This window comes from Streptomyces sp. NPDC086835 (assembly GCF_044745705.1).
Classification (GTDB): domain Bacteria; phylum Actinomycetota; class Actinomycetes; order Streptomycetales; family Streptomycetaceae; genus Streptomyces.
The window spans coordinates 257,169-314,839 of the sequence record NZ_JBIVAU010000005.1 but is presented as its reverse complement, the minus strand read 5'-3'; the positions used below and the strand labels follow the sequence as shown (position 1 = coordinate 314,839).

At 72.1% G+C, this 57,671-nt stretch carries 47 protein-coding genes; 30 read left to right on the top strand and 17 right to left on the bottom strand.

Annotation, left to right across the window (positions count from 1 at the left end):
* Positions 1-247: 247 nt before the first annotated feature.
* The gene (locus tag ACIPJI_RS19255; RefSeq protein ID WP_402247513.1) at positions 248-442 is read left to right on the top strand and encodes a hypothetical protein; all 195 of its coding nucleotides are present in this window, start codon (positions 248-250) and stop codon (positions 440-442) included.
* Between the two features lie 562 nt (positions 443-1,004).
* Here ACIPJI_RS19255 and ACIPJI_RS19250 read toward each other — a convergent pair.
* The gene (locus tag ACIPJI_RS19250; protein WP_307709149.1) at positions 1,005-1,331 is read right to left on the bottom strand and encodes a GYD domain-containing protein; all 327 of its coding nucleotides are present in this window, start codon (positions 1,329-1,331) and stop codon (positions 1,005-1,007) included.
* Positions 1,332-1,619: 288 nt separating this feature from the next.
* Here ACIPJI_RS19250 and ACIPJI_RS19245 point away from each other — a divergent pair, with 288 nt between their 5' ends.
* A complete protein-coding gene (locus ACIPJI_RS19245; protein WP_307709150.1) occupies positions 1,620-1,847 on the top strand; it encodes a DUF5133 domain-containing protein in 228 nt (75 codons plus the stop codon).
* A gap of 52 nt (positions 1,848-1,899) precedes the next feature.
* On the top strand, positions 1,900-2,301 hold the full coding sequence (locus tag ACIPJI_RS19240) for a DUF3662 domain-containing protein (RefSeq protein ID WP_402247511.1): 402 nt from the start codon (positions 1,900-1,902) through the stop codon (positions 2,299-2,301).
* A 54-nt stretch (positions 2,302-2,355) separates the two neighbouring features.
* Here ACIPJI_RS19240 and ACIPJI_RS19235 read toward each other — a convergent pair whose 3' ends face one another.
* The 3 genes from ACIPJI_RS19235 to ACIPJI_RS19225 all read right to left on the bottom strand — a co-directional run bounded on the left by ACIPJI_RS19235 (position 2,356) and on the right by ACIPJI_RS19225 (position 6,351).
* Positions 2,356-3,486 (bottom strand): AI-2E family transporter, encoded by a 1,131-nt coding sequence (locus tag ACIPJI_RS19235; RefSeq protein WP_402247509.1) that lies wholly within the window; start codon positions 3,484-3,486, stop codon positions 2,356-2,358.
* Positions 3,487-3,805: 319 nt separating this feature from the next.
* Complete coding sequence (locus ACIPJI_RS19230; RefSeq protein WP_307709154.1) at positions 3,806-5,131, bottom strand: MFS transporter; 1,326 nt, start codon at positions 5,129-5,131, stop codon at positions 3,806-3,808.
* Positions 5,132-5,271: 140 nt separating this feature from the next.
* Positions 5,272-6,351 carry a saccharopine dehydrogenase family protein gene (locus ACIPJI_RS19225; protein WP_402247507.1) on the bottom strand — a complete coding sequence of 360 codons (1,080 nt, stop codon included), beginning with the start codon at positions 6,349-6,351 and terminating at the stop codon, positions 5,272-5,274.
* A 101-nt stretch (positions 6,352-6,452) separates the two neighbouring features.
* Here ACIPJI_RS19225 and ACIPJI_RS19220 point away from each other — a divergent pair, with 101 nt between their 5' ends.
* Positions 6,453-7,397 (top strand): helix-turn-helix domain-containing protein, encoded by a 945-nt coding sequence (locus ACIPJI_RS19220; RefSeq protein ID WP_402247506.1) that lies wholly within the window; start codon positions 6,453-6,455, stop codon positions 7,395-7,397.
* Between the two features lie 150 nt (positions 7,398-7,547).
* On the opposite strand, the gene ACIPJI_RS19215 is transcribed toward ACIPJI_RS19220, so the two are convergent.
* Positions 7,548-7,952 (bottom strand): MarR family winged helix-turn-helix transcriptional regulator, encoded by a 405-nt coding sequence (locus tag ACIPJI_RS19215; RefSeq protein ID WP_402247504.1) that lies wholly within the window; start codon positions 7,950-7,952, stop codon positions 7,548-7,550.
* 323 nt (positions 7,953-8,275) lie between these two features.
* Between ACIPJI_RS19215 and ACIPJI_RS19210 the strand changes: the two genes are divergently transcribed.
* A complete protein-coding gene (locus ACIPJI_RS19210) occupies positions 8,276-9,691 on the top strand; it encodes an amidase (RefSeq protein ID WP_402247503.1) in 1,416 nt (471 codons plus the stop codon).
* Between the two features lie 162 nt (positions 9,692-9,853).
* On the opposite strand, the gene ACIPJI_RS19205 is transcribed toward ACIPJI_RS19210, so the two are convergent.
* Positions 9,854-10,666 (bottom strand): NAD(P)H-binding protein, encoded by an 813-nt coding sequence (locus ACIPJI_RS19205; protein WP_402247501.1) that lies wholly within the window; start codon positions 10,664-10,666, stop codon positions 9,854-9,856.
* Positions 10,667-10,751: 85 nt separating this feature from the next.
* Here ACIPJI_RS19205 and ACIPJI_RS19200 point away from each other — a divergent pair, with 85 nt between their 5' ends.
* Positions 10,752-11,168 carry a winged helix-turn-helix transcriptional regulator gene (locus tag ACIPJI_RS19200; protein ID WP_402247499.1) on the top strand — a complete coding sequence of 139 codons (417 nt, stop codon included), beginning with the start codon at positions 10,752-10,754 and terminating at the stop codon, positions 11,166-11,168.
* Between the two features lie 30 nt (positions 11,169-11,198).
* Positions 11,199-11,345: a hypothetical protein gene (locus ACIPJI_RS19195; RefSeq protein WP_402247497.1), complete on the top strand. Its 147-nt coding sequence runs from the start codon at positions 11,199-11,201 to the stop codon at positions 11,343-11,345.
* Positions 11,346-11,486: 141 nt separating this feature from the next.
* On the opposite strand, the gene aceB is transcribed toward ACIPJI_RS19195, so the two are convergent.
* Positions 11,487-13,109, bottom strand: a complete 1,623-nt coding sequence (aceB, locus tag ACIPJI_RS19190) for a malate synthase A (protein WP_356621491.1) — start codon at positions 13,107-13,109, stop codon at positions 11,487-11,489.
* Positions 13,110-13,361: 252 nt separating this feature from the next.
* A complete protein-coding gene (locus ACIPJI_RS19185; RefSeq protein WP_402247495.1) occupies positions 13,362-13,976 on the bottom strand; it encodes an NTP transferase domain-containing protein in 615 nt (204 codons plus the stop codon).
* Positions 13,977-14,166: 190 nt separating this feature from the next.
* On the opposite strand from ACIPJI_RS19185, the gene ACIPJI_RS19180 reads away from it, so the two are divergent.
* The 3 genes from ACIPJI_RS19180 (at position 14,167) to ACIPJI_RS19170 (ending at position 20,091) form a co-directional block, all read left to right on the top strand.
* Positions 14,167-16,086 carry a serine/threonine-protein kinase gene (locus ACIPJI_RS19180; RefSeq protein ID WP_402247493.1) on the top strand — a complete coding sequence of 640 codons (1,920 nt, stop codon included), beginning with the start codon at positions 14,167-14,169 and terminating at the stop codon, positions 16,084-16,086.
* 121 nt (positions 16,087-16,207) lie between these two features.
* Positions 16,208-16,537, top strand: coding sequence for a DUF5955 family protein (locus ACIPJI_RS19175; RefSeq protein ID WP_307709167.1), 330 nt, complete (start codon positions 16,208-16,210; stop codon positions 16,535-16,537).
* A 257-nt stretch (positions 16,538-16,794) separates the two neighbouring features.
* Complete coding sequence (locus tag ACIPJI_RS19170; RefSeq protein ID WP_402247491.1) at positions 16,795-20,091, top strand: GH92 family glycosyl hydrolase; 3,297 nt, start codon at positions 16,795-16,797, stop codon at positions 20,089-20,091.
* An 86-nt stretch (positions 20,092-20,177) separates the two neighbouring features.
* Here the strand turns inward: ACIPJI_RS19170 and ACIPJI_RS19165 are convergent, their stop codons facing one another.
* Complete coding sequence (locus tag ACIPJI_RS19165; RefSeq protein WP_402247489.1) at positions 20,178-21,419, bottom strand: MFS transporter; 1,242 nt, start codon at positions 21,417-21,419, stop codon at positions 20,178-20,180.
* Positions 21,420-21,518: 99 nt separating this feature from the next.
* On the opposite strand from ACIPJI_RS19165, the gene ACIPJI_RS19160 reads away from it, so the two are divergent.
* Positions 21,519-22,604 (top strand): helix-turn-helix domain-containing protein, encoded by a 1,086-nt coding sequence (locus ACIPJI_RS19160; protein ID WP_356621485.1) that lies wholly within the window; start codon positions 21,519-21,521, stop codon positions 22,602-22,604.
* A gap of 189 nt (positions 22,605-22,793) precedes the next feature.
* Here ACIPJI_RS19160 and ACIPJI_RS19155 read toward each other — a convergent pair whose 3' ends face one another.
* Complete coding sequence (locus tag ACIPJI_RS19155) at positions 22,794-23,594, bottom strand: IclR family transcriptional regulator (protein ID WP_307709171.1); 801 nt, start codon at positions 23,592-23,594, stop codon at positions 22,794-22,796.
* A 302-nt stretch (positions 23,595-23,896) separates the two neighbouring features.
* On the opposite strand from ACIPJI_RS19155, the gene allB reads away from it, so the two are divergent.
* Both allB and alc read left to right on the top strand, forming a co-directional pair.
* Complete coding sequence (gene allB / locus ACIPJI_RS19150; protein WP_307709172.1) at positions 23,897-25,240, top strand: allantoinase AllB; 1,344 nt, start codon at positions 23,897-23,899, stop codon at positions 25,238-25,240.
* 3 nt (positions 25,241-25,243) lie between these two features.
* Positions 25,244-26,365, top strand: coding sequence for an allantoicase (gene alc / locus ACIPJI_RS19145; protein WP_402247486.1), 1,122 nt, complete (start codon positions 25,244-25,246; stop codon positions 26,363-26,365).
* Between the two features lie 142 nt (positions 26,366-26,507).
* On the opposite strand, the gene ACIPJI_RS19140 is transcribed toward alc, so the two are convergent.
* Entirely contained in the window at positions 26,508-27,239 is a 732-nt protein-coding gene (locus tag ACIPJI_RS19140) for a 3-oxoacyl-ACP reductase family protein (protein ID WP_402247485.1), read from the bottom strand.
* A gap of 176 nt (positions 27,240-27,415) precedes the next feature.
* Between ACIPJI_RS19140 and ACIPJI_RS19135 the strand changes: the two genes are divergently transcribed.
* The 3 genes from ACIPJI_RS19135 (at position 27,416) to ACIPJI_RS19125 (ending at position 29,459) form a co-directional block, all read left to right on the top strand.
* Entirely contained in the window at positions 27,416-28,036 is a 621-nt protein-coding gene (locus tag ACIPJI_RS19135; protein ID WP_356621483.1) for a dihydrofolate reductase family protein, read from the top strand.
* Between the two features lie 152 nt (positions 28,037-28,188).
* The gene (locus ACIPJI_RS19130; RefSeq protein WP_402247483.1) at positions 28,189-29,049 is read left to right on the top strand and encodes a DMT family transporter; all 861 of its coding nucleotides are present in this window, start codon (positions 28,189-28,191) and stop codon (positions 29,047-29,049) included.
* 11 nt (positions 29,050-29,060) lie between these two features.
* The gene (locus ACIPJI_RS19125) at positions 29,061-29,459 is read left to right on the top strand and encodes a hypothetical protein (protein WP_402247481.1); all 399 of its coding nucleotides are present in this window, start codon (positions 29,061-29,063) and stop codon (positions 29,457-29,459) included.
* Between the two features lie 100 nt (positions 29,460-29,559).
* Here the strand turns inward: ACIPJI_RS19125 and ACIPJI_RS19120 are convergent, their stop codons facing one another.
* Entirely contained in the window at positions 29,560-29,760 is a 201-nt protein-coding gene (locus ACIPJI_RS19120) for a hypothetical protein (protein ID WP_307709177.1), read from the bottom strand.
* 146 nt (positions 29,761-29,906) lie between these two features.
* Between ACIPJI_RS19120 and ACIPJI_RS19115 the strand changes: the two genes are divergently transcribed.
* From ACIPJI_RS19115 to ACIPJI_RS19095, 5 genes are read left to right on the top strand one after another with little or no spacing between them, the layout of a single operon-like run.
* Complete coding sequence (locus tag ACIPJI_RS19115) at positions 29,907-31,136, top strand: sensor histidine kinase (protein WP_402247478.1); 1,230 nt, start codon at positions 29,907-29,909, stop codon at positions 31,134-31,136.
* Positions 31,133-31,804, top strand: coding sequence for a response regulator (locus ACIPJI_RS19110; RefSeq protein WP_402247476.1), 672 nt, complete (start codon positions 31,133-31,135; stop codon positions 31,802-31,804). Before ACIPJI_RS19115 ends, ACIPJI_RS19110 begins: the two co-directional genes overlap by 4 nt.
* 9 nt (positions 31,805-31,813) lie before the next feature.
* On the top strand, positions 31,814-33,019 hold the full coding sequence (locus ACIPJI_RS19105) for a cytochrome P450 (protein ID WP_402247474.1): 1,206 nt from the start codon (positions 31,814-31,816) through the stop codon (positions 33,017-33,019).
* A 7-nt stretch (positions 33,020-33,026) separates the two neighbouring features.
* Positions 33,027-33,941, top strand: coding sequence for a hypothetical protein (locus ACIPJI_RS19100; protein WP_402247472.1), 915 nt, complete (start codon positions 33,027-33,029; stop codon positions 33,939-33,941).
* Entirely contained in the window at positions 33,928-34,347 is a 420-nt protein-coding gene (locus ACIPJI_RS19095) for a PaaI family thioesterase (protein WP_356621478.1), read from the top strand. Before ACIPJI_RS19100 ends, ACIPJI_RS19095 begins: the two co-directional genes overlap by 14 nt.
* 31 nt (positions 34,348-34,378) lie before the next feature.
* On the opposite strand, the gene ACIPJI_RS19090 is transcribed toward ACIPJI_RS19095, so the two are convergent.
* Entirely contained in the window at positions 34,379-35,383 is a 1,005-nt protein-coding gene (locus ACIPJI_RS19090) for a Gfo/Idh/MocA family oxidoreductase (protein ID WP_356621477.1), read from the bottom strand.
* A 156-nt stretch (positions 35,384-35,539) separates the two neighbouring features.
* Here ACIPJI_RS19090 and ACIPJI_RS19085 point away from each other — a divergent pair, with 156 nt between their 5' ends.
* The 7 genes from ACIPJI_RS19085 (at position 35,540) to ACIPJI_RS19055 (ending at position 42,370) form a co-directional block, all read left to right on the top strand.
* Positions 35,540-36,259, top strand: coding sequence for a GntR family transcriptional regulator (locus ACIPJI_RS19085; protein WP_307710538.1), 720 nt, complete (start codon positions 35,540-35,542; stop codon positions 36,257-36,259).
* A gap of 135 nt (positions 36,260-36,394) precedes the next feature.
* Entirely contained in the window at positions 36,395-37,393 is a 999-nt protein-coding gene (locus ACIPJI_RS19080; protein ID WP_307709184.1) for a sugar ABC transporter substrate-binding protein, read from the top strand.
* Between the two features lie 151 nt (positions 37,394-37,544).
* Positions 37,545-38,558 carry a sugar ABC transporter substrate-binding protein gene (locus tag ACIPJI_RS19075; protein WP_356621474.1) on the top strand — a complete coding sequence of 338 codons (1,014 nt, stop codon included), beginning with the start codon at positions 37,545-37,547 and terminating at the stop codon, positions 38,556-38,558.
* Positions 38,555-39,616 (top strand): ABC transporter permease, encoded by a 1,062-nt coding sequence (locus ACIPJI_RS19070; RefSeq protein WP_356621473.1) that lies wholly within the window; start codon positions 38,555-38,557, stop codon positions 39,614-39,616. The genes ACIPJI_RS19075 and ACIPJI_RS19070 overlap by 4 nt, the downstream gene beginning before the upstream one ends.
* A complete protein-coding gene (locus ACIPJI_RS19065) occupies positions 39,617-40,462 on the top strand; it encodes an ATP-binding cassette domain-containing protein (protein ID WP_356621472.1) in 846 nt (281 codons plus the stop codon).
* A 163-nt stretch (positions 40,463-40,625) separates the two neighbouring features.
* A complete protein-coding gene (locus ACIPJI_RS19060; RefSeq protein WP_307709188.1) occupies positions 40,626-41,792 on the top strand; it encodes an ROK family glucokinase in 1,167 nt (388 codons plus the stop codon).
* Positions 41,789-42,370, top strand: a complete 582-nt coding sequence (locus ACIPJI_RS19055) for a hypothetical protein (RefSeq protein WP_307709189.1) — start codon at positions 41,789-41,791, stop codon at positions 42,368-42,370. Before ACIPJI_RS19060 ends, ACIPJI_RS19055 begins: the two co-directional genes overlap by 4 nt.
* Positions 42,371-42,421: 51 nt before the next feature.
* Here the strand turns inward: ACIPJI_RS19055 and ACIPJI_RS19050 are convergent, their stop codons facing one another.
* The 4 genes from ACIPJI_RS19050 to ACIPJI_RS19035 all read right to left on the bottom strand — a co-directional run bounded on the left by ACIPJI_RS19050 (position 42,422) and on the right by ACIPJI_RS19035 (position 55,113).
* Positions 42,422-48,517 (bottom strand): hypothetical protein, encoded by a 6,096-nt coding sequence (locus ACIPJI_RS19050; protein WP_402247468.1) that lies wholly within the window; start codon positions 48,515-48,517, stop codon positions 42,422-42,424.
* 31 nt (positions 48,518-48,548) lie between these two features.
* Positions 48,549-51,068, bottom strand: a complete 2,520-nt coding sequence (locus tag ACIPJI_RS19045; protein WP_402247467.1) for a hypothetical protein — start codon at positions 51,066-51,068, stop codon at positions 48,549-48,551.
* Positions 51,069-51,144: 76 nt separating this feature from the next.
* A complete protein-coding gene (locus tag ACIPJI_RS19040; RefSeq protein ID WP_402247465.1) occupies positions 51,145-54,039 on the bottom strand; it encodes a DUF6603 domain-containing protein in 2,895 nt (964 codons plus the stop codon).
* Between the two features lie 6 nt (positions 54,040-54,045).
* Positions 54,046-55,113: a WD40 repeat domain-containing protein gene (locus ACIPJI_RS19035; protein WP_402247463.1), complete on the bottom strand. Its 1,068-nt coding sequence runs from the start codon at positions 55,111-55,113 to the stop codon at positions 54,046-54,048.
* Between the two features lie 891 nt (positions 55,114-56,004).
* On the opposite strand from ACIPJI_RS19035, the gene ACIPJI_RS19030 reads away from it, so the two are divergent.
* Both ACIPJI_RS19030 and ACIPJI_RS19025 read left to right on the top strand, forming a co-directional pair.
* Complete coding sequence (locus tag ACIPJI_RS19030) at positions 56,005-56,412, top strand: hypothetical protein (RefSeq protein WP_402247461.1); 408 nt, start codon at positions 56,005-56,007, stop codon at positions 56,410-56,412.
* Between the two features lie 9 nt (positions 56,413-56,421).
* On the top strand, positions 56,422-57,671 hold a 1,250-nt coding region (locus ACIPJI_RS19025; protein ID WP_402247459.1), incomplete at its 3' end, for a M64 family metallopeptidase.

The window sequence follows — 57,671 nt, the reverse complement described above, 5'->3', positions numbered from 1 at the left end:
TCCGCGGCATCCTCGCCGCCCTCGATCCGTCAAGGTCACCGGCGTTCTCCGGGCTGTCCGGTCAAGGCTCCGCAAAATCGGCAGAGGCACATCGCCTCGGCTCCAGACCGGATCTTCCGTGCGGGCCACCTCTGAGCTTGCTCAAATAGGCAGTAGTGCAGTGACCTGCAGGGGACAGTCACCCCATGAACCAGGAAACGAGTCTGCGGGTGTCCGCGGACCCCGGGGTCGAGGCGAGGTGGCACCAGTGGAGATGTGGGTGGTGATCGGCGGTCTCGCGGCGGTCGTCGTGCTCCTCGGAGCGGCGCTGTGGGCCATCGACGTGCGGCGCGAGCGTCAACACGGCAGTAACAGTCACTGGCACAATCCTGTCGACCCTACCGACAACGCCGTTGGCGCATCTGGTCAGACCTTCTCCCTAGGTGAAGGGAGCGGAGGGTGACCCGTCATGGGGCGGGGAGGTCGGGAGTGTTCTGAGGACGCTTTCGACCACTCGCGGCGGCAAGCCCTGGGCCGACAGCCGGCACAAAAATGCCGGCCCACGGGCAGCCCGGCAGGCACGGGTTGAGGCCCGGCCAACCGGTCGCGGCTCAAGAACCGTTGCTGTCCACCGTCGTTGATGTCTGTCGTGAACGGCAGACGGCGCCTGGATCAAGGAGCGCTGCATGTGCTCGGATCTTGCGCCGCTTCGCCTCCAGGGCCACGCGCGAGCCGCTCCCCGCTCCGGCGATGGAACTGCCGGGGCGGGGCTATTTCGCGGACCACGGATGCACCTCGACCAAGTACAAAGGGTGCTGCGCTCGGAGTAAAGCTTGCCGTGAGGTTGTGGAGACGGTGGATCTTCTCCGGCGAGCGGCCTCGCCGACTCCGTCAGCACCTGCGGTTCGCGGCATACGGGCGAGCAGTGGCGCGGCATCGCACGACGAGAAGGCCGCAACGGTCCACCTGGTCGGACACCACATCGCAGGCCCCCTCATCCGGTCGGCCCGAGGCTCCGAGAGGTCCTAGGCGCCGGGAGCCTTGTACCGCACGTTCGCGGCCTTGCGCAGCGCGTCCATCGTTTCGTCGACGGTCACGAGGACGGTCGTCTCCAGCGAGCTCAGCGCGCCGCCGCCGGTGATCGCCAGGGCGACCGCCGCCATGGACACGTTGTCGGGGGCTTCCCACAGCGTGTAGCCGTCGTGTTTGCCGAAGGCGTACCAGAACCCGTGGAGCTTTCCGCCGACCGACTCGATGTAGGCCTGAGCGGCCCCGCGGCGGTCCTCCGGGTTGCCGATCATCCTGGCCCAGCTCTCCGGCGTGTAACTGAATTTCGACAGATAGAGCGGCATTGTCTCTCCCTCTCGTTCGCCGGTCCGGGCGAGGTGCGGACGGGCGTCGAACTGTAACCGGCCGCATCGGCCGGGAAAGGGCGCCGCGCGTCTCGATCCAGGTGTTTCCCCCGAAAGGCCCGGCAGCTTTTCGCAGGGGTTCCTCAGCCGCGCTCGCGGGCCGCTTCTGCTGGGCTGGGCCGGGCCGAAACTCGCCGATTCTTCTGAGGCATGAGGGGCGGAAGGGAGGGAAAGCGCTGCTGCACAAAGCTCCCAGTGCCCGCAGGGCGCCAACGGAAGGAGACGACTGTGTTGATGGCTCACCCCGTCATCCTTGGAAACCTGGTCGAGCAGTACGAGACGCTGAAGGTCCTGCACGCCGAGAACGGCAGCGCAGAGAGCCGGCAGCGTATGGACGACGTCGCCTACACCCTGTGCGTCTCCACCGGCACCCGGGACATCGACGCCGCATTGATCGCCGCCCGACACCGGCTGCCCGGCGCCCGGCCCGAGGACGATTCTCTTCTCACTGCCTGAACGACCGCATCAGGCAGGCGTGACGACGCGGCCTCGGGCAACAAGAATTGCCATGGGAACGCTGAGCCGATGGGAACTTGCCCTCGAGCGCAAGCAGGACGCACTGCTCGACAAGATGTTCCGCAAGGAGCCGGTGGAGCTGCTCGACGCCCTGCGGCGCGAATGCGACGACCACGCCGTGGTCTGCAGCGAAAGCCGTGTGGTGGTGCCGAACGCCTACGAGATCGAGCTCGCCGACAGCGTGCACAGAGAGCTCGCGAGCAGGGAAGAGGAATTGGGGCAGGTGCTGATCGACACGCTTGCCCGTCACGGTGACGAGAAGGGCTATGAATGGGCCGGCCCGCTCACGGTGCACATCACCGACACCGCCTCCGCGCACCTGCCCAACGGGCGCTATCGGGTGTCCAGCACCCCTGCGCCGCAGGTCCGCGCGGACTCGTTCCCCGCGCACTGACCTGCCGCCCCGCCGGAGCCCGTCCCGTCGTGACAGCCCCTTCGCGCGTGGCTGTCACGACGGCACGGCGGCAGCGGTGTGCGGCTCGTTGGTCTCCGGCTCGTCGGTCTCCGGCTCCTGGTGCGGCTCGCTCAGCTGCTCACGCAGGTAGTTCCAGACCACCGCGATCAGCGCGGCGACCGGTACCGCGAGCAGACTGCCCACGATGCCGGCCAGGCTGCCGCCCAGCGTCACCGCCAGCAGGATCACGGCCGCGTGGAGCCCGAGTCCGCGGCTCTGGATCATGGGCTGGAAGACGTTGCCCTCGAGCTGCTGCACGACCACGATGATGGCCAGCACGATCAGCGCGTCCGTCAGGCCGTTGGAGACGAGCGCGATGAGCACCGCGACGAAACCGGCGAACAGGGCGCCGATGATCGGCACGAACGCGGAGACGAACGTCAGCACCGCGAGCGGGAGCACCAGCGGTACCCCGAGAACCCACAGACCGAGACCGATCAGCACGGCGTCGAGCAGACCGACGGCCGCCTGGGAGCGGACGAACGAGCCCAGGGTCTCCCAGCCGCGCTCCGCCACGGTCGGGACATCGGTGGCGAGCCGGCCGGGCAACTGGCGGGCGAGCCACGGCAGGAAGCGCGGGCCGTCCTTGAGGAAGAAGAACATCAGGAAGAGCGCCAGGACGGCCGTGACCACGCCGTTGACCACGGTGCCCACTCCCGTGACCACGGCGGAGACCATGCTGCCGACGCCGTCCTGGGCGCGGGCGACCGCGCTGTCGAAAGCCTGGTTGATCTGGGCGTCACCGATGTTCAGCGGCGGCCCGGCGGCCCACTCGCGCAGTCTCTGGATGCCTTCGACCACACCGTCGCTCAGCTCGCCGGACTGGGACGCCACCGGCACCGCGATCAGTGCCACGACGCCTGCGGCGACCACGAGGAACAGCACCGTCACCGTCGACGCGGCCAGGGCGGGACGCCAGCCGTGCCGACGAAGGAAACGGGTCAGGGGCCACGTGAGCGTCGTGAGGAGCAGGCCGACTATGAGCGGCCAGACGACCGACCACATCCGGCCAAGAACCCACAGGGCCACCGCGGTCGCCACGAGGACGAGCAGCAACTCGACGGAGATGCGCGCCGATGCCCTGAGCGCGGCGCGGGTTCTCGTGGAACTCAACGTGACAGACATGGGATCACCCTATTCGCAGTCCCTTCGTGCGTCGTCATCGCGGCTGTTCCGGGGGACAGCGGGGGCGTCGGCGCAGTGGCGCCCAAGGGTACGGGCGCCTGGCGCCGTGACTCCGCCGAGCTGTGCGATCGGTGTCGTCCGAGCACTTGTACGGTGGCCGGGGTGCGGTACCGATCACGGAGGGGGCGGCGGTGCTCGGGCACAACTACCGTCATGCGCGGGGAAGTCGGCGAGCCCGCTCGCCGTGCCGCGGAGCGTCACCGAAAGGGTCGCGGTCCGGTGCGTCACCCGCCCGTCCTTCCCCCGGCGGCCCGCGTGCTCACCGCTCCAGTTGCTTGTGCGCGCTCTCCGGCAGCCGCAGATACACCGCCGACGAGACGAGGCACAGCACCGCGACGTACCAGGGGAACAGGCCCGGACGGTCCAGGTCCTTGAAGAGCGTGCCGACGTACGGGGCGGTGCCGCCGAAGACGGCGACCGTCAGGGAGTACGGGAAGCCGATGCCGGCCGCCCGTACCCGTGCCGGGAACACCTCCGCGTTCACGGCCGCCGAGATCGAGGTGAAACCGGTCAGCAGGACCATGCCCGCGCACTGCACGAGCAGCAGCGACAGGAACGAGCCGTTCACCGCCCGCAGCAGCGGCACGCTCAGCACCGCGAAACCGACGCCGAAGAACAGCAACGACGGCTTGCGGCCGAAACGGTCGGACAGCAGCCCGCCGACCGGCTGGAGGAGGGTGAAGAACGCCAGCGACAGCGTCCCGGCGAGCAGGGCGTCTCCCTTGTCGATGTCGGTGTTGAGCTCCGCGTACGTCGGCAGGTAGGACGTCCACGTGTAGTACGCGATCGTGCCGCCGGCCGTGATGCCGCAGATCAGCAGCGACTCGCGCGGATGGTGCCGAAGCGCGTCGAAGAGGCCCGGGCGTGGACCCTGCTGCTGCTCGGCGCTGCGCGTCTCGTGCGCGCTGCGCCTGATCCAGAAGCCCACGAGGCTGAGCAGCGCGCCGATCACGAACGGCACGCGCCAGCCCCAGCCGTTCATCTGCCCCTCGGCGAGCACGCTCACCAGCAGGGCGGCGATGCCGGAGGCGGCGAGCTGGCCGATCGAGGTGGAGACGTACTGGAACGACGAGAACAGCCCGCGCCGCCCCGGCCCCGCCGACTCCACCAGGAATGTCGTCGACGCGGCGAACTCCCCGCCCACGGACAGGCCTTGCAGCAGCCTCGCCAGTACCAGCACCACGGGCGCGAGGATCCCGGCGGCGGCGTACGTCGGTGTCAGGCCGACCAGCAGGCTGCTGCCGCCCATGAGGAGGATGGTGACCGTGAGCGCCGCGCGCCGGCCGTGCCGGTCGGCGACCGCACCCATGATCAGCCCGCCCACGGGGCGCATGAAGAACCCGACGGCGAAGACGGCGAACGTCGACAGCAGCGGCACGAGCGAGTTGCCGGAGCTCTTGGGGAAGACCTGGTCGGCGATGTAGGTGGCGAGGAAGGTGTACGCGTACCAGTCGTACCACTCCACCGCGTTGCCGACGGAGGCCGCGAGCAACTGCCGTACGGGGTGCCCGGCGGCGGCAGGGGCGATCGTCGGGGCGGGGGCCGTCTCTGTCAGGGGCGTTCCTCGTGGGGGGATCTTGGCCATGGTCACGGCCTCCCCAACTCCGACCGCCCGCACGCATGTTTCCACGAGTCCGCCGCACGACGTCCGCGGGCCGTTGTGCGCCGCCCGAGGCCCCCGGACCGACGCCCGCGGGCCGTTGTACGGCGGACGTCGCCCGCCTTCTAGGACCCTTCGGCGGTGCCGAGTTGCCCGCGCGCCGGCTCGTCCGCTGTGGACGGCAGCTCGACGGAGATGTGCGAGGACAGCGCGCGAAGGAAGTCGGGCGCGTCGAAGATCTCGCCGGCGGAGGCGACGCCGACCGTCCTGGTCCGTCCCGTGAGGATGCGGTCGACCGCTTCCACCGCGAGCGGCGCGGTGACGGCGTAGATGTCCTGGCCCCTCGCGACGGCGCGCCGCTCGGTGCCGCCTGAGCGCACGACGACGTCGACGAGGAAGGTCTGCGCGGACCGCCCGTCCTCGTCGACCGCGGTGGGGGCCGGCGTGTCGGGGGCGGACAGGTCCCGGGCCGCCTCGACCGTCATGTAGGTGCGCACTTCCGGGATGGACAGGTGGCTGGGGACGGTGACGACGTCGGCCATCGTGAACTCCCCGATGACCTCCCGGGTGCCCAGCGGGTCGGGGAAGGTCCACTTGAGGGTCGTCGCCTCGTCCTGGCGGTAGTCCAGCCGACCGTTCCGGTAGACGACGCGTGCGCCGCCCCGTCGTTGCCGGGAGACCGCACCCGCGTCCCGCGTCCCGCCGGTGGGCTGCCAACTGCTCAGCCCGTACGCGACGTGCGCCTCGTCGGCAGCCGCCCACTCGCCCATCGCCGCGGTGGCCAGCAGGTCACCGAGGGCGCCGAAGAAGGCCATCGCGGGGACGATCACCGCTCCCGCGGCGCGGGCGCGGTCCGAGAAATGCGCGAACGTGTCGGCGTTGGCCTCGATCTCGGCCGCCACGTCCACGTACGGGATCCCGGCCCGCAGCGCCGCCTCGATCACCGGCGCGGCGGTCGTGGCGAACGGTCCGGCACAGTTGACCACCGCAGCCGCCCCGGCCAGTGCGCGGTCGAGAGCGAACGGATCGTCGACCGACGCCGGCCGGGCCTCGAGGCCGGGGAAGGACGCCGCCAGCGCCTGCAGCTTGCCGGCGTCGCGGCCGGAGAGAACAGGGACGAACCCGCGCTTCCGCAGCTCCGCCACCACGAACCGCCCGGTGTGCCCGTACGCGCCGAACACCGCCACCAACTGTCCCGATCCCATCGGTTCTCCCCTGTGCTCGCTTGATCTTCTACGGACATCCTGGCGGGAGCGGACAGCCGACCGTGAGTGTCTGGAACGACATGACCCGTACAATTTCCGACATGGATACTGTCGCGCTTGCCGTCACCGACGGGATGCTGCACTTCGAACTGTCCCTGGCGTACGAGGTGTTCGCCGCCGCCCCGGCCGGCGTGACGGTCCCCTGGTACGACGTCACCGTCTGCGGACCGGTCGCCGTGCCGGTCGGCCGATTCATGCTGGCGCCCGACTCCGGCCTCGACCGGCTCCGGCACGCCGACACGGTGATCGTCCCCGGCTGGGCCGACGTCGACGAGGACCCGCCCGCCGACCTGGTCGACGCGGTGCGTGCGGCCCACGAGGCGGGAGCGCGTGTGGTCTCCCTCTGTACGGGCGTGTTCGTGCTGGCCGCGGCCGGCCTGCTGGACGGGAAGCGCGCGACCACGCACTGGGCGCACACCGAGGCCCTGGCCGACCGTTACCCCCGGGTGGAGGTCGACCCGGACGTGCTCTACGTCGACAACGGCAGCGTGCTCACCTCCGCCGGCAAGGCCGCCGCGCTGGACCTCTGCCTGCACCTCGTCCGCCTCGACCACGGCTCGTCGATCGCCAACGCCGTCGCCCGCCGACTGGTCGTCCCACCGCACCGGGCGGGCGGCCAGGCCCAGTTCGTCACCACCCCGGTGCCGGCCCAGGACGACCATCCGCTGGCCGCCCTGCTCCCCTGGATCGCCGAACGGCTCGACCAGCCGCTGACCGTGGAGGACCTGGCCCGCCAGGCAGGGATGAGCTCACGCCATCTGGCCCGCCACTTCAGGGCGGTGACGGGCACCACCCCGCTGCAATGGCTGCTGACGCAGAGGATCCGTCACGCCCAGGAACTGCTGGAGAAGACCGACGACAGTGTCGACGCCGTCGCGGCCGCCACCGGCATGGGCACCGCGACGACGCTGCGCCGGCACTTCAACCGCACGGTCGGCGTGCCCCCGGACACCTACCGTCGCACCTTCCGCTCACGGCCCCGCTGATCGCTCGGGGCCGGTGACGGCTCGAGCGGTGTACGGCCGCGTGAGAGACGCCGGACAGCGACGACCGGGGCGTGGATCACTCGTCGCGATCCGGATGCCCCGTCGGCACGCCGTCGCCCGGCCCGTCCAAGGGGCGAGCGGGACCGGCGGTCATTCCGCTTCGTGCCGGGCGAGGACCCGGCCGAGCAGGCGGGTCAGGGTCTGCCGCTCCTCGGCCGACAGTGGTTCGAGCAGGTCGTTCTGCACCCGATCGAGAAGCCCGTCCATGCGCCGCAGTTGCCGGGCACCGCGCCTGGTGAGCGTCACCTTGTTGCGCCGTCCATGGTCCGGGTCCGGCGTCCGGTCGACGAAGCCCTGCTCGACCAGTTCGCCCACGGCCGCCACGACGTCGCTGCGGTCGACGCGGCACCGGCGGCCGAGCTCCGCCTGGCTCGCGGGCCCGAACTCGTGCAGTGCGGCCAGAATGCGGTAGTGGTACCCGCGCGCCCCGGCAGCGCTGAAGCCGTCGAACACCAGCCGACGGATGTGCACGGACAGTTGGTCGGCAAGAGCCAAGCGCGCGTCATGAAGACGAAGGCCATCCGGGACGCGCCTCGACCGTTCTGAGCCGCCGTGCTCGGCGCGATCTGCGACGACCGCGGCCCGCGCCCTTGGCAGCTCCTCTCAGGGCTCATGCCCACCGCACCGGCGCCCCCTGTCCGTGCGTCCCGGCCGACGCCGCGCCCTACGCCAGGACCGCGACCGATGTCGCCGCGCGGTGCCCCGGGTGGGTCGGTGCGACCGGATCGTGTGGAGGTCTCGTACCGGCCCTCGTCTGCTACTCGCCGGTAAGGAATGATGCCGGACAACCATCCACGCGTCCACGGGCGGAGCCAGCGGTGACGACTTTCGAGGAACAGACAACGGTGCACGCGTTCCGCGACGATGCTCTCGGGGAGCACGACGCGGTCGGGCTCGCCGAGGCGATCCGGCGTCGCGAGGTCGGCGCCGCCGAGGCTGCCCGTGACGCGGTGGCGCGGGTCAGGGCGGTGGAGGCGCGGCTCAACGCCGTCGAGGTGCACATGGACGCCCCCGCCTCCGACCGGGAGGCCGGCGGCCTCTTCGCGGGGGTGCCGACCTTCGTCAAGGACAACACCGACTACCGGGGACTGCCCACCGGACACGGCAGCGTCGCGTTCGCTCCGAGGGCCGCTCGCCGGCACGCGCCGTTCACCCGGCAGTTCTTGAGCAGCGGCGTCACCGTGCTGGGCAAGACCCGGTTGCCGGAGTTCGGGTTCAGCCCGACCACGGAGTACGAGGACGCGGAACCCGTCCGCAACCCGTGGGGCACCGGTCACTCGGCGGGCGGCTCGTCGGGCGGCAGCGCGGCGCTCGTCGCGGCCGGGGCCGTGCCCGTCGCGCACGCCAACGACGGCGGCGGCTCGATCCGCATTCCCGCCGCCTGCTGCGGGCTCGTCGGTCTGAAGCCGACCCGCGGCAGGGTCGTGGCCAACGCGCAGAGCCGCCGACTGCCGCTCGACATCGTGGGCGACGGCATCGTGAGCCGCACGGTGCGGGACTCCGCCGCGTTCCTGGCCGCCGCCGAGACGCACTGGCGGAACCCGAAGCTGCCGCCCGTCGGCCTGGTCGAAGGCCCCTCGGAGCGGCGGCTGCGCATCGGACTCATGCTTGACTCGCCGAACGGAGTCCGAACCGACGACGCCGGCCGCGCGGCCGTCATGGACACGGCGGCGACGCTCGAGCGGCTCGGCCACACCGTTCAGCCGGTGGAGCCTGTGATCGACCCCCGCTTCACCGAAGACTTCCTGACCTACTGGGGCATGCTGTCGTTCCTGATCGGCGTCACGGGCCGCACCCTCGGCGACAGCTTCGACCGGCGCCGCATGGACGGTCTCAGCCGAGGACTTCGCGAGATGTACGTGAAGAAGTGGTCGAGCACCCCTGGTGTGCTGCGGAGGCTGAGGCGTACGCGGGAGGCGTACGCGGCGGCGTTCCGGGGGGTCGACCTCGTGCTTTCGCCCGTACTCGCCCACACCACGCCGCCGATCGGCCACCTCGCCCCGACCGTCCCCTTCCCGACGCTGATCCGACGGATCCTCGCGTACGTGGCGTTCACCCCGGTCGACAACGTCGTCGGCACGCCGTCCATCTCGGTGCCCGCCGCGAGCGTGACGGACGAGGGGTTGCCCATCGGTGTCATGTTCTCCGGCCGCCCCGGCGACGAACGGACCCTCCTGGAGGTCGCGTTCGTCCTGGAGGCCGACCGTCCCTTCCGGCGTATCCAGGACCTCTGATCTCGGGGGCCGGCGTCCGCGGCACCACAGACGTCACCGTCTCCTCATTTCCCTCACCGGCCTCACCTGGTCCCTCACGTGAGGCAGCCCCGACCGGCGCGTGACCGGTGGACAGCCGGTGGACGGTGCACACGCCGGCCCGCTGCGCCGAGCCGCCGCACGCTAGGTGAGGGCCGCCGCGAGTGGGCAGCGGGGAGCGCGGCCCAGGAGTCGGCGCAGGTCGCCGCCGGTGGGGGACAGGAAGCCGGCCGCGACGGCGGAGCAGGTGCCCACCAGCATCGGCACCTGGAACGGCTCGGCGCCACCGGCCGCGATGCGCGCGCGGGCCCGGGCGAGTGTCTCCGGCTCGTAGGTGACGTGCGGTCCGTGGGCCCGCGCCAGGTCGGCGCCGCCCAAGGCCTGTTCACCGACGAGTTCGTAGACACGCCCCGCGTGGGCGGAGGCCTCCACCGTCACGCGGACCGCCGCGTCGGCCAGATCCGCGCGTGCCACGGCCGCCAGGCGGCCCTCGCCGAGCGGGGCGGTGATCCGCCCGTCCGCGGACGGAGCCGCGAGCCGGGCGAGCAACTCCGCGTAGAGGCCGTTGCGCAGGATCGTCCAGTCCAGGGTGCTCTCCGGGATCCGGCGCTCGGTCCAGCGGTGCGGCAGCGCATAGGGGAGGTGGTCGCCCGCGGCGGTCAGGCTCGTATAGACGACGTGCCTCACACCGCTCTTCTCCGCGGCGTCGACCGCGGCGCGGTGCCGGGCGACCACGGTGTCGTCCTCACCGTAGCCGGCGGAGATCAGCAGCAGCACGTCCACGCCTTCGAAGCCCTTGACGAGGGTGTGCGGCTCGTCGAAGTCGAGGCGGCGGACAGGCAGCGGGGCCTGGAGCTGTCGGGGATCGCGAGTGCCGAGGATCGTGTCGTCGCGGTCGCCCAACCGCTGTGCGATCAGTGTGCCCAGGGCGCCGGCGGCTCCAGTGACCAGGATCATCAGGGTATTTCCGTTCCGGTAGGTTCTCTTCGGTGACCGGGACCAGCCTGCGGGTTCGTGTCAGGGAGCGTAAGGAGGCACTTCGATGTCAGTGGGGCACACGGAAGTAACCACCACCGCACCCGTCGTCAGTTGCGGGGAGGAACACGAAGACTGCGGGATCCGTGATGTGCTCGACCGGATCGGCGACAAGTGGTCGGTCCTGATCGTGGTCGAACTGGCCCAGGGCGTACGCCGCTTCCGCCAGTTGCAGCGTGCCGTGCCCGGCATCTCGCAGCGCATGCTGACCCTCACCGTGCGCCGGCTCGAGCGGGACGGGCTCATCACCCGGACCGTGTATCCGACCGTGCCTCCGCAGGTCGAGTACGAGCTCACCACGATGGGCCACGCCCTCACCCACCTGGTGAAGGCTCTCGCGGACTGGTCGGCCGAGCACCGCGACGCCATCGCGCGAGCACGCGAGGCATGGGATGCCGAGCACCCCGACTCCGGCATCCGCTGACCGGGCGGCGCGGGCAGGCGCCCAAGCCGCATGCCAGGTCGGCCGCCGGAGGTGCGGGGCCGCCGGCGCGCGATCACCGCACCCGATTCTGTCGTGCTCGTCCGCAACGGCGCCCGCTGCAAGTACGGGCGATTCGTCGAGCGCCCCGAGGCCACCGCGGTCTGGACGACCTCGTGATCCGTCATGGCTGGCAGGTCCAAGGTCGTGCCCGTGCCCACGCCGCACGCAGCGCACCGCCCCCGGTGCTGTGCGGTACCGGGGGCGGTGCGGGAGTGGTGCGGGGTGCGGCGCGGGGCGCGGCGCATGGTGGGGGTGGCGTCAGCCGACGAGTTGCTCGTACGCGGGCAGCGTGAGGAAGTCCTCGTAGTTCTCGTCCAGCGCCACCTTCAGCAGCAGGTCGTGCGCCTGCTGCCAGTTGCCGGACGCGAAGGCCTCCTCGCCGACTTCCTCGCGGATCGCGGCCAGTTCCTCCGCCGCGACCCTCCTCGCCAGCTCCGGAGTGGCGCGCTCGCCGTTCTCGAAGACGACGCCCGCGTTGATCCACTGCCAGATCTGGGAGCGGGAGATCTCCGCCGTCGCCGCGTCCTCCATCAGGTTGAAGATGGCCACGGCGCCGAGACCGCGCAGCCACGCCTCGATGTAGCGGATGCCGACCTGGACGGCGTTGCGCAGGCCCTCGTACGTGGGCCTGGCGTCGAGCGAGTCGACGGCGATCAGGTCGCCGGGCGCCACGGAGACGTCCTCGCGCAGGCGGTCCTTCTGGTTCGGCCGGTCACCGAGGACGGCGTCGAACGAGGCCATCGCGATGGGCACCAGGTCCGGGTGGGCGACCCACGAGCCGTCGAAGCCGTCGCCGGCCTCGCGGTCCTTGTCCGCCTTGACCTTCTCGAACGCGACCTTGTTGACCTCGGCGTCCTTGCGGGACGGGATGAACGCGGCCATACCGCCGATCGCGTGCGCGCCGCGCTTGTGGCAGGTGCGCACGAGCAGTTCGGTGTAGGCCCGCATGAACGGGGCCGTCATCGTGACCGCGTTGCGGTCCGGGAGGACGAACTTCTCGCCGCCGTCACGGAAGTTCTTGACGATGGAGAAAAGGTAGTCCCAGCGGCCGGCGTTCAGACCGGAGGCGTGGTCGCGGAGCTCGTAGAGGATCTCCTCCATCTCGTACGCCGCGGTGATCGTCTCGATCAGCACGGTCGCGCGGACCGAGCCCTGCGGGACGCCGACGTGATCCTGGGCGAAGACGAAGATGTCGTTCCAGAGGCGGGCCTCCAGGTGCGACTCGGTCTTCGGCAGGTAGAAGTACGGGCCCTTGCCGAGGTCCAGCAGGCGCCGGGCGTTGTGGAAGAAGTAGAGGCCGAAGTCGACCAGCGCGCCGGGCACCGGGGTCCCGTCCACGGTCAGATGGCGCTCGGCGAGGTGCCAGCCACGCGGGCGCATCACGACGGTCGCGAGCTCCTCCGCGGGCTTCAGGGCGTACGTCTTGCCCGACCTCGGGTCGGTGAAGTCGATCCGGCGCTCGTAGGCGTCGATGAGATTGAGCTGGCCGAGGATCACGTTCTCCCAGGTGGGGGCGGACGCGTCCTCGAAGTCGGCGAGCCAGACCTTCGCACCCGAGTTGAGAGCGTTGATGGTCATCTTGCGGTCGGTCGGACCGGTGATCTCCACGCGGCGGTCGTTCAGGGCCGCGGGGGCCTCGGCGACCTTCCAGGAGTCGTCCGCGCGGATCGCGGCGGTCTCCGGGAGGAAGTCCAGGGTGGAGGTGCGGGCGATCTCGGCGCGGCGCTCGGCGCGGCGGGCGAGCAGCTCGTCACGGCGCGGGGTGAAGCGCCGGTGCAGCTCGGCCACGAACGCGAGGGCCGCGTCGGTGAGGACCTCTTCCTGCCGGGGCAGGGGCTCGGCTTCGACGATGGCCAGCGGGGACGGCGCTGGTGCGGACATGAGCTGTCACTTCCTTCAGCGAGCTTCACATGCTTCGCATGCTTCACGGGCGGTGCGGGGGCGCCGTGCGGCCGCCGGGTCGCCGGTGACGGCACTCAGTGCCAGTGGCTCCGGGGTACGGCCGAAGGCGCCGTCCGAGCAATCAGGCGCTTCTGATCAGTGGATACTAGTTACCGCATGGTGGAAGTTCAATGGTTTGTTGATATCGAGATTCTCCGGGTCGACAGACCGTGGCGTACCGTGCCACGCCGTTCACCGCAGGTGTCGGAGATCCTCCGGGGTGTCGATGTCGTACTCCTCCGCCACGTCGCCGCACTCGACGAGCGTGATCGCGTCGGCATGGGCGCGCAGATAGGCCCGCGCCCCCTGATCACCCTCGGCCTCCGCCGCGATCCCTTCCCAGCGGTCCGCGCCGAAGAGCACCGGATGCCCCCGCCGCCCCCCGTACGCCGCGGCCGCCAGCGCCGAACGGGAGCGGTAGGCCGCACGCACCCGCGCCACCGCCTCCGCGCCGATCCCCGGCTGGTCCACCAGCAGCACCAGCACCGCGTCCGCCGCTCCCAGCGAGGCGAGCCCCACACGCAGCGACGACCCCATCCCCTCCTCCCACGCCGGGTTGTCCCGCACCACGCATCCGGTCAGGTCCGCCTCCTCCCGTACGCGGTCCGCAGAGGCGCCCAGCACCACATGCACCGGACCGCAGCCGCCCTCGCGCAGCGTCCGCACGGCGTGCTCGACGAGCGGCCTGCCGCGGTGTGCCAGCAGCGCCTTCGGTCTGCCGCCGAGCCGCCTGCCGCCGCCGGCCGCGAGCAACAATCCGGCGACGACCGGGCGGTGAGGGTCCGTCGGAGTACGAGGAGATGACATGGGGACTCCTTATCCCATAAGAGCGCGAATACGCGGCCGACCGCCCGGTGGGGCGCTGCTCCGAAGGAGGGTTGCCCGCGCATTCCTGCAACCGTCCCTGCGGCGTGCGTCGTCCGACGTGGAGAGCGGGGTGCGACTTGGATAAGGTGCACCTTCCATACTGAGGTTCGCCATGGGGGATCAAGAGTCGATGAGTGGCCGCGCACACCACGGAACGGTCTTCAAGCCGCTGGGTGAGGACGATCCGAAGCACGTCGCCGGATACAAGCTCGCCGCTCGCCTCGGCGCCGGCGGCATGGGCAAGGTCTACCTCTCCTACACGCCCGGAGGACGTGCCGTCGCCATCAAGGTGATCCGGCCCGACTTCGGCCAGGACGCCGAGTTCCGGCGTCGTTTCGCGCAGGAGGTACAGGCCGCGCAGCGGGTGCAGGGCCTGTTCACCGCGCCCGTCATCGACGCCGACGCCGACGCCGAGCAGCCCTGGCTGGCCACCGCCTACGTCCCCGGCCCGTCCCTCGCGGACGCCGTGGCCCAGCACGGCAAACTGCCCGTGCAGACGGTGCTGTTGCTGGTGGCCGGCATCGCGGAGGCGCTGCAGATCATCCACGGCGCCGGCATCGTCCACCGTGACCTCAAGCCCGCGAACGTCCTGCTCGCCGCCGACGGCCCGCGCGTCATCGACTTCGGTATCGCGCGCGCCGCCGACGCCACCTCGCTCACCAGCAGCGGGGTCACCATCGGCACGCCCTCGTTCATGGCGCCCGAGCAGGCCGCGGGCAGCCATGTCACCCCGGCCACCGACATCTTCGCCCTCGGCCAGCTCACGGCGTACGCGGCGACGGGCAAGGCGGCCTTCGGCGAAGGCACTTCGCACGGAGTGCTCTACCGGATCGTGCACGAGGAGCCCGACCTCACCGGACTCCCCGACGAGCTGCGTGAGCTGGTGACGCGCTGCATGGTCAAGGAGCCGGAAGGCCGGCCCTCCGTCGCCGAGATTCTGAGCATCTGTCAGGCGGCCAACGCGGAAACGGTGCTGCGGCGCCCGGAGGAGTGGCTGCCGAGCGCGGTGGCCGCCGAGATCACGACCCGCAAGGCGGCGCCCGCGCCGCCGGTCATCCCCGCACCCGGCCAGCCGGCCGTGACCCCGCCGGCGGCCGCCCCCCCGGCCCCGGCCGCGCCCGCCCCGACCCACCAGCCGACCGCGCACGCCGCGCCGTCGACGCCGCCGCCCGGATTCGGTCCCGCACCGCAGCCGCAGGCGCACCAGCAGCCGCCGGTCCAGTCGCAGCAGCACATGATGCAGCCTCAGCAGGCCGCTCACCAGCAGCCCGGGACCCAGCCTCAGCAGCCCACGTACGGCTATCCGCAGGCGGGGCAGCAGGCGCCCGGCTACGGCTACCCGCACACGGCGCCGCACCACCAGCACACGGGCCCTCAGCCGTACGGCACCGTCGCGCAGCCGGGACCGGCCGCCGCGCCCAAGAAGGGCCGCACTCTCGCCATCGCCCTGGTGGCCACCCTGGTGCTGGGTGGCGCGGCGGGCGGCGGCGCGTACCTCGCGCTCTCGGACGACGATCCTGGCAAGAAGAACCAGAGCCAGGACAAGAGCGGACCCGAATCGTCGAAGCCCGCCGACACCACGCCCTCCGGCGGCGCCGCCACGCCCGGCGGTGAGGGCGACGGAATCGACACCGCGCCCGGCGACGTGGTCCCGGACCCCGAGCCCAAGACGTACACGGGGCTCGACGTCGTGAACAACTACCACATCTTCCTCGACCACGATCCGGTCAAGCCCGTCAACGACGACTCCAACGCGGACTTCGAGTACGAGGGGGACCTCAACCAGGTCGAGACCGAGACCGGCCGGATGATCCTGCTCCGCACCGGGCAGACCGGCGACCTGGACACCTGCCGGACCGACACCCGCTACACGACCACCATCGAAACGGGACTGCTGTCCAAGGGCTCCCAGATCTGCGTGCTGACGGATTCCGGCCATGTCGGTCTGCTCACCTACCAGGGGAAGTCGCCGGAGAACGACCCCAGCAAGTTCATCTCCGTCGATGTGACGGTGTGGCGTAACGCGATGGACGTCGTTCCGACGTCCTGAATTGCGTCCGCACGGTGGCGCACCGTCACCCGGATGGCGTTAACTGGCCCGCACCCCTCGGGCGTCGACCACGACCCCCGGCGGGACCGTGGAGTGCACAAGGACGTGCGAGGGGCTGGCTTTGTTGCGGAGCGTGGGGCAGACGCGGGTGACAGGCAGGGTTGGTGGCGAGGAGCCGAGAGCGGCGGAGCTGCGGGCTGCCGTCGCCAGGCTCCGACGCGAACTCGCGGGCTATCCCGCCGAGTTCAGCGACCGGGGGATCGCGGAGGACGAACTGGCGGTGCTGGCGGCGATGGTGGCGGCGGGAGACCCCGAGATCCCGCGGATGCGGCGCTCGCTGCTGCTGATCGCGGGCGCCGTCGGCTCGGTGAGCGCGCTGTCGCCCGCGCTGATGCAGGTGCGCGCCGCCGTCGACCTGTTCGGCGAGGCACCGCCGCAGCGCCGGCCCTGACGTCCGGCGGCACGCCGACCGCCACCGTCGCGCGAGGTCCTCGCCGTGTCACCACCTTCGCCGCGCCATGACCGCGGCCGCGCCCACGACTTCCGTCGCGGCGCGGCCGTCGCTGCGCTGCGCGATGCCCCCGATCGGTACACCGCCAGGCCACCGCACCGCTGTCCTGACACGGAAACGGTCACGACCGTTGACAACGATGTCAGGCGCATGGTCAAGTCTCCGCGCCGGTCCACGGATTCAGGAGAGGGACGCCCATGCACCAACTGCTCAGGAGAATACGGGCGCGCACGACGCGGGCCGCCGCCCTTCCGCTGGCGGCCGCCATGGCGTGGGGCGGGCTCCTCGCCCCCGCCCCCGCCGCGCAGGCCGCCGCGCCGGTGGCCGACGACCCCGCCGCACTGGTCAACCCCTTCGTCGGCACGCAGAACTTCGGCAACACCTTCCCCGGTGCGAGCGCCCCGTTCGGCATGGTGCAGGTCAGCCCCGACACCGGTGGACAGGGCGGCTACGACTACCAGCAGGACAGGATCCACGGGTTCAGCCAGACCCATCTCTCCGGCGTCGGCTGCTCCGTCGCCGGTGAACTGCCCCTGATGCCCACCACCGGAGCGGTCGACACCGTCGATCCGTCCCGCTACCGGTCCGCCTACTCCCACGACGACGAGGAGGCCGAGCCCGGCTACTACCGCGTCGGTCTGAAGACGTACGGCATCGACGCGGAGCTCACCGCCACGCCCCGCACCGGCTGGCAGCGCTACACCTTCCCCGCGACCGGTCAGGCCAACGTCCTGTTCAACACCGGCAAGGCCAACCAGCGCGTGTACGACTCGGAGGTGCACGTCGTCGGCGACCGCACCGTCGAAGGCCGCGTGGAGGCCGGGAACTTCTGCGCCGGCAAGGACCGCCACACGGTCCACTTCACCGCCACCTTCGACCGGCCGTTCGCCTCGCACGGCACCTGGCGCGGTGACACCCGCACCCCCGGAGGCCGTGACGCCGGGGGCCAGGGCGGCAACGGCGCCTGGGTGACGTTCGACGCGGCCGACGACCGCGACGTGGTCGTCAAGGTCGGCCTGTCGTACACGGGCATCGAGGGCGCCCGCAAGAACCTGGCGGCCGAGACCGGCGACTCGTACGACTTCGACGCCACCCGTGCCGATCTGCGTGCCACCTGGCAGCGTCAACTTCGCTCCGTCGAGGTCGGCGGCGGCACCACGGAGCGGCAGCGGGCCTTCTACACGGCGCTCTACCACGCCCAGTTGCACCCGAACCTCGCCGGCGACGTGGACGGCCGTTACGCCGGCTTCGACGGCAAGGCGCACACCGCGGACGGGTTCACGCCGTACCAGAACCTCTCCCTGTGGGACACCTACCGGCCGCAGAACCAGCTGCTCGAGCTGCTCCAGCCGCAGGTGGCCCGGGACGTGGCGCTCTCGGTCGTCGCCGCCGGACGCGACGGCGGCTGGCTGCCGCGCTGGGCGCTCGCCAACAGCGAGACCAACATCATGACCGGCGACCCGGTGACGCCGTTCCTCGTCGAAGCCTGGTCCAAGGGGCTGCTCGCGGGCCACGAGGAGGAGGCGTACGAACTCCTGCGCAAGAACGCGACCAGCACGCCGCCGGCCGGCTCGCCCTACAACGGCCGTTCCGGGGTGGAGCACTACAAGGAGCGCGGCTACGTCCCCTCCGGGCTGGAGCTCGGCAAGGACTGCGCGGACAAGGGCGGCGACAACGACTGCAAGCACCCCGCCTCCGCGACCCTCGAGTACGCCGCGGCCGACGCCTCACTGGCTCTGATGGCCCGTGAGCTCGGCCACGCGGAGGACGCCCGGACGTTCGCGGCGCGCGGCCAGTGGTACCGCAATCTGTGGGACTCGGGGATCAGGCAGTTCCGGCCGCGGACGGCCGAGGGGACGTGGCTGACGCCGTACGACCCGGTCGAGGCGGCCCACCAGTTCCACGAGGGGGGCGCCCACCAGTACCAGTGGCTGGTGCCGCAGGACCCGGCCGGGCTGGTCGCTCTGATGGGCGGCAGGTCCGCCACCGAGAAGCGGCTCGACTCCTTCTTCGCGTACGACAAGCTGCTCACCGACCCCGAGCGCACGGCCCGCGAGGACTGGATCTCCGCGCCGTACGACTACTACGGCAAGCCCACCTACAACCCGAACAACGAGCCCGATCTGCACGCCCCGTACATGTACCTGTGGGCGGGCGCGCCCGCGAAGACGGCGACCGTCGTCCGCGCGGCGATGACCCTGTTCACCAACGGCCCCGACGGCATGACCGGCAACGACGACCTCGGCACCATGTCCGCCTGGTACGTCTTCTCCTCGCTCGGTCTCTACCCGACGATGAGCGGCGGCGACTTCCTCGCCGTCTCCAGCCCGCAGTTCTCCTCCGCCGTCGTCCGCATCGGCACGTACGGCGAGGAGCAGGGCGGCACCCTGACGATCAAGGCGCCGGGAGCGAGCGACACCACCCGCTACATCCAGCGGTCCACGTTCGACGGCCGTGACCTGCGCCGGACCTGGCTCGACTGGGACGCCGTCGCCCACGGCGGCACCCTCGCCCACCAACTGGGCGACGAGCCGTCCTCCTGGGGGACCGGCAGGAGCGCGGAGCCGCCGTCGGTGAACCGCGCGGCCGCCGACTCCCGCACCAGGCTGGACGCCTCCCTGCGGGCCGGATCCGACGTCGTACCGCAGGGGGACACCCCGCAGACCGCTCACCTGGCCCTCGACGTGCTGGGCCAGGCTCCCGGCGCGCTGCGGGTGACCGTGCGGGCGCGGGCCCCTGAGGGCTGGGAGGTGCGGATGCCGTCCTCGTTCACGCTCGACTCCCGCCGGCTGCCCGTGCAGCGCACGGTGGAGGCCGAGGTGAGCGTGCCGGCCGGGACCGCGCCGGGCTCCTACCCGGTGCGTATCGAGGTGACGGGCACCGGCGTGGGAAGTGTGGCGCGGGAGGCCACCGTCGAGGTCCGCGAGCCGAACCGGTGCGCGACGGCGATGGGCGGGCAGTGCGCGGTGGACCTCGCCCGGGAGGCGAACCACGACGGCACCGCGACCGTGGCCGCCTCCGACGAGGGCGACTTCGACGGCGGCGGCTGGAGCTACGACGCCGCACTGCTGCCGAAGGCCGGCCCTGTGACGTGGGACGGCGTCACCTATCAGGCGCCCGACGCGTCCGGTACGGCCGCCAACTTCACCGAGGCACGCGGGCAGTCGATGCTCCTGCCGGCGGGGCGGCACAGCACGCTCCGGCTGGTGGCGGCCGCCCACAACGGCACGGTGTCCACGACGCTCACCGTCCGCTACACCGACGGCACCAGCGCCGAACTGCCCGTCACCGTGGGCGACTGGGCGGGCTCCGCACCCGGCGGCAGCACCGTCGCCCTCGACATGGACCACCGGATCCGGCGGGGCCAGGGCGTCGACGGGCCTTCGGTACGGCTGTTCGCGACCTCGGCGCCGCTCGAGGCCGCGAAGACGGTGCGTTCGCTGAGCCTGCCGGACGACCCGCGGGTGGAGGTGTACGCGCTCACGCTGGTCTGACGCACGACGAAGGGCCAGGACCGCGTTCGCGGTCCTGGGTCTCGTCCGCCGCTGCTTCGAACCGTCGCCGGAGGCGATTGCCGGGCTCACGCGCCTGCTCGCGTCCGGGGGCGGCAACCGCTGAGCCGCGTACCTTGATCCTTCTCGGTGGCGACGGCGGAGGCGGAGACGAGCGTCGCAGCGGCGAGGCTCCCCCAGAGGGCGGTCGCGCCGTGGGGTGCGAGAGCGGTGATGACCGCCGGGGAGACGGCGAGGCCGAAGCCCGTGGAGAGTTCGAAGCGGGCGAGGGTACGTCCCAGAACATGGGCCGGAGCAAGGGCGGTGACGAGCGCGGTGGCGCTGCCGGCATAGATGATCTCGCCGATCGTGCAGACCACGGACACCGCGGCGACGGCCGGGGCGCCCCAGCCGTGTCCCAGTGAGGTGGCCGCGAGAAAGCCGAGATAGGACGCGGCGAGCACCACGCCGGCGAGAGCCAGTACGTGCCGCCGGGGGAAGCGGGACATCAGGACGGTGAGGGGAACCTGGAGGGTGACCACCAGCACCGTGTTGGCCACGAAGATGGCCGCCGACCACACCGGGGACGCGTCGAGCTGTGTCACCAGGACCAGCGGGAGCGCGATTTCGGGGACGTTGAGGCAGAAGACGTAGACCACATTGGCGGCCAGCAGTGCCCGCATCCGAGGTGCGGGCCCGTCGCCACCGTCCTTGGCCGGGGCGGCGGCCGGACGAGCGTGCAGGCGGATCGACCACGCCAAGGCCGCCGCAGTGAGACACGCGAGCCCGGTGACGGCCGCCAGCACCTGCAGAGCGGTCGTGCCGCCCGCCAGGCACGCGGTGGCGATGAGCGCGCCCACGCCCAGACCGGCGTTGCGCAGGGCGCGGCCTCCCGCGAGCGCGGCGTCGCGCTCCCGGCCGTGGGCGACGGTGGCCACGAGGGCCGCGTGGGCGGCCGGCCATGCCTGGTTGCCGATGCCGAGGAGGAGCGCCGCCGTCGCGAACAGCCAGACGTGTCCCGCCGGGGTCGCCAGCAGCATCCCCACGCCCAGCACCCGTACCAGCATCGACGCCGCCACGACCGTGCTGCGTGCGCCCCGGTCCAGCCATCGGCCCACCGCGGGCATGCACACCAGACCCACGACGACACCGACCGTCATGGCGATGCCGGTGGCCGGCGCGGACAACCTCAGCACCGTCACCCCGTAGAGCAGCAGAAAGGGCCGCAGGAGTCCGGTGCCGAGCGCGTCCACGACCAGGGCGACGGCGTAGCGGGGGCCTCCAGAGGCACGGACGAGGGCGCGGGGCCGGATCTTGGTGGTGGTCGGCATGGCGGCAACGGTGCGTTCGGCCGCCGGGAAGGCCACGTCGGTTGACGGACACCGTCAACCGACGCCGTCGCCCGCTGTCCGGTCGGTGATGCTGAGGGGATGACGTTGAGGATCGACATCGGCGGGCTGCCGTCCGAGCGACTGCGGTTCGCCGCCTCCCCGCTGGCCGAACTGACCGCGATGCTGCACGTGCTGGCCGAACCCGGGCATCATCCGCAGCACGCCGGCTGGGCCGGGGACGTCTGGTCGGGGCTGCGTCCGGAGCTGGCCGAGCGGTTGCGGGAGGCCGAGTTCCTCTGGCGTTCCTCACAAGCCGACTTCCTGATCCCCGCCAGGCCCCGGCCGACTCTCGCCGAGGAGTTGGACGACGTGGACCGGATCGACGACGAAACGTATGCGACCGCCGCGCTCGTCGCCACGTGCGGCAGCAACCGGGTCCCCTTCGCCGCGGCGTCTCCGCTTACCGACGCGACCGCCCGCGAGCGGGCCCTGGACCTGGCCCAGGCCCGCGGCGCGCGGCAAGAGGCCTTCGCCGAACGGCTGCTCGCGGACCCGGCCGCTGTGCGGGCGCGGGTGCGCCACACCCTCGAACAGTGCGCCGAGGCCTTCTTCGACGCCGCGTGGGCGGGCGTCGCCGTGCGGCTCGCCACCGACCTGCGCCTGAAGAACGACCTGTTGAAGCGCCAGGGCGTCGGGGCGGCGCTCGCATCGGTCTCCGGCGCGGTCACCCTGGCACCGGACGGCGACTGCATCATCGTGGACAAGCTCCAGGACAAGGCGACCGCCGCCCACGGCACCGGTGTCACCTTCATCCCCAGTGTCTTCGGCAGCCCCCACCTGGTGGTGGTCCACGCGCCGGGGTGGCAGCCGGTGGTGCAGTACCCCGTGGCCGGGCCGGGTCCGTCGGAGCCGGTATCGCTGGAGACGGTCACACTGCGGCTGGAGGCCCTCGCACATCCGGTACGGCTTCGGCTGCTGCGCACCCTGGCCCGCGGCCCGCACACCACCGGTGAGCTGGCCCACGCCTGGGAACTCTCACCCCCGGAGGTCTCCCGCCACCTCGCGGTCCTGCGCCGCGCGGGCCTGCTCACGGCCCGGCGGCAGGGTCGTTACGTGCGGCACACCCTCAATCTGTCCGATCTGACGGCGCTGGGGGCGGACCTGCTGGCGGCCGTACTGCGCTGAGCAGCCCGGCCTGCCGGAGCGCGGGCGACCGCCGTCTTCGCAGCCTCGTCCGACTCGGCAGGCCGCCGAACAGTACCGGTGCGAGCGCTGCCGCCCTCGGGCAGCCGGGGAGCGCACCGCCCGGACGTTCCTGTTGCGTGATCCACGACCCTCACCGGTCCAGGACCCCGTCCTCGGCCTTCGCCGTCGTCAGCTCTGCGCGTTGGTGTTGGCCAGCGCCGCGGACAGGTCGAGCGCGACCTCCTGGAGGATGGGCACGATCTTCTCCGTCGCCGCCTCCGTCACCCGGCCCGCCGGACCGGAGATCGAGACGGCCGCGGCGGTGGGGGAGTCGGGCACGGAGACCGCGAGGCAGCGGACCCCTATCTCCTGCTCGTTGTCGTCGACCGCGTAGCCGGCGCGGCGGACCTGCTCGAGAGCCTCGAGGAAGCCCTCCGGCGTCGTGATCGTCTTCTCTGTCGCGGCGGGCATCCCGGTCCTGGCCAGCAGTGCGCGCACCTCGTCCGCGGGGGTGTGCGCGAGCAGCGCCTTGCCCACGCCGGTGGAGTGCGGCAGCACCCGGCGGCCCACCTCGGTGAACATGCGCATGGAGTGCTTCGAGGGCACCTGCGCCACGTAGACGATCTCGTCGCCGTCGAGCAGCGCCATGTTCGCCGTCTCGCCGGTCTCCTCGACGAGGCGGGCGAGGTAGGGGCGGGCCCAGGTGCCGAGGAGGCGGGAGGCGGACTCGCCGAGGCGGATCAGCCGGGGGCCGAGCGCATAGCGACGGTTGGGCTGCTGGCGTACGTAGCCGCAGGCGACCAGCGTCCGCATCAGGCGGTGGATCGTGGGCAGCGGCAGACCGCTGCTGGCGGAGAGCTCGCTGAGGCCGACCTCGCCACCGGCGTCGGCCATTCGTTCGAGCAGGTCGAAGGCGCGCTCAAGGGACTGCACGCCGCCGCTGGCGGCGGGCTTGGCTGCGTCGGTGGCGCTGGCGCTGGACGTCGGCACGTCGGCGGTCCTTTCGGGCAGGCAGGGCAAGGCTGCAGCCTACCGGGCGCGGGTCCGGGACACATCGCCCGCAGAGTCGCGTCGTGGCCGGTCAGGGCGTGTTTGTCCCTGTGTCTGCGGTGATGCGCGGGCCTGCTTCCGGCTGAAGCGACCACGTCGCAATGGAATTGTACTTCCACTTTGTGGAAACGTACAAGCGTGATCTTCCGACCCGGGCGGGTCTTGACGGGTATCGACGAGAGGGGAAGACTCCTTCAACAGTTCGTTGAATTTTCGCTGAGCAGTGGAAGTGAGGGGAGCGGGTGTCCGACGTGGAAGTGGACCTGGTGCTGCGCTCGACGCGCGTGATCACCCCCGAGGGGACGCGCGCCGCGACGGTCGCCGTCGCCGGCGGGCGGATCGCCGCGGTGGGTCCGTACGACGCCGACGTGCCGGCCGGGGCGCGGCTCGAGGACTTCGGTGACGACGTCGTCCTCCCCGGCCTCGTCGACACCCATGTTCATGTGAACGACCCCGGCCGCACCGAGTGGGAGGGCTTCTGGACCGCCACCCGCGCGGCCGCCGCCGGCGGCATCACCACCCTGCTCGACATGCCGCTCAACTCCCTGCCGCCCACCACCACCGTCGACCACCTCGCCGTCAAGCGCGACGTGGCCCGCTCCAAGGCTCATGTCGACGTCGGCTTCTGGGGTGGCGCGATCCCGTCCAACGTCAAGGACCTGCGGCCGCTGCACGACGCGGGCGTCTTCGGCTTCAAGTGCTTCCTGTCCCCGTCGGGCGTCGAGGAGTTCCCCGAGCTCGACCAGGAGCAGCTCGCCCGCTCCATGGCCGAGATCTCCGGCTTCGGCGGCCTGCTGATCGTGCACGCGGAGGACCCGCACCACCTCGCCTCCGCGCCGCAGCGGAGCGGTCCCAGATACGCCGACTTCCTCGCCTCCCGGCCCCGCGACGCCGAGAACACGGCGATCGGGAACCTGATCTCGCACGCCAAGCGGCTCGGCGCCCGCGTCCACGTCCTGCACCTGTCCTCCAGCGACGCGCTGCCGCTGATCGCCGAGGCCCGGCGGGAGGGCGTCGCGATCACCGTCGAGTCGTGCCCGCACTTCCTCACCCTCACCGCGGAGGAGGTCCCGGACGGGGCGACCGAGTTCAAGTGCTGCCCGCCGATCCGGGAGGCCGCGAACCAGGACGCGCTCTGGCAGGGCCTCGCCGACGGCACGATCGACTGCATCGTCTCCGACCACTCTCCCTGCACGACCGACCTCAAGACCCCGGACTTCGCATCCGCCTGGGGAGGCATCTCCTCGCTCCAGCTGGGTCTGCCCGCGATCTGGACCGAGGCCCGGGGGCGCGGCCACACCCTCGACGACGTCGTCCGCTGGATGGCGAAGGCCCCGGCCGACCTGGCGGGCCTCGGCGCCAAGGGCGCCATCGAGCCCGGCCGCGACGCCGACTTCGCGGTCCTCGCCCCCGACGCGACCTTCACCGTCGACCCCGCGGAACTCCACCACCGCAACCAGGTGACCGCCTACGCGGGCAGGACGCTGTACGGGGTGGTCAGATCGACGTGGCTGCGCGGCAAGCGGATCGTGGAGAACGGCAACCTGGCCGAGCCGACGGGCCGGCTGCTCGAAAGGAACAACTGAACCGTGTCTGTATCCTCCATCCCCTCCTTCACCGGTGACGCCAGCCCCTACGGCGGCGGCGACCCGTACGCCGACTACCGCGCAGCCGACTTCCCGTTCACGCAGTACGCCGACCTCGCCGACCGCCGCCTCGGCGCGGGCGTCGTCGCCGCCAACGACGAGTTCTTCGCCGAGCGCGAGAACCTGCTGAAGCCGGAGCCCGCCGAGTTCGACCCCGAGCACTTCGGCCACAAGGGCAAGATCATGGACGGCTGGGAGACCCGCCGCCGCCGCGGCGTGAGTGCCCAGCAGCCCCACCCCACCGACGAGGACCACGACTGGGCACTGGTACGTCTCGGTGCCCCCGGCGTCGTACGCGGCATCGTCGTCGACACCGCGCACTTCCGCGGCAACTACCCGCAGGCCGTGTCGATCGAGGGCGCCTCGGTCGCCGGCACGCCCTCCCCGGAGGAGCTTCTCGGCGACGACGTGAAGTGGACGACGCTCGTCCCGCGCACCGCCGTCGGGGGGCACGCCGCCAACGGCTTCGCCGTCGACGTCGAACAGCGCTTCACGCACCTGCGCGTCAACCAGCACCCCGACGGCGGCATCGCCCGCCTGCGCGTCCACGGTGAGGTCGTGCCCGACCCCGCCTGGCTCGGTGCGCTCGGCGCCTTCGACCTCGTCGCCCTCGAGAACGGCGGCCAGGTCGAGGACGCCTCCGACCGCTTCTACTCCCCGGCCACCAACACCATCCAGCCCGGCCGCTCCCGCAAGATGGACGACGGCTGGGAGACCCGCCGGCGCCGCGACAAGGGCAACGACTGGATCCGCTACCAGCTGGTCGGGCAGGCGGAGATCCGGGCGGTCGAGATCGACACCGCGTACCTGAAGGGCAACAGCGCGGGCTGGGCGGCGCTGTCCGTACGGGACGGCGCCGAGGGCGAGTGGCGCGAGGTCCTGCCGCGCACCCGGCTGCAGCCCGACACCAACCACCGGTTCGTGCTCGACGCCCCCGCGGTCGGCACCCATGTGCGGATCGACATCTACCCCGACGGCGGCATCTCCCGGCTGCGGCTGTTCGGCTCACTGACCGAGCAGGGCGCGACCCGGCTGACGGCCCGTCACCAGGAGCTCGGCGGCTGACGCTCGCCACCGGAGCCCGGCGGGCAGGCGTCCGCCAGGAGCTCGGGAGGCGCGCAGCCGACACAGAACGGGGAGGTACGACACCCTCCCTGCCCCGCGGGGCGCACCGGCCGACAGCAACGGTGCGCCCCGCGCGCATGTCTCAGGCGGCGTGCCCGCCGTCCACGGAGAACTCGGCACCGGTGATGTACGCGGCCTCGCCGCCCGCCAGGTAGGCGACCATCGACGCGATCTCCTCCGGCCGCCCGAAGCGGCCGAGCGCCGTGTCCGCCTTCTGCGGGTCCGCGTACGGGCCGTCCGCCGGGTTCATGTCGGTGTCGACCGGACCCGGGTGGACGATGTTCGCCGTGATGCCCCGCCCGCCCAACTCCCTGGCCAGCGCCTTGGTGAGGCCGATCAGCGCCGACTTGCTCATGGCGTACAGGGTGCCGCCGGGGCCCGGCACCCGCTGGGTCATGCAGGTGCCGATCGTGACGATCCGCGAGCCGCTCCCCATGTGCGCGGCGGCCGCCCGGGACGTGAGGTACACGCCCCGTACGTTCACGGCCAGCGCCCGGTCCACATCGGCCGGCGTGATGCTCTCGAGCGGCCCGATCACGCCCACGCCCGCGTTGTTGACGAGGATGTCGAGCCCGCCCAGGGCGTCCACGGTGCGGTCCACGGCGTCCGCCGCCTCCGTGGCGTCGGCCGAGTCCGCCCGCAGGGCCACCCCGCGCCGGCCCACCTGTTCGATCCGCCGCACGACCTCCTCCGCGGCCTCCTTCCCCGCCACGTAGGTGATGGCGACGTCCGCCCCGCCACGGGCCAGCCGCAGTGCGGTCGCCGCGCCGATCCCGCGGCTTCCGCCGGTCACCAGAGCCACCTTGCCGTTCATCGAAGCCTCCAACACGCGTTAAGTGATTGCGGCTTCAATCACATCGCTTCCGGCGGCCCCGCGCCGGCGGCGATCGGACATCGCGCTCGGCACGCCGATGAGTTCGAGGCCCCTGCGCGGTCAGAGCTGTGAGACTCATCGAAACCCGCTGAAAAGCGATGAAAGGCGAAAGAACCATGGCGCAGCTCTCCCTCACCCAGTTCCTCACTCTCGACGGCGTCTACCAGGCCCCCGGAGGGCCCGAGGAGGACACCACCGGCGGATTCGAACATGGTGGCTGGTCCGTGCCGTACGGCGACGAGGACTTCGGACAGTTCATCAACGAGGTCTTCGGGCGGGTCGGCGCCTTTCTGCTCGGCCGCCGCACCTACGACATCTTCGCGAGCTACTGGCCCAAGCAGACCGACCCCGCCGACCCGGTCGCCACGAAGCTCAACTCCCTGCCCAAGTACGTCGTCTCGACGACTCTCGAGTCGGCCGACTGGGAGAACACCACCGTCATCAGCGGCGACGTCGTCAAGGAGGTCACCGCACTCAAGGAGCGCACCGACGGGGAGCTCCAGATGCACGGCAGCGGCAAGCTCGCCCAGACCCTGATGGCGCACGACCTCGTCGACAAGCTCTACCTGGTCGTCTTCCCCGTCGTGCTCGGCAAGGGCATGCGTCTGTTCCCGGAGGGCGCGACGCCCACGGCGTTCAAGCACCTCGAGGCGCGGACCACCGGCACCGGTGCGGCGATCCACACCTACGAGCTCGCCGGCCGCCCCGAGTACGGCAGCTACGCAGAGGAGAAGTAGCACCCCTGCGGGTGTCCCGGTACGGTGATCGCTCCCGTGTGCGAGCCGCTGAAGTCTCCACCCCGTCGTGTCCGCTGGAGACCAGGTGTCGTCGATCGCCGTACCCGCACCCGCACTCGCCCCCCCGCCGGGCCTGGCTCACCGACTTGCCGGTGCTGCTCGTCGCCGTCGTCTGGGGCGCCAGCTACCTCGCGGCGAAGGGCATCACGACCACGCACACCGTCGTGGCCGTCCTCGTCCTGCGGTTCGCCCTCGTACTGCCGGCGCTCGCCGTGGCGGGACGGCGCAGGCTGCGGTCGCTGACCGCCGCGCAGTGGCGGGGGGCCGGGCTGCTCGGACTGATCCTGAGCGCCGTCTTCCTGCTCGAGACCTACGGCGTGGTCCACACCTCGGCCACCAACGCCGGCCTCATCATCAGCCTCACCATGATCTTCACGCCGCTCGCGGAGGCGGCGGTGACCCGGCGCCGGCCCCCGTCGTCCTTCCTCACTGCGGCCGCCGTATCGGTCGCCGGCGTGGTGCTGCTGACCCAGGGGGCCGGCTTCACCACCCCCTCCACCGGTGACCTGCTGATGCTGCTGGCCGCCGTGGTCCGCACCGTCCATGTGCTCGCCATGGCAAGGATCAAGGCGGTCCGCGGCGCGGACTCCCTCTCCTTGACGACCGTCCAACTGGGGGCGGCGGTCGCCGTGTTCATCGTGCTGGCGGCCCTGCCGGGCAGCGGGGCGTCACCGTGGGCGGTGGCCGTCGGCTTCGGGCCACGCGAATGGGCCGGGCTGGTGTTCCTGTCCGTCTTCTGCACCCTGTTCGCGTTCTTCGTGCAGATGTGGGCCGTACGCCGCAGCTCGCCGTCCCGCGTCAGCCTGCTCCTCGGCACCGAGCCGCTGTGGGCCGCCGCCGCCGGCATCGCGATCGGCGGCGAACACATCGGCGCGGTCGGCCTGGTGGGCGCGGCGCTCGTGCTCGCGGGGACGACCTGGGGGCGCCGCGCCGCCGACAGGGCCGACTGCTAGTTTCGACGCCCATGCGATCGCTTCAGTACGACATGGCCTTCCGCGCCCGCGCCAAGCGGACGCAGACCTGGGGCTTCGGCCTGCTGTCCGTGGCGGCGCTGCTGTGGGTGTGGTTCGGCGTGCTGCTGCTCCTCCCGTACACCCTGGACAGCAAGTACGGCGAGGGCAGGGAGTGCGAGTCCCGGCTGCTGACCGAGTGGGGCACGGCCAACGAGGGCGGGGAGGACGCGACCTGCGAGTCCGAGCGCGACTGGCCCGAACTCCTCGGCGTCCTCGGCCTGTCGGTGCCGGTCGCGGTCGTCGGCACCGCGCTCTACACCAGCGGGAGCGTCGGCAACCGGCTGAGCGAGCACGCGGCGGAGGTCGCCCGGCTCATGGACGCGGAGCGACCGGCGAAGGACACGGCCTGACGCGGCGGGCGGCGCGGCCCGCGAAGGGCCGGCTCGACGGCGGCGGCGCGGGGTCGCGGTCCGGTGCGCGGGCGTCGTTGCCAGGGCCGGCGTCGCACCCTCAGCGGAACCGGTCCGACGCCACCATCATCACCCCGCCCAGCACCGCCAGCACGATGCTCGCGTAGAGCTCATGGCCGTCGAGGAAGCTCAGACGCCGCACGACTCCCCAGAGCTTGAACCAGCCCGTGAGCTCGTGGGCCACGCCCGCCGCGCCCCACACGAACAGCAGGAACCCGCCGACCTCGAGAATCTTCTTCATGCGGGGAGCCTCGCGCGGCCCGGCGCCCGCGCGCGTCCGGCTTCGGCACCGATCACGGCCGACGAAAGTATCCGGTCCCGCGACTTTGGTCGCTCCCGCCGCCCGGACGGGCACATCCGGGCCACGGGCCTCGTAGCTTTGTCGACATGACCCGCGCGGAATACCCATGGCTGCTGCCCTCGGCCATGGCCGAGGCACCCGACCCCGACCTGCCCGGCAACCAGGGCAGGGCGAGGCCCCGGCGCACCGTACGCGACTGGGTCGTCGACACCTTCGTCTTCCTGGCCGCCGCCCTGATCGGCGCGCTGGCCGCCGATGCCAGTGCTCAGGCCGGGAACTCCGAAGCCGTGATCCTCGCCGATCAGCTGCTGGGCGCCGCCGCCTGCTGCGCCCTGTGGGTCCGCCGCCGGGCGCCCGTATCGCTCGCCGCGTCCATGGTCGCCGTCTCCGCGGTCGCCCCGGCGGCCGGGGGCGCGCTGATGCTCAGCCTGTTCAGCCTCGCCGTGCACCGCCCGTTCCGGCCCGTCGCCGTCCTCGGGGTGCTGGCGATGGTGTCCGGCGCGATCCAGGCCTTCCTGCGGCCGGACCCGAGCGTCTCCTTCCTCGCCTCCACGGTCGCCGGGGTCGTACTGGTGCTCCTGATGGTCGGCTGGGGCATGCTGGTGCGCGCCCGCCGTCAGTTGGTCATCGCCCTGCGCGAACGCGCCCGGCGGGCCGAGGCGGAGGCCGCCCTGCGCGCGGAGCAGGCGCAGCGGCTCGCCCGCGAGGCCATCGCCCGCGAGATGCACGACGTGCTCGCGCACCGGCTCACCCTGCTGAGCGTGCACGCCGGAGCGCTCGAGTTCCGGCCCGACGCGCCCCCCGCGGAGGTCGGCAGGGCCGCGGGCGTGATCCGCGACAGCGCGCACGAGGCGCTCCAGGACCTGCGTCAGATCATCGGCGTGCTGCGCGCCCCCGGTGACAGCGACGGCCCTGACCGGCCGCAGCCCACACTCGCCACCCTCGAGGCACTGGTCGGCGAGTCCCGGGAGGCCGGCATGAGGGTCACGCTCGACAACGCCGTCGCCGACCCGGACGGCGTGCCCGCCGCCACCGGCCGCACCGCGTACCGCATCGCCCAGGAGGGTCTGACCAATGCCCGCAAGCACGCCCCGGGCACCGACGTCACCCTTTCCCTGAGCGGTGGCCCAGGGGAGGGAATCACCGTGCAGGTCGACAACGAGGCCCCGGCCGGCGAGGTGCCGAAGGTCCCCGGCTCCGGCCAGGGTCTGATCGGTCTGACCGAACGGGCCACGCTCGCGGGCGGGCGGCTGGAGCACGGTGTGCGGGGCGACGGCGGATTCCGGGTACGGGCCTGGCTACCGTGGTCCGTATGACTATCCGGCTGATCGTCGTGGACGACGACCCGCTCGTACGGGCAGGCCTCGCCCTCATGCTGGGCGGGGCCGGCGACATCGAGATCGTGGGGGAGGGGGCCGACGGCTCAGAGGTGGCGGAACTCGTCGACCGGCACGCGCCGGACGTGGTCCTGATGGACATCCGCATGCCGGTCATGGACGGCCTCGCCGCCACCGAGCGGCTGCGCCGCCGGCCGGACGCGCCGGAGGTCGTGGTGCTGACCACCTTCCACGCCGACGAACAGGTGCTGCGGGCCCTGCGGGCGGGCGCGGCGGGGTTCGTGCTGAAGGACACGCCGCCCGCAAAGATCGTCGCCGCGGTGCGCTCGGTCGCCGCCGGCGATCCGGTGCTGTCCCCGGCGGTCACCCGGCAGTTGATGACCCATGTGGCGGGCAGCGGCGCCGGCACCCGCAGGGCGGCGGCCCTGCGGCGTCTCGAACTGCTCGCCGGCCGCGAGCGGGAGGTGGCGCTCGCCGTCGGCCGCGGCAGTTCCAACGCGGAGATCGCGGCGGCGCTGTACATGAGCGTCGCCACCGTCAAGACGCACGTGTCCCGCATCCTGGCCAAACTGGACCTCAACAACCGTGTCCAGATCGCGCTGTTGGCGCACGATGCCGGCCTGCTCGACGACGAGGAACGCACGTAGGGTGAGCCGGTGACCATCGTTGATCTGGACCAGTACGGGCCCGACTTCACCGCGAACCCGTATCCGTACTACGCGCGACTGCGGGAATCGGGCCCCGTGCACCGCGTGCGCGGCGCCGACGGCGGGGAGTTCTGGCTGATCGTCGGCCACGAGGAGGGACGGGCGGCGCTCTCCGACGCGCGGCTGTCGAAATCGCCGGCCACCATAGGCGTGACCATGCTCGACGAGCAGGTCATCGGCCCCAACCTCCTCGTGCTCGACCCGCCCGACCACACCCGGCTGCGCAAGCTGGTCAGCCGTGAGTTCACCCCGCGCCGCGCGGAGATGCTGCGGCCCCGCGTCCAGCGGATCACGGACGATCTCCTGGACGCGATGCTGCCGGCCGGCCGTGCCGACCTCGTCGACGCGCTGGCCTTCCCGCTGCCGATCGTCGTGATCTGTGAACTCCTGGGCATCCCCGCCGCCGACCGCGACGCCTTCCGCAAGTGGTCGAACGAGGTGGTCGCCCCGACCTCCCAGGAAGCGGGAGAGGATGCCGTCCGGCAGCTCGCGGTCTACCTCGACGAACTCATCGAGGACAAGCGCCGCGCCGCCCCGACGGACGATCTGCTCTCCGCACTCGTCCGTACCCTGCCCGGCCCCGCGGAAGAGGGCGGTCCCGCCGCCGAGGCCGACCGGCTCTCCACGGCCGAACTGCGCGCCCTCGCCTACCTCCTGCTCGTCGCCGGCCACGAGACGACCGTCAACCTGATCTCCAACGGTGTGCGAGCCCTGCTCACCCACCCCGATCAACTCGCCGCCCTGCGGGCCGACTTCTCCCTCCTCGACGGTGCCGTCGAGGAGATGCTGCGCTACGACGGACCCGTGGAGACCGCCACCGTCCGCTTCAGCACCGCGCCCGTACCGGTCGGCGACCAGGTCGTCCCGCAGGGCGAAATGGTGCTGATCGGCCTGGCGGCCGCCGACCGGGACCCTGCCCGCTACCCGACCCCCGACCGCTTCGACATCCGCCGGGACACCCGCGGCCATCTCGCCTTCGGCCACGGCATCCACTTCTGCCTCGGCGCGCCGCTGGCCCGCCTGGAGGCACGGATCGCCGTCCGCTCCCTCCTGGAACGTTGCCCGGACCTCGCCCTGGACGCCCCGGCCGACACGTACGAATGGCTGCCGGGCCTCCTGATGCGTGGTGTCCGCCGGCTGCCGGTGCGCTGGTAGGGCGGTCGTGGCCGAGCGGGCACGTTATGTGGTGGTCAGGGACGGGTCCTGGCAGCAGTTCTACTTCCGCTGGGGCGGGCCGCGCCTGGCCGTCGACGCCGCGGAAGGGCCCGAGGAGTTCGGCCGTTTCATCGCCGGCCTCGAGCCCGCAGGGCCCGGCGACTGGATGGACGACATCGCGTGCGAGGCCGCGGCGGTCGTCGACCACGACAGACGCGTCCTGCTGCTGTTCACCTGGCACCTGGAGACGTACGAGGAGCGGCGGACACTGTTCGCCGTCCTCGCGAGGACCTGGCCGGGCTGGGAGGTCCGCTGGGCGTACGACGGGCTGGAGGACGTCGTCGCCCACGTGGGTGTGGAGCGGGAGTCCGTGCGCTCGGAACTCGGCTCCCGGCCCGGCGGCCCGCTGCACGCCGCCGCCCCCGACGAGCCGGACTTCACCATCGCCGTCACGGTGACCTACAGGGACGGTCCGCAGGCGCACGCGGTCTTCGGCGAGAACGTGTCCGACGTGCTGGCCCACGGCCCCGGCGTCGTCCGTCAACTGCTGCCCGGTAGCCGGGTGTCGAGGCTGCCGCACATCCCCTACGGAGGCGTGCACATCGACGTGCCCGCCCGCCGCGTCGCCGCCTGGACCCGCGGGAACTTCCTCGGCGGGGCGGCTGCCGCCGACCGGCTGCCCGGCTGGCCCGGCTGGGAGTGGACCTGCTGGTACGACGCCCACGTACGGCAGCAGGAGGCGAGCGCCGGGGCGCTCGCCTTCGCCGCGCCCGACCCCGCCGCCGGAGTCCGGGCCTGGACCGCACAGCTCGACGAACTGCGTCCCGCCGAGGGCACGGAGAGCGAGGCGCGAGCCGCGCTCCGCGCCGTACTCGATGCTCTCGACCCGAATTCCAAGGAGTGCGCACATGACCGGACTTGATCTCGACACCGCGCGCAAGGTGCTCGACAGCCAGCCGTTCAGCAGGCTGCTGGGCGCGCGGATCACCGCCTTCGGCGAGGGGGAGGCCGTGCTCGAGGTGGACGTCCGTGAGGAACTGCGCCAGCAGAACGGGTATCTGCACGGCGGTGTCCTCGCGTACGCCGCCGACAACTCGATCACCTTCGCCGCCGGAACCACCCTCGGGCCGGCCGTGCTGACCGGCGGCTTCTCGGTGCAGTACATGCGGCCCGCCACCGGACGCACGCTGGTCGCCCGTGCCGCCGTCGTGCACACCGGGCGCCGGCAGGCCGTCGTCCGCTGCGATCTGGTCACCGTCGGCGCGGACGGGGACGAGACCCTCTGCGCCGTCGCGCAGGGCACCGTCCTGTCCGCGGGGACATCGTGACGCCTTCAGGCCCGGCGACCGGCCCGCCGTGTCAGTCTGCCGGGATCTCCTCCAGCCGGACCGGCCGGTGCTCCCGGCGGGAGAGTTCGCAGGCCTCCGCGATCCGCAGCGCCGTCAGTGCCTCCCGGCCGTCGCACGGGTTCTCCGCCTCGCCCGCCACCAGGCGCACGAAGGCGTCCAGTTCCGCCTCGTACGCGGGGGCGAAACGCTCGAGGAAACCCGGCCACGGCTTGTCGACGGGCGGCAGGCCGTGCGGCTCCGTGGAGCTGATCGGCGTACGGTCGTCGAGGCCGACGGCGACCTGGTCGAGCTCTCCGGCCAGCTCCATCCGTACGTCGTAGCCGGCGCCGTTGCAGCGGGTGGCGGTCGCCGTGGCCAGCGTCCCGTCGTCGAGCGTGAGCAGCGCCGCCGCCGTGTCGATGTCGCCCACCTCCTGGAACATCGGGTGGCCCGCGTCCGAGCCGGTCGCGTACACCTCGGTGACCTCGCGGCCGGTCACCCACCGCAGGATGTCGAAGTCATGGACCAGACAGTCCCGGTACAGACCGCCCGACAGGGGCAGGTAGGCCGCCGGCGGCGGCGCGGGGTCGGAGGTGATGGCCCGTACGGTGTGCAGCCGGCCGAGGCGGCCGGAGCGCACCAGCTCGCGAGCAGCCGTGTACCCGGCGTCGAAGCGCCGCATGAAGCCCAGCTGGAGCGCGGTCCCCGCCTCCTCGACGGCCCGCAGCGCCCCCAGGGTGCCCGGCAGGTCCAGGGCGATCGGCTTCTCGCAGAACGCCGGGATGCCGGCGCGCGCGGCGCGGGCGATCAGTTCGGCGTGCGCGGCGGTCGCGGAGGCGATCACCACCGCGTCCACGCCCCAGGTGAAGATCTCGTTGCTGCTGGGCGCGGCGGTGGCGCCGCAGCGGTCCGCCACCTCCGCCGCCCGGACGGCGTCGGTGTCCGCCACGACCAGGGAACCCACCTCACGGTGGCGGCTGAGCACCCCCGCGTGAAAGCTGCCGATACGTCCCGTCCCGATGAGTCCGATGCGCATGGCCCAAAGGTGGAGGTGGGGCCACCGCGCTGTCAAGACTTTGTCCTGACAATCGAACCTCACGACTTCCCGTCAACATGGCGTGCGACTACGCTCCCTCACGTGCCCAAGCAGCCCAGACACGAGACGGGACCGTCGCTGTCGCTCCAGCTGAGCGTGGACCGGACCAGCCCGGTCCCGCTCTATTTCCAGCTCTCGCAGCAGCTGGAATCAGCCATCGAGAGGGGGGCGCTCACCCCGGGCACTCTGCTCGGCAACGAGATAGAGCTCGCCGGCCGGCTCGGGCTGTCCCGGCCGACGGTCCGCCAGGCCATCCAGTCCCTGGTCGACAAGGGGCTGCTGGTGCGCCGCCGAGGCGTGGGCACCCAGGTCGTGCACAGCCAGGTCAGGCGCCCGCTGGAGCTGAGCAGCCTCTACGACGACCTGGAGGCGGCCGGTCAGCGGCCCGCGACGGTCGTGCTCACCAACGAGATCGAGCCCGCGAGCGCGGAGGTCGCGGCCGCCCTCGCCGTCCCAGAGGGCAGCGACGTGCGGCTGATCGAGCGGCTGCGCTACGCCCACGGCGAGCCGATGGCCCGGCTGCGCAACCATCTGCCGGCCGGCCTGCTGGAGTGCGACACCGAACGGCTGGAGTCCACCGGCCTCTACCGGATGATGCGCGCCGCGGGCATCACCCTGCACAGCGCCCGCCAGTCGGTCGGCGCCCGCGCGGCCACGGAGCAGGAGGCCGAACTGCTCGGCGAACCGGCCGGTGCGCCGCTGCTGACGATGGAACGCGCCACCTTCGACGACACGGGCCGGCCGGTCGAGTTCGGCTCCCACGTCTACCGCGCGTCGCGCTACGCCTTCGAGTTCCAGCTCCTGGTACGGCCGTAGGCCGCTCCTCGTCCGGCCGCGGGTGCCGGAGCTCTCGCGTAAGAATGTTCGGACAAAGTCTTGACGGGGTCGCGGAGCAGCCGTAGAAACTCACCCAGCCGCAACCGGGCGGCCGGGAGAGAAGGCGGACCCACCATGCGTAGCCCCCGCACGGCAGCAGCCCTGCTCGCCGCATGTGCCCTGGTCGTCGTCGCCGGATGCAGCAGTTCCGGCGGCAAGGACGCCGACGAGAAGCCCTCGGGGGACGGCGCGGGCGGCGAGGCCGCGAAGACCCCCCGGATGAAGATCGCCATGGTGACGCACTCCGGTCAGGGCGACACCTTCTGGGACATCGTCCAGAGCGGCGCGAAGGTCGCGGCCCGCAAGGACAACGTCGACTTCCTCTACGCGGCGAACCCGGAGGGCAAGGAGCAGGCCCAGCTGGTCCAGACGTACATCGACCAGAAGGTCGACGGGATCATCGTCACCCTCGCCAAGCCGGAGGCGATGAGCGACGTGGTGAAGAAGGCGGTGGCGGCGGGCATCCCCGTCGTCACGATCAACTCCGGAGCGGAGTTCTCCGACGGCCTCGGCGCGCTCAGCCACATCGGCCAGGACGAGTCGGTGGCCGGCGAGGCCGTCGGCGAGGAACTCAACGCCCAGGGGAAGAAGAAGGCGCTCTGCGTCATCCACGAACAGGGCAACGTCTCCCTCGAGGCCCGTTGCGCCGGCGTGAAGAAGACCTTCGACGGCACGGTCGAGAACCTCAACGTCGAGGGCACCAACATGCCCGCCACCACCTCCTCCGTCGAGGCGAAACTCCAGAGCGCCGAGGACATCGACGCCGTCGTCACCCTCGGCGCGCCGTTCGCCGCCGCGTCGGTGAAGGCCAAGCAGGGCGCCGGGTCGGCGGCGGAGATCAGCACCTTCGACCTCAACGCGGAGGTCGTCGCCCGTCTCAAGGCCAAGGAGATCGCGTTCGCGGTCGACCAGCAGCCCTACCTCCAGGGCTATCTCGCGGTCGACGAACTGTGGCTCAACAAGGTCAACGGCAACGTGATCGGCGGCGGCAAGCCGATCCTCACCGGCCCCGCCCTGGTCACGGAGAAGGATGTCCCCGCGCTCGAGAAGCTCACGGCCGACGGCACACGGTGAACGCGCTCGAAGCGGCCCTCGCGGCCGCCTGCCCGCCCCCGCTGCCGACCCCGCGACCAGCGATGACCGATACTTGGGCGGCCGGCCGGGTCCGCCCCGGGGCCGGCCGCAGCAGGCAGGACAGCGAGTACGGCAAGAAGGGCACCACGTCGTGGCAAGGGCAAGGACAGGGGTACGCGCGCTCGGCGCGGTGCTGGCGGCGGTACTCGGAGTGTCCCTCGCGGGATGCAGCAGCACCGGCGGCAAGCGGGCGGAGGACGCCCGCAAGGCCCAGGCCGCGGCCGGGAAGGCCGCGGTGAACACGCCGCGCTGGACGTTCGCCATGGTCACCCACTCGGGCGACGGCGACACCTTCTGGGACATCGTCCAGAGCGGCGCCGAGCAGGCGGCCGCCAAGGACAACATCAACTTCCTCTACGCCCACAGCGACGAGGGACAGCAGCAGGCGCAGCTCGTCGACTCCTACATCTCCAAGAAGGTCGACGCGCTGATCGTCACGCTCGCCAAGCCCGACGCGATGAAGGCCGTCGTCGCCAAGGCCCGCAAGGCCGGCATCCCCGTGATCACGGTGAACTCCGGCTCCGAGCAGTCCAAGGCGTACGGCGCCCTCACCCACATCGGCCAGGACGAGACCATCGCCGGCGAGGCCGTCGGCGACGAGCTCGACGCGCGTGGCAAGAAGAAGGCCCTGTGCGTCCTGCACGAGCAGGGCAACGTGGGCCACGAGCAGCGCTGCGCGGGCGCGAAGAAGACCTTCGGCGGCGACATGCAGAACCTGTACGTCGACGGCACCAACATGCCCGACGTCCAGGCCTCCATCGAGGCGAAGCTCCAGGCCGACCGGTCCATCGACTCGGTCGTCACCCTCGGCGCGCCGTTCGCGGACGCCGCCGTCCAGGCCAGGAAGACCGCGGGGTCCAAGGCCGAGATCGACACCTTCGACCTCAACCCCAAGGTGGCGAAGGCGCTTCAGGAGGGCACGCTCGGCTTCGCCGTCGACCAGCAGCCCTACCTCCAGGGCTACCAGGCAGTTGACCTGCTGTGGCTCTACAAGTACAACGCCGACGTCCTCGGCGGAGGGCGGCCCGTCCTGACCGGACCCCAGATCATCACCGAGAAGGACGCCGCCGAGCTCGAGGAATTCACGGAGCGGGGGACCCGATGAGCACGAGCGCACCACCAGCCACACCCGACAAGGCGCCGGACAAGGCGGACGAGCGGCTGCTGCGCACGTCACCGCTGCGCAAGCTGATGGGCCGCCCTGAGCTGGGCTCGGTCGTCGGCGCCGTGGCCGTCTTCGTCTTCTTCTCCGTCGTCGCGGACGCCTTCCTCCGGACGTCCAGCCTCGCCACCGTCCTGTACGCGGCCTCGACCCTCGGCATCATGGCCGTACCGGTCGCGCTGCTGATGATCGGCGGGGAGTTCGACCTCTCCGCGGGTGTCATGGTGACCAGCTCGGCGCTGATCTCCTCGATGTTCAGCTACCAGATGACCGCCAACGTCTGGGTCGGAGCCCTTGTCTCCCTGCTGGTCACCCTCGGGCTCGGCGCCTTCAACGGCCTGATGCTCACCCGCACGAAACTGCCCAGCTTCATCATCACGCTGGGCACGTTCCTGATGCTGACGGGCCTCAACCTCGGCCTCACCAAACTCATCAGCGGCACCGTCTCGACCAAGTCCATCGGCGACATGGAGGGCTTCCCGTCCGCCAAGAGCGTCTTCGGCGAGTTCACCGTGGGCGGCACGACGATCAAGGCGACCATCGTGTGGTGGGTCGTGCTGATCGCGCTGGCCACCTGGATCCTGCTCCGCACCCGCTTCGGCAACTGGATCTTCGCGGTGGGCGGCGGCGCCGACGCGGCCCGCGCGGTGGGCGTCCCGGTCAAGCGGACCAAGATCCTTCTGTACATGGGCGTGGCCTTCGCCGCCTGGGTCTCCGGCCAGCACCTGCTGTTCTCGTTCGACGTGGTGCAGTCCGGCGAGGGCGTCGGCAACGAGCTGACGTACATCATCGCCGCGGTCATCGGCGGCTGTCTGATCACCGGCGGCTACGGCTCTGCGATCGGCTCGGCCGTCGGCGCACTGATCTTCGGCATGACCAGCAAGGGCATCGTCTACGCGGAGTGGAACCCGGACTGGTTCAAGTTCTTCCTCGGAGCGATGCTCCTCCTGGCCACCCTGCTCAACGCATGGGTACGCAAGCGTGCGGAGGCGACCACCTAAATGAGTGCCCTTGTCGAGCTCGACGACGTCAGCAAGTACTACGGCAACATCCGGGCCCTCGAAGGCGTCTCCCTCGAGTGCCACGCCGGTGAGATCACCTGCGTCCTCGGTGACAACGGCGCCGGCAAGTCGACCCTGATCAAAATCATCGCGGGGCTGCACCGGCACGACGCCGGCACCCTGCGCATCGAGGGGGAGGAAACCTCCCTCGCCGGCCCGCGCGAGGCGCTGGACCGGGGGATCGCCACCGTCTACCAGGACCTGGCGGTCGTCCCGCTGATGCCGGTCTGGCGCAACTTCTTCCTCGGCTCGGAACCGACCCGCGGCAAGGGCCCCTTCAAGCGCCTCGACGTGGAGACGATGCGGCGGACCACCCGCGCCGAGCTGCTGCGGATGGGTATCGACCTGCGCGACGTCGACCAGCCCATCGGGACGCTGTCCGGCGGTGAGCGCCAGTGCGTGGCCATCGCCCGCGCCGTCTACTTCGGCGCCAAGGTGCTGGTGCTGGACGAGCCGACGGCCGCACTCGGTGTGAAGCAGTCCGGCGTGGTGCTGAAGTATGTGGCCGCCGCCCGCGACGCGGGTCTGGGCGTGGTGCTCATCACCCACAACCCGCACCACGCCTATCTGGTCGGCGACCGTTTCGTGCTCCTCAAGCGCGGTGTCATGTCCGGGAGCCACACCAAGCAGAGCGTCACACTCGACGAGCTCACCCGGCAGATGGCGGGCGGCAGCGAGCTGGAGGACCTCCGCCACGAGCTGGAGCGCGCCCCGGCGCCCACCCACCTCGGCGGCCACGCCGTCGACACCGGGGAGCCCGCCGGCGAGGCGCGCCGGAAGGACTGAGCCCGCCGGCCCAGTAGAGTCTTCCGTCTGGATCAGGCCGGATCAGGGTGCGTGCCAGGCCCCGCGAGCCCGGCATGATCCGGACGAGAAGCCCTAACATCGGGAGGACGGGCGCCGCCCGACCCGGGACCCCGACCGGCCACCACGACCCCGCAGGGACGACTTGAGTACGTACCGCGACTTCACGAACCGAGGCACCGCCCGCGCCACCGTCCTCAGGACGGTCGGCACGCGCGAGCGGCGCTCGCACCTCACGGCGCCCCGCGTACCCACGGTCGGCATCGACATCGGCGGCACCAAGGTGATGGCGGGCGTCGTCGACGCCGACGGGATCATCCTCGAGAAGATCCGCACCGAGACCCCCGACAAGTCCAAGAGTCCCAAGGTCGTCGAGGACACCATCTGCGAGCTGGTGCTCGACCTCTCCGACCGGCACGATGTGCACGCCGTGGGCATCGGCGCGGCCGGCTGGGTCGACGCGGACCGCTCCAAGGTGCTCTTCGCACCCCACCTCGCCTGGCGGAACGAGCCCCTGCGCGACGCCCTCTCCGCCCGTCTCGCCGTGCCCGTACTGGTCGACAACGACGCCAACACCGCCGCCTGGGCGGAGTGGCGCTTCGGCGCCGGACGTGGCGAGGACCACATCGTCATGATCACGCTCGGTACCGGCATCGGCGGCGCGATCCTCGAGGACGGCCAGGTCAAGCGCGGCAAGTTCGGCGTCGCCGGCGAGTTCGGCCATATGCAGGTCGTGCCCGGCGGCCACCGCTGCCCGTGCGGCAACCGCGGCTGCTGGGAGCAGTACAGCTCCGGCAACGCCCTCGTCCGTGAGGCCCGCGAGCTCGCCGCCGCCGACTCCCCGGTCGCCTACAGCATCATCGACCGGGTCGGCGGCAACATCGGCGACATCACCGGGCCGCTCATCACCGAGCTGGCCCGCGAGGGCGACGCGATGTGCGTCGAGCTGTTCCAGGACATCGGGCAGTGGCTCGGTGTCGGCATCGCCAACCTCGCCGCCGCCCTCGACCCGTCGTGCTTCGTCATCGGCGGCGGCGTCAGCGCCGCCGACGACCTGCTGATCGGCCCCGCCAGGGACGCGTTCCGCCGTCATCTGACGGGCCGCGGCTACCGCCCGGAGGCCCGGATCGCCAAGGCCCAGCTCGGCCCGGAAGCGGGTATGGTCGGCGCGGCCGACCTCGCGCGGCTGGTGGCCCGACGCTTCCGCCGGGCCAACCGCCGCCGTGTGGAACGCCACGAGCGCTACGAGCGCTACGCCCAGGCCCTGCGCAACCCGAGTTCTGTACGCCCCACCCAGGAACCGCCGTCATGACAACGCTGACCACCCGCCAGCCCACGCCGCAGCCGACTGAGCCGACCCCCGAGGGCCGGCGCCACATGATCGTGCGCCGCTGGATCACCGCGATCGTCATCGTGCTGCTGATCGGCATCCCGGCCGGCTATCTCGTGATCTCCGCCGGGCAGAGCCGCGCCAGCGGCCGTGACAAGGAGGCGGAGTCCGCCGCCCAGGGCCTGCGCGACTTCTGGCCCTCCATCATGAAGCGCCGCATCTTCGAGGTGCCCGTTCCCGAAGGTGCCACGCGGGTCTCCTACTTCGAGACCAGCAACTGGAAGACCAGCCGGCTGTACGTCCAGTTCCGCACCTCCCCGAAGGGCCTCGACACCTTCCTGAAGGGCGCCGGGACGAGCCGCGCGGCGCTCGAGAACGGCAAGGTCACCATCAGCGACCGGGACTCCGCCGTGGTCGGCTGGAACTTCAAGCTGAAGGGCCGGGCCTGGGCCGGCACCGTCCACAACCAGAAGGACCCGCGGCCGAGCAAGGACATCACGGTCGACCTGACCGAACCGGACCGCCCCTGGGTGTACGTGGTCTCCACGGCCAACCCGTAGGAGCCCGCTCAGCCGTCCGACGGCCGGTTCCCGGCGCGCGCCTGTTGCTCCTCATGAGGGCCACGGTTCGGTGGGCCGGACGGTGTCGAAAGCGAGCCCGCTGGAGCTCTCCCCGGTACCGGGGGCCTTCTCCCTGCGCACCCAGCTGTGCCAGGAGCCGTCGGACCAGCGGGCCAGCACCGGGCGGCGTGTCACGGTCACCCCGTCGCGCGGCACCTCCTCCTCGTGCACCCACAGTCCTGGCGTGATCAACAGACCCTCCGGGCGGGAGTCGAGGCCGGGACCGGTCAGCTCCGTCAGCCGGAACTGGATCGCCCCGGTCCGGACCAACTCGGGGACGAGGGGGAACCAGTGGTCGGGCACCACGGTCTGCACCCCGTACGCGGGCAGCTCGCCGGTCGCGACCGGCTCGGGCGCCGTGCGCGCCCACCGGTCCCGGCGGTCGATCAGTTCTCCGCGGCCGTCCGTGTAGCGGTGCTGTACGGCCCAGGCCAGGTTCGCCAACTCGTCGCGGGCCAGCGCCACGTGCTCGAGCACCTCGCCCACCTGCCCGCGTTCGGTGGGCAGGACCAGCAGCCCGGACGCCGCCGGGTGGTCCGGGTCGGGGCTGTGCAGGCTGAACATCGACCATGCCGGGTCGTCCCGGCCGGCTCGTGGGACCAGGTGGTGGCGGCCGAACACGTCGCGTACGAGCAGCCGGTCCAGCACGGTCAGCGAGCCGGTCGGTACTTCCAGCGGCACCAGGAACCAGTCGTTGCCGTAGACCGTCGCGAACGAGATCAGCAGCAGCCGGCCGGTGTCCAGCGTGGACACGTCCACCGAGCCCAGGTCGACCCGCGCGTCCTCCATCTCCCAGAACCGGTCGGCCGGCAGCCCGCCGTAGCGCACTGTCGAGGGCAGGCCCTCGTCGGTGAACGTGTGCCGCGGTCCTGGCGGGGCGGCCGCGTTCTCGGGTTCGGGGTGCACGTCCAGGCCGTACCAGTCCAGGCCGTCGCCCAGGTACTCCTCGGCGCGCAGCACCGTGCCACCGGTGGACAGCTCGGCGGCGTACTCGAACCGGTGCGGGTCGAAGCAGTCCGGGCCGCGCTCGGCCAGTTGCCCGGCCCACCAGCGCCGCCAGCGGCCGGCCACCTCGCCGAGCTTCGGGTCCGGTCCGCCGTCGAAGGTGCCCGCGTCCAGAGCCGCCGCCACTGCCACCGCGTCGGGTACCCGGCCGTCGAGCAGGCCGACCAGACTCGTGTCGGGCTCGCCGGCCCGCAGCTGATGCGGTGCCAGTGCCGCGACGGCGGCGGTGAGCAGCCCGGCGTCGTCGGACATCCGCAGCAGCGCGGCGCCCCCTTCGGCGCGCAGCCGCTCGTCGACCTGGACCGGTTCGTCCTCGACCTGGACGTCGAGCGGCCCGAGGCGAGGGTCGTAGGGCACCCAGTCGGCGGCCCCGGCCGGCCGCCAGGCGTCGATCGGCGCACTGCTGCCGGACATCTGGACCACTGCGGGGGAGCCGGCGTCCTGGGCGGCGAACTCTCCGAACTGCCACTGCCGGGTGAGAAGCCAGAGCGGGTCGTGCACCCGGGCCGCCAGGCCGGATTCGACGTCAGCGGTGCGGTGCCCGGGCTCCAGACGGAACGGCCCCTCCGGGTCGGTGTTGGGCCGGCGGGTCTCGATCCTGGACAGCGCCTGCCCGGTCGCCCCTTGCGGAGAGATCCGGACAGCGGGGATCAGGTCGTCCAGCAGCGGCAGGTCGGCGAGATCGACGGCGCGCAGCTTGGCCAGTTCCAGGGTCTCGCGGAGCACTTGGACCAGGCCGTCGGAGGTCCAGCCGCGATCCAGGTCCGCTGGGACGGCGATGAGCACGTTGTGCGGGGCCTTGGCGTCGGGCCGGTCGTAGTGGAACGCGACGCCCGTCAGCTCGGTCTCCGGCGGTGCCGCTGCCGCCGGTGCCTCGGCCGTCGGTGTCGGCGGCGCCCCGGCCGGCGGTGCGGGTTCGGCGGCCGGGCGCAGCACGTCCGAACCGGGCAGCAGCTCGATCCATTCGTCGAGCAGCAGACCGGTCACGGCCGCGCCGGGCGCGGCCTCTGCCGGGGCGTGCCAGACCAGGTGTGCGGTGGCCTGCGGACGCCGCCCGGCCGGGAAGGTGCCCCCGATCCACGGGTCGGTCCCGCCCAGCGGACTCTGTGCCGCGCGCAGCCGCTCGACCCGTCCGGCCCGGGCCCCGGCCAGCACCAGCGTCTCGTGCAGAGCTCGGACCACCGGCCGCACCATCGCGTTGCGCCGCAGCCAGTCCTCGACCTCGGCGCCGGGCAGGTCGGCCCGCCCGGCCGGCGCCCCTTGGACGAGCGCGGGCAGCAGCGGGACGTCCGCGCCCAGCACCTCGGCCACCGCCGTCCTCGCCCGGGACAACCAGCCCTCGGCCCCGCCCGGTTCGGCCGCCTCCGCGGCCAGTGCGCCGAGCGCCGCCGCGCCGGGGTGCGCGGCGACCAGGGGGTCGGCCGCGAAGTCCGCCAGCCGACGCCGCAGATCGGTCGTCTCGACCGAGCGGTCGCCCGGGCTCTCGGACAGATGCGCCGGCAGCAGCGGCTGGGCAGTGGCCAGCAGTGAACGGATCCGGACGGCCCTGCCGCGCAGACCGTTCCAGCCGGGACCGGTGAAGGTGACCCGTGTGTCCGGCGGGGCGCCCTGGGCGTCCAGGACCGCGCGGCCCAGCCGGGCCTGTTCGGCGCCGCCCGCTTCCAGCACCGTGCTCAGCGCGCCCAACCCGAGCCGGTCGGCGGTGATGTCGAATGCCTGACCGTTGCCCTGCTCCTCGGGCCCGCGGTCCTGGTCGCCGCCCGGGTCCCGTCCGTGCCCGCCCAGCACCCCGGTCAGGGTCCAGCCCGCCGCCGGGCCGAGCAGGTGCGCGACCCAGGCCTCCACCGCCGGTTGCAGCGTGGCGACCGGGTCGGCCGGCCAGCCGGTCGGCCCGACCGGCACGGCCGGCAGCAGCGCGGCCACTCGATGGGTCAGCGCGCGGGCCCGCCGCGGTGTGCGCAACACGTGGAACGTGTCCGGTACGTCCTCACCGCGGCCCAGGGTGTCGGCGGTCAGCCCCGCGCGGATCGGGTTGCCTCCCACCAACTGGTGGACGCTCTCGGCCAGCACCAGGTCGCCCACTGCGTCCAGAGCGTCGGCGAGGTCCTGCAGCAGCGGTTCCACCGCTCCCCGGTCGGCCGACGGCACCACCGGCGCGCCGTCGATGACACTGGGCAGATCGAGCACGCCGGCACCGGCCCGCACCAGGGCCATCCCGTCGACGACGTTGCGCGCGGAGACGGCCTCCGCGCTGCGCGCCCACAACGGCGCGTCAGCCCCCTGATCCTCGGGCTCGGGCACCACCGGGAGCGGGAACTGGCGGCGGAACCGTTCGACGAGGTGGTCCAGCTCCGCATCGTGCAGGGCCCGCTCGAACCGGTAGCCCAGCAGGGAGCCCAGGTTCTGACCCCGGCGTACGCCGCCGAGCAGCCAGCGGGCGATTCGGGCGCGGCGCGAGGTGAGGCCGACCGCGTAGGTCTGCTCGCCGGGGTGACCGAGGAAGCCCGAGCGCAGAACGGCCGCGGTCGCCGCGTGCTGGAGCGACGGTGCGTGGATGTAGCCGTCCTGCCCGGACACCTCGACCGTGGTGGCGACGTCGTCCACGTCGATCTCGACCTGTTCCCTCGGCACCGCCGGCCGCAGGTCCTCCACCCAGCCGTAGCAGCCGTACCGGATGCCCTCGATGCCGGATGCCCGCAGCTCGGCCAGCCGCCGCGACGCAAGTGAGGTGATCCAGGCGTCCAGCCGGTGCGAGTGGACGTCGATGACCTCCAGCAGCAGCTCGGGCAGGCGGGTCGTCGGTACGGCGGCGAGTGTCCGCAATGCCTGTTCCAGCCGGGGCAGCGCGGCCGTGGCCCGGGTGGCGGCCGCGACCCGTTCCGCGCGATCGCCTTCCGACAGCCCCTCCAGCACGTCGGCCACCAGCTGGTCCACGTCACCGGTGGCGGCCAGCGCATGGGGGAGCGGATCCTCCTCACCGTCGTCGGAGAACGCCCAGTTCGGCAGGAACAGCAGCGCATCGAGCACCCCCGTGGCATCCGGCGGAGCCTCCGGCGGGAACTCCGGTGGTACCCCCTCGTCCTCGGGCGTCGAAGCACCGTCGTCGGGCGGTGGAACCCCGTCCTCGGGCGTCGGAGCACTGCCCTCGGCCGGTGGGGCACCGTCCTCGGTCGGTTCGCCACCCTCGCCCGGCACTTCGCCGCCGACGGTCGGGAGGTCGAAGAACGTGCTCGGCCGAGGTGGGGTCTCCCGGCCGGAGGACAGCTCCACCGGCCAGGCGCGGTCGTAGCTCTCGGCGTCCAACTCGCCTGCCAGGAAGGCGCGCACCGCGGCCAGGTAGTCCGCGGTGGCCGACGCGCGGGCCGGGAAGCCGACCGGGTCCGGCGTGAGCCGGGGCACGAACGCCGGGACGCCGGTCGCCTCGTCCAGGCCCCAGCCGAGATCGGTCCAGCCGTCGGAGCCCGTGGTCCAGCGCAGCACGCCGTCCGGAGGCAGGCCGGGCAGGCCCGGTTGAGCGGGGGGCTGGTCGCGCGGTGTCTTCGGCACCGCGAACCCAGGGCCGTCCAGTCGGCGCATGGCCAGGCCGGTCGCCACCGGCAGCCGTTGCAACGCGTCCACCGCGACCTGGTCGACCGGCTCGTCGGGCCGCACCCTGGGGATGGTGGAGTCCTCGCCGTTCAGCACCGCACGCCAGCGTTCCCGCAGCCGCAGCAACCAGGGCGCCAGCAGCGCGTCCACGTCGCTGTCCCGCCCGGCGCGCCAGTCGCCCAGCGCGGTCGCGGGCAGCACTCCGTACGGCTGGCGGCCGACCCGCAGCATCGGCAGCGGCCCGCGACTGCGGACATGCTCGGCGAGATGATCCCGGACCGCGCGCCACGGCCCTGCCGGGCCAGGGTCCCGGACCTCTTTGGTACCGAGGTCCAAGTGGGACGTGGCGGCCTCGGCGAAGCCCTTGCCCAGCGTCGGCCAGGTGAGCAGGGTCAACGCGGCGACGGCCGACGGTTCCGCGTCGGCCGCGCCGGGACAACCGCGCAGGAAACCGGCGTCCGGCAGGCCGAGCGCATCGGCCAGCACGTCGGTGACCTGCCGCTGACCGGCCGGCGGCTCCGGGTCCGGGTCCGGCCCGGGGTAGGCCGGGGCCGAGGACCAACCGGACCGAGCACGCGGAGTGTTGTTGGTCGCGGTACCGGCGGGCAGCATGCCGAGCCCGCCGCCGAAGCGGTGACCGTGCAGCACGTCGCGCAACCGGGCGGCACCGTCCACCGCCGAGTCGTCGCGCACCCCGACGACCAGGAGTTCGTCCAGGTGATCGGTGCCGTCGGTGAAGGTCAGCTCGACACCCATGCCCGCCTTGACCGCCTCGAACCAGTCGGTCTCCCAGCCCTCCTCATCGGTGCGGAGCATGCTGATCGGCAGCGGGTCGGGCACCGGACGGCCGAGTCTGTCCACCACCACCTGGCCGTCGACCAGGCCGAGGAAGCGCCAGCGCTTGGGCATCGCGACCACGCGCTGCCGGCGTTCGTTCGGGTCGTCGGGACGCACCGCGGGCGGCGGGGCACCGGGGCGGCAGGCGCGGACCGCCCAGGCGGCGCGTGCCGGACGCAGCAGAGTGAGCACCTTCTGCCAGGCTTCGGGGCTCGGATCCCGCCAGTACTCGGTGCCGGCGGCTGCCTCCGCAGTGGTGAGCTCCGGGTCGAACTGGGACAGCAGGATGTCGTCCGGGTAGACGCGCACCCGAAGTGCGCCCGGTTCCCACCAGATGGTTTCCACCCGCACCGGCAGCAGGGCGATCGGGGCGGTGTTGTCGTCGGGGAACAGCGCGGCGCCGGCGGCAAGGGCCTGTGCCAGTTCCTCCCCGGCGCTGCTGACCGAGCTCTTCAGCTGGTCGGCCGTGCGCTGAAGCTCTGCCTGGGCCGCCTCGGCGGCCGTGAGCAGTTCGGGAGTGGCGCGCTCGTCGCCGGCCCGGATGGCGTCCTGAAGCCGACGGACCACGGCCAGTTGCTCGTCCGCGCGGGCCTGCGCCATGTCCGCCTCGGCGCGTGCTCGGTCCAACTGCGCGCGGGCGGCGAACGCGTCGCTCATCTGCGGTGTGCTCCTGTCCTCGACACGTTGATCAGCCGCCCAGCAACGTGGTGGCCCGGAAGGCCAGCTGGAACGGCTGTTGGAAGGCGATGCGGGCCATGTCGGCCGCGTCGCGGCCCCACACCGGCGGATCGGCCGGCGGCAGCTCGCTCGGTGTGGCGGGCGCCGGGGCGAGGCGGACGAACCTGGCGGCGTCCACGGTGACGCCGCTCCAGGTGAGGTCGGCCCAGGTCTTCAAGGGGACGGGCTGACCGGAGTCGAAACCGAACTGGGTGCCGCGCATCGGTTCGCGGAACACGAAGAACCAGTCCTCGGCGCGGGCCCGGTGCTCGTCGATACCGGCGAACAGGTAGAGCACGGTGGACTCGTCCAGGGCCAGCGGGGTGCCCGGCACTCCGCCGAACGCGGCCGGCAGCTTGCCCTCCTCGCCGCGTACCGCGAGCAGCGCGGTGCCCGGGAACCGGCGCAGCAGGTCACCGCGCACGAGCAGTGCCAGCCTGCCCTCGCCGCCGGTGCGCGGCCGGCTGCCCAGCGGGGCGTCCAGCGGCCAGCGGGCGATCTCGTCGACGTCCGCGTCGTCGCCGGGCCAGAATCGGGCGAACGGGGTGCCGCGCTGGTCGGTGGGGAACTCCCGCCACAACAGCTCCCGGTTGAATTCGTGGTTGAGCCCGACGAGCAGGGCGGCGACGAACTCCGGGTTGGTCTCCAGCAGTGTCACGGAGTTCGGCGGCAGTGCGCCGATGCCAGGAATCGCCCACTCGGGCCAGCGGGCCAGCAGTTCCTCGGCGATCGGCACGGTGAACTTCGGGTGCGCCATGATCGGCCGCAGCGGGCGGGCTTCGGCTTCGCTGCGCCGCGGCCAGAACTCGGCGGGGATGCGGTCGGTCATCCGCAGGAGTTGCAGCTTCGGCGGGCTGACCCCGGCGCGGAGTTCGCCCGGCAGGCCGGCCTCGGGCGCTTCCGCGTCGATCACGCCCATATCGCTCAGCCGCTGTTCGAGGACCGGCCTGGGCCCCCCGGCGACAGCGGCGTCGCCGGTCGCGACGCGGCCTGCGCGGCGGGCCAGGGCGCCCGTGCGGCGGGTCAGCCGGACGAACGAGGTGTCTGCCGCCCCCGTCGGCACCGGGGACGCGGCCAGCATGGCGGTCAGTGTGGTCGCGGCTCCTACCGGTCCGGCGACGGCGTCGGAGAGCGGCATCCGGTTGCCCACGGGAGCCATGACGGTGACCAGGTCGGCCACATCCAGCGGGGCGAGGTGCTTGCGCTGGGCCTGCTCCGCGGCGGCGGTGGCCATCTCGCCGACGGCCAGCAGCCGGTTCGCCTGACGGACCTCGCCGACCTGCTCCCAGGCCCTGGCCATCAGGAACTCCTGTTCCAGCTGCACGTAGCGGGCGCCGAGCGCGGCGGCCACCCGGCGGCGGACCTCGAGGTTGAGGGTGCTCATCCAGCTGTTCGGGTCGGTGGGCACGGTCTGTTGGCCGGTGTGGTGGCTGCCGTAGAGCGGCGGGGCGACGGCGGCGGTGTCGCGGTCGTCGGCGGGAGGCCCGGCCTCGGCGCGGCGCCGGGCGGGAGCGTCCAGGCGTTCTCGGACCAGGGCCAGGAACCGTTCCTGTGCGGCGGGGTCCGACCACACTTCGGGCGCCGCCGTTCCCGGCACCCGTAGCGCACCGTCCAGCGCGACGCCGGCGGACCCGGTTTCCTGCTCGGCGGGCCAGGGCCGGCCGACGTCGATGGTCCGGGTGCCGAGCCCGGCCTCGGCCGCCGGCCGGAAGCGCAGCCGACGAGCCAGCTCCTCGAAGGTGCCCGCCTCCGCGGTGCGGAAGGTCCACCAGTGGTAGACGGGCAGGTCGATCGTGGCGCTCTCGCCGGCCGGCCAGGCATCCGCCGTGCCCGGCCCGACCAGGGGCGCGTTCAGGCCGGCAGCCCGGCCGGCCGCGGTGGCCGGCACCACGGCGGCGATCCATCCCCGGTTCGGCTCCAGCTTGCGCGGGCACAACAGCCGCGCGACGACGTCGGCCGAGTGGTTGCGCACCCCCTGCGTGGCGAGGTGCTGCGCGGCGCCGAGGTCGGTGACGCTGTCCGGGAGGCGAGCCTCCACATGCGCCCAGGCCCAGCGTTCGGCCGCCGGTGGCAGCGCGGCGACCGGGGCGGTGAGTACCGGCAGCGGGTTCGCGCCCCGCGGTGGGGCCGCCTCGTCCTCGGCCAGCACGATCAACGCGATCCACGGCAGCGGCGTCGGCCCGGACGGTGTCGTGGCCTGTCCCGGCGAGAGCAGCCACGGCAGGTCGGCGTGCGCCAACTCGACACCGGCCAGGACGTTTTCCGCCGCCGGGGCCGAGCCGGGCTGCGGCTCCTCGCGCAGCACCATCGCCCGGTCGAAGCCGAGCACATCCCCTGGCCCGACCAGCGACAGCGTCGGCCCTGCCACCGGCTCCCGCTTGTCCTCGCCGTCGATCTCGCGGGCGAACAGCACCGACGTCGGCAGCGCCTGGCCCGACGCCGAAGCCGCCGCACCGACCTGCGCCGAGGAGAAGAACCATCGAGTACTCATGCGTCGCTCCAGCTCAGGCCGTGTGGCCCTGACGTGCCTCTTCGGCGTGTCGCCGGCCCGGTGCTCACCAGGAGGCTCATGTGCGTTGCTCCCAGCTCTCGACGAGCTGAACGGGAGCGTGCGGGTCGCCCAGCTGTTCGCGTACCGCCTGCCAGGCGTCCGCGGTGGCGTTGACCAGGGAGACGTCGGCGAGCAGTGGGTGCAGGTCGTCGGCGGCGACCACACTCATCGTCGGTGGGCGTACACGTACGGCCGCCTCGGGTGTGCGCCACCGCTCCAGCCGCTCGGCGGCGCTGAGCCCGTACACCGCCTCGCGGCGGAAGAGTCCCGGCCAAGGGGAGAACTCCCGCGACGGCAGGGGCGGCTCGTACCCGGTCTCGTAGCCGTCGTCGACCCGGTGACCTGCGCCGAGCCGGGCGCCGTCGGTGCCCACACGCACCCCGCCGGCGTGGCTGACGAACGCGGGCTCGGTGAGCTGCTGGTCCTCGGTGAGGTCGAAGAACTCGCCGGGCACGAACCGCTCCGGCAGCGAGGGGAGACCGTCGACGGGCCGGGGCGAGCCGGCGGTGACTTCCTTGATCGTCCACGTCTGCACCGGCACCGGCCGACGCTCGAACCGGGAGATCGGCACGCCCAGCGGGATCACCTCCTGGCTGACCCGCAGGGTGGCGTCCGGGTGCACGATCTCGCCTCTGGCGAGCTTTTCGACCGCCGCGGGAGTGAACGCCAGCGCGGTCCGTTCGGCTGCCGGCCGTTCCGCCACCCACGCCTTCGCCTGACCGATGGCGGTACGCAGCGGCTCGAGCGGATCACGCCCGGCCCGCGGCGCGACCGCCGGTGGGGCGCCCCAGCGGATGTCGAAGTCGAGTTCGACGTCCCAGAACAGCACCGAGATGCTGCCGGTGCCGAACGCGTGCCAAGGCGCCGGGCCTTCCAAGGTGAAGTCCAGGCCGACGCTGGCCAGTCGGCGGCCGAACGCACGCACCGCCACCCCGGCCCGCACATGCACCGCGAACGCGAACACCGGGTCGAAGACGAACAGGGCGTCCAGTCCGAGCCAGCCCTGCACACCGCAGCCGGCGATCATCGCCTCCAGCTGCACCTGGCCGCCGAACATGACCGCGTTGGACGTGACCGCGAAGTAGGCCTCCATGCGCAGCCCGAACCCGTTTCCGGGGGCCAGGTCGACCTCGAGCCGGCGCAGCGCGGGCACCCCGGCGGGGCGGGTGTAACGGGGGTGGAAGCCGCCGGCGGACATGACGAACTCCGGCTGCCGACCGCCGCGCACCAGCAGGTACATCTCGCCGCGCACGGCCAGTCCGACGATCCACGACCCTGCCAGCGACACCAGCAGTTCGAATTCGGGAACGCCCGTGTCGATCCGTCCGAGCACGCTTGCCTGCAGCCGGATCAGCGGCACCACCGGGTCGGGCAGACCCACCAGGAGCCGCCCCACCAGCACCGCGCGCACCGGGGCGGGCAGTTCCAGGATCAGTGCGCCGGACAGTGACACCATCCGACCGCCCCAGGTGATGCGTACCATCGGCCCGACCAGTACCCGGCCGGTGGCCACCGGGAACGCCGAGGCCAGCGAATCGACGATCTCCCCGGCACGCTCCACCGCCCGGTCAGGGAAGAGCACCCGGTCGGCGTTGCCGTCGCCGACCAGCTGCTGCAGCGCGGTGACGTCGACGCGCCGGTTGACGCCGACAAGCCCGCCGACCGCGTCCAGCGCGAAGCCCAGCCCGAGTTGGATGCCGGGATCGGGGAACTTGGCGGCGAGCAGGACGAGGAAGCTGGTCGGGGCCCCCGCGACCGGCGGCCGGAACAGGGCGACGGCCTGCAGCCGCAGCACGCTCAGGTCGATCGAGATCAGCCCGGCGTAGCCCTGGTCGGGGTTGCCCCGGACCACGCCGCCGCCGGACACGGGCGGCAGGTCGAGTTCGGTGCCGATGCCGTCCGGGAAGAGCTCACGCAGGCGCTGCGGATCGATGCCCGGTCGCATCGCCGGTGAGAGCACCACCGGCAGGTCGATGCCTGCCCTCACCATCGAAGCGCGCAGTGGCAGCCCGGGCAGTCCCGCGTCGACCGACACGGACAGGGCCAGCCGCAGCTCGCCGCCGTCGGAGGTCAGTTCCAGGGCGGCACCCCGGGTCTGCACACCTGGAGCGTTCAATCGCAGTGGCAGCGCGGCGCGCAGCGCGCCGGTTCCGGCGAAGCGCAGTCCACCGGCCCGGTCCGCCCGGACGGTGACGGTGACCGGCCCCGAACCGCCGGCCATCGGGCCGGCCCCGCCGACGCCGATCAGCTTGGCCAGAGCCGTCGGCAGGACGGCGGCAGCGAGCTCTCGCAGCTCCACCTCGACGGCCGGCGGCGTGTCCGGGCTCGCGGTCACGGTGAGCGCGATGCCGTTGACGCTGATCCCGGGCCCGTCCGTCATGCCGGCGGCCAGCCGGCCGGTGCGCTGGACCTGGATCGTCACGGTGCCGCCGGGTGGTGCCGGCGGCATGCCGGGACCGAACGCGGCGTCCCAGCCGCCGGCCGCGGCGATCGTCGCCTGCGCACTCCACGGGCCCGTGACCCTCGGCGGCATGGACAGGGCCGCCCCCGCGGTGACCACCACGTCGAACAGCGGCCCGCCCGGAGTCACCCCGAGCACCGCGCGGCCGGCCGCCGCGCCGGCCGGGTCGGTCAGCACCAGCGCCACCCCGAGCGGCGCCCCGGGCGCCCGCCGCCAGCCGTGCAACCGCACCGGCGAGCCCGCGTCCAGGTCGCCGAGCATCTCCCGCACCAGATCCACCAGCGAGTTCCCCGGCGGCAGCCGGTCGTACGCCGCGAACAGCCGTCCTGCCAGTACGGTGCCGGCGGCTGACGGTTCCTCGGGCAGCTCGCGGACCAGGCCCTCCACCGCGTTCTGGGTAAGCGCGCGCAGCTGGTCGGCGACCTGGCGCAGGAGCTCGGTGGGGTCCATGTCACCTCACCCGAGCCCGGGTTCGCCGTTGTCGATCACCAGCGCGTGACCGAAACCGCCCAGCCCCAGCCAGCGCCCGTCCGGGCTGAACTCCATGGCCAGCACCTCGTCGGTGGTCACCGCGTAGAGCTCGTTGCCGTCCAGATTGAACAGGCGCACCACGTTGTCGATGGAGGCGCTGGCCGCCACCTTGCCGTTCGGGCTGAACGCCACGTGGGTGACGGCCCCGAATCCCGGGTCGGGCAGCCCGGGGGCGAGCTTCGGCGCCCTGCCCCTCTCCACCCCGGACTCCGCTTCCAGGACCCGGGCGAACCCGTCGGAGCCGCCCACCACGGTCCACTTGCCCTTCGGGTCGAACGCCAGGCAGTTCGGGGCGGTGACCTGCTCGTCGACCTCGTCCTCCGTCGGCCACAACTGCGCCCCGTCGTCCGCCTGGAACATCCGGGTGGTGTCGTCGGCGGCGCAGCACAGCACCAGGGAGGCATCCGGACTGAACGCGACAGCGAGCACCGCGTCGTCCGGGGTCAGTCGCCCGAGTTCGGCGCCGGTGGCCAGGTCCAGCACCCGCGCGGACCCGGCACGCCGGTGGTCACCGCCGTGCCGTTCGTCGATGGCGAGCGCGATCCGGGTGCCGTCCGTGCTGAGGTCGATGTCGGCGATCTGCGGCGTGTCGACGGTGATCCGCCGGGATGCCGCCCCGGTCGCGCCCTCGAGTACCACCACCACCGCGTCGGTGGACGCGACCACCTTTCCGTCCGGGGTGAACCGCACCGTGTTGACCGAGCTGCCCGGATCGAGCGGCCCTTGCCAGATCACCGCCCCGGTCGAGCTGGAGCGCAGGAACACCTGCTCGAAGTCGGCCACCGCGAGCGCGGCGCCGTCGGGGCTGAACGCGATGCCGGTCACGGACCCCTCGCAGGGCACGTCCAGCGGCGCACCGACGCCGACGCCGCGCACCCGCACCACCGAATCGCTGCCGCCGCTGGCGAACCGGGTGCTGTCGCGGCTGAATGCGATCGCCTGGGCGGAGCCCTCATGTTCGACCGTGAGCGCCACGGTCCCCGGCTGACTCATGACCAGCTCCTCCTTTGGGCGCCATGGCTGCTCTTTCCTGAGCCGGCAGGCTCTGATTCCGTTACGCAGCTGAAGCGTCGCTCACAGTTACGAACGTATGTGAAGGACGCGACGCTGGCGAGCGTTCGTGAGCCCGTAGGAAGAGATCCACTCGGTTGGCTCCGGCGGCGTTCCGGCGTTCCGCTGCGGCTGACTGCTGTCGCGACAGCACGGCCTTAGCGACCCACTCGATGCTCGACACCTTCGCCTGCGCAGCCAGCACCGGAATTACCTCGGTCTTGTCCGCTGTGAGGTCGATCCAGACGAGCGCCGGGGGCGACGCCGGTTGGGGCACTCGATCACCTCATCAAGCCTGGTGATGGGATCGACGCCGAAGTCGTGCCCTGTCCCGGAGGTCCCCCCTGTCCTCCACCACCAAAACACCCGCGCGAGTCGCCGCCGCCCGCGAGTGAGGTCGTGCACGAACGTCGCCGGCTCTTCGGCAACGCCGTTCTTGGACGGTCTTGTTGACCCCCTCCCGAGGCATGGGCCCGAGTGACAGTCAGGTGCGGGCATCCGGCACGCGCCGGCCCTTGCCCGGCCACTGTGCCGACGAGCACACATATCCGGCCAGGGATAGAATTGGCGTGAGCTCCGAACAGCAGATATTTCTTCCGGGGCCCGCAGTTCTTCTCCGGTCCCAGACAGGGCCAGTACGGCTCATATCGCTCCGCGCCTCCGCGTCGCGCCGACACTCCTCTTGAGTCGGCCAAGCACACCCGGTACATGAGCCCTCGCCGGACAGGACGGAGTAACTCCGATACCCGACCTGCAGTTCGTGCGCACGTCGGCCTTGTGGGACCCAAGGCGTGCAGAGATGCCCGACATCACACCGCCCGAAGAGGCCTCGTCATGACCAACCCGCAGCAAACGCCTCGTACTCCAGCAATTCGCCTCATCTTCGAGTACGAGGGCGATTCGGTGCGCCTCGTCTTCCAACAGCCGGTCGATACGGTCATCAGCGGCTTCGACACCGTTGCCGGAACGGGTTCCGGCAACTACGTCGTCGAGACTCGGGACGACCGCGGGCAGCGCCTTGACCGTGTCCCCGCACGGGGAGCCTTCCTGGAGAGCGCCGAGGTCTTCCCGGAGAACCACACGGAGCCGATCATCCGGGTGGACGTGGAGGCGCGCGGCGCCTTCACCGTGATCGTTCCCGCATCGGCCGAGACCACCCAGGTCGCCGTGGTCCGTGTCGCGCCTCCGGGAGGCGAGGCGCTGCAGGAGGTCGACCTCGCCACCTTTCGGCTCGAGCGATAGCAGACCGTGATGACCACGTCCGACGGCACCGTCCAAGGCCGCACCCAGATCCACGGAACAGCACCACGCAACCGGGCGTTCACCATCGTGCTGCTCGGCGACGGCTTCACCGTCGCTCAGCAGACCGCGTTCAACAACGCCTGCACCTACTTCGTCACCGGACTGACCCTCACCCCGCCGTTCGACCAGACGGGGCGGGCGATCAACATCTGGCGGGTCAACGTCACGTCCACCGACTCGGGTGCCGACGATCCGGTCGGCCCCGGCGGCACCGGCGCGACGGCCCGCACGTACTTCGACGCCACGTTCGGCGCGAACGGCATCAGACGTTTGCTGGTCTGCAACAACTCGACGGTCCTCCAGACAGCGGCCGCCCAGGTCCCGGAGTTCACCGTGGCATTCGTCGTGGTCAACTCCACGATCTACGGAGGGAGTGGCGGCTCCGTCGGCACGTACTCCGTCGCGGATGGAGCGACCGAGATCGCCCTTCACGAGATCGGCCACACGGCGTACGGACTGGCGGACGAGTACGCGTCCTACGCCGGCGGCGACGAGACCGGGCAGGACTACCACCCGCCCGGCGAGCCGGCCGAGCCGAACGTCACGCTGAACACCGACCGCTCCACGCTGAAGTGGGGCTGGGCGGTCGCCACGACCACAGCCCTGCCCACGATGTCCAACCCGAACTGCGCGAAGGTGGATGGACGGCCGAGCACGGTTCCCGCCGGAACGGTCGGCTGCTTCGAGGGCGCGCACTACTACCACTGCCGGGCCTTCCGGCCCGAACACATCTGCAAGATGAAGGATTTGGGAGACCCGTTCTGCCAGGTGTGCCTTCAGGCGATCCGGGCCCGGACGAAGAGGGCCAAGAACATCTGCGCACTGACTCCGATGAAGGACGCCGTGTACCGGTACGACGGCACGGGAACCTCCTGGACCAGGATCGGCGGCGCCGCGGGCCAGATCTACGCCGGCGGCTGGGGACTCGTCGCCACCAACCCCAGCACCGGCGACCTGTACCGCTACCTCGGCACTCCCGACATGTGGCAGCACATCGGTGGCGCCGGAGCCTCCTTCGCCGTCGCCCCCGACACCGTCTACGCACTGACCCCGAAGCGGGACGCCGTGTACCGGTACGACGGCACGGGAACCTCCTGGACCATGATCGGCGGCGCCGCGGGCCAGATCTACGCCGGCGGCTGGGGACTCGTCGCCACCAACCCCAGCACCGGCGACCTGTACCGCTACCTCGGCACTCC

Bases quoted from the DNA above. Each gene is read 5' to 3' on its own strand.
- ACIPJI_RS19250 (WP_307709149.1), bottom strand. From the start codon at position 1,331: ATGCCGCTCTATCTGTCGAAATTCAGTTACACGCCGGAGAGCTGGGCC.
- ACIPJI_RS19240 (WP_402247511.1), top strand. From the start codon at position 1,900: ATGGGAACGCTGAGCCGATGGGAACTTGCCCTCGAGCGCAAGCAGGAC.
- ACIPJI_RS19235 (WP_402247509.1), bottom strand. From the start codon at position 3,486: ATGTCTGTCACGTTGAGTTCCACGAGAACCCGCGCCGCGCTCAGGGCA.
- ACIPJI_RS19230 (WP_307709154.1), bottom strand. From the start codon at position 5,131: ATGGCCAAGATCCCCCCACGAGGAACGCCCCTGACAGAGACGGCCCCC.
- ACIPJI_RS19225 (WP_402247507.1), bottom strand. From the start codon at position 6,351: ATGGGATCGGGACAGTTGGTGGCGGTGTTCGGCGCGTACGGGCACACC.
- ACIPJI_RS19220 (WP_402247506.1), top strand. From the start codon at position 6,453: ATGGATACTGTCGCGCTTGCCGTCACCGACGGGATGCTGCACTTCGAA.
- ACIPJI_RS19205 (WP_402247501.1), bottom strand. From the start codon at position 10,666: ATGATCCTGGTCACTGGAGCCGCCGGCGCCCTGGGCACACTGATCGCA.
- ACIPJI_RS19200 (WP_402247499.1), top strand. From the start codon at position 10,752: ATGTCAGTGGGGCACACGGAAGTAACCACCACCGCACCCGTCGTCAGT.
- ACIPJI_RS19195 (WP_402247497.1), top strand. From the start codon at position 11,199: ATGCCAGGTCGGCCGCCGGAGGTGCGGGGCCGCCGGCGCGCGATCACC.
- aceB (WP_356621491.1), bottom strand. From the start codon at position 13,109: ATGTCCGCACCAGCGCCGTCCCCGCTGGCCATCGTCGAAGCCGAGCCC.
- ACIPJI_RS19185 (WP_402247495.1), bottom strand. From the start codon at position 13,976: ATGTCATCTCCTCGTACTCCGACGGACCCTCACCGCCCGGTCGTCGCC.
- ACIPJI_RS19180 (WP_402247493.1), top strand. From the start codon at position 14,167: ATGAGTGGCCGCGCACACCACGGAACGGTCTTCAAGCCGCTGGGTGAG.
- ACIPJI_RS19170 (WP_402247491.1), top strand. From the start codon at position 16,795: ATGCACCAACTGCTCAGGAGAATACGGGCGCGCACGACGCGGGCCGCC.
- ACIPJI_RS19165 (WP_402247489.1), bottom strand. From the start codon at position 21,419: ATGCCGACCACCACCAAGATCCGGCCCCGCGCCCTCGTCCGTGCCTCT.
- ACIPJI_RS19160 (WP_356621485.1), top strand. From the start codon at position 21,519: ATGACGTTGAGGATCGACATCGGCGGGCTGCCGTCCGAGCGACTGCGG.
- ACIPJI_RS19140 (WP_402247485.1), bottom strand. From the start codon at position 27,239: ATGAACGGCAAGGTGGCTCTGGTGACCGGCGGAAGCCGCGGGATCGGC.
- ACIPJI_RS19135 (WP_356621483.1), top strand. From the start codon at position 27,416: ATGGCGCAGCTCTCCCTCACCCAGTTCCTCACTCTCGACGGCGTCTAC.
- ACIPJI_RS19125 (WP_402247481.1), top strand. From the start codon at position 29,061: ATGCGATCGCTTCAGTACGACATGGCCTTCCGCGCCCGCGCCAAGCGG.
- ACIPJI_RS19120 (WP_307709177.1), bottom strand. From the start codon at position 29,760: ATGAAGAAGATTCTCGAGGTCGGCGGGTTCCTGCTGTTCGTGTGGGGC.
- ACIPJI_RS19115 (WP_402247478.1), top strand. From the start codon at position 29,907: ATGACCCGCGCGGAATACCCATGGCTGCTGCCCTCGGCCATGGCCGAG.
- ACIPJI_RS19110 (WP_402247476.1), top strand. From the start codon at position 31,133: ATGACTATCCGGCTGATCGTCGTGGACGACGACCCGCTCGTACGGGCA.
- ACIPJI_RS19095 (WP_356621478.1), top strand. From the start codon at position 33,928: ATGACCGGACTTGATCTCGACACCGCGCGCAAGGTGCTCGACAGCCAG.
- ACIPJI_RS19090 (WP_356621477.1), bottom strand. From the start codon at position 35,383: ATGCGCATCGGACTCATCGGGACGGGACGTATCGGCAGCTTTCACGCG.
- ACIPJI_RS19080 (WP_307709184.1), top strand. From the start codon at position 36,395: ATGCGTAGCCCCCGCACGGCAGCAGCCCTGCTCGCCGCATGTGCCCTG.
- ACIPJI_RS19070 (WP_356621473.1), top strand. From the start codon at position 38,555: ATGAGCACGAGCGCACCACCAGCCACACCCGACAAGGCGCCGGACAAG.
- ACIPJI_RS19065 (WP_356621472.1), top strand. From the start codon at position 39,617: ATGAGTGCCCTTGTCGAGCTCGACGACGTCAGCAAGTACTACGGCAAC.
- ACIPJI_RS19055 (WP_307709189.1), top strand. From the start codon at position 41,789: ATGACAACGCTGACCACCCGCCAGCCCACGCCGCAGCCGACTGAGCCG.
- ACIPJI_RS19050 (WP_402247468.1), bottom strand. From the start codon at position 48,517: ATGAGCGACGCGTTCGCCGCCCGCGCGCAGTTGGACCGAGCACGCGCC.
- ACIPJI_RS19045 (WP_402247467.1), bottom strand. From the start codon at position 51,068: ATGAGTACTCGATGGTTCTTCTCCTCGGCGCAGGTCGGTGCGGCGGCT.
- ACIPJI_RS19040 (WP_402247465.1), bottom strand. From the start codon at position 54,039: ATGGACCCCACCGAGCTCCTGCGCCAGGTCGCCGACCAGCTGCGCGCG.
- ACIPJI_RS19035 (WP_402247463.1), bottom strand. From the start codon at position 55,113: ATGAGTCAGCCGGGGACCGTGGCGCTCACGGTCGAACATGAGGGCTCC.
- ACIPJI_RS19030 (WP_402247461.1), top strand. From the start codon at position 56,005: ATGACCAACCCGCAGCAAACGCCTCGTACTCCAGCAATTCGCCTCATC.